At 68.9% G+C, this 56,399-nt stretch carries 54 protein-coding genes and 1 tRNA gene (1 of these 55 running past the window's edge); 26 read left to right on the top strand and 29 right to left on the bottom strand.

From position 1 onward, the window contains the following. Positions 1-466, top strand: the end of a protein-coding gene (locus FFK22_RS06910) for an MFS transporter (protein WP_138886158.1). 1,301 nt of this gene lie to the left of the window's left edge; the window shows 466 of its 1,767 coding nt (coding positions 1,302-1,767); its start codon lies beyond the left edge, outside the window; its stop codon occupies positions 464-466. A gap of 291 nt (positions 467-757) precedes the next feature. Then, positions 758-1,072 (top strand): hypothetical protein, encoded by a 315-nt coding sequence (locus FFK22_RS06905; RefSeq protein WP_138886159.1) that lies wholly within the window; start codon positions 758-760, stop codon positions 1,070-1,072. 2 nt (positions 1,073-1,074) lie between these two features. Here FFK22_RS06905 and FFK22_RS06900 read toward each other — a convergent pair whose 3' ends face one another. The 4 genes from FFK22_RS06900 to FFK22_RS06885 form a co-directional block, all read right to left on the bottom strand. Beyond that, positions 1,075-2,019: an ABC transporter ATP-binding protein gene (locus FFK22_RS06900; RefSeq protein WP_138886160.1), complete on the bottom strand. Its 945-nt coding sequence runs from the start codon at positions 2,017-2,019 to the stop codon at positions 1,075-1,077. Positions 2,020-2,054: 35 nt separating this feature from the next. Beyond that, positions 2,055-2,243, bottom strand: a complete 189-nt coding sequence (locus tag FFK22_RS06895; RefSeq protein WP_138886161.1) for a DUF3008 family protein — start codon at positions 2,241-2,243, stop codon at positions 2,055-2,057. A 105-nt stretch (positions 2,244-2,348) separates the two neighbouring features. Further along, positions 2,349-4,052: an ATP-binding protein gene (locus FFK22_RS06890; RefSeq protein ID WP_138886162.1), complete on the bottom strand. Its 1,704-nt coding sequence runs from the start codon at positions 4,050-4,052 to the stop codon at positions 2,349-2,351. Next, a complete protein-coding gene (locus tag FFK22_RS06885; protein ID WP_138886163.1) occupies positions 4,042-5,544 on the bottom strand; it encodes an ATPase domain-containing protein in 1,503 nt (500 codons plus the stop codon). Before FFK22_RS06885 ends, FFK22_RS06890 begins: the two co-directional genes overlap by 11 nt. 194 nt (positions 5,545-5,738) lie before the next feature. Here FFK22_RS06885 and FFK22_RS06880 point away from each other — a divergent pair, with 194 nt between their 5' ends. Then, positions 5,739-6,290 carry a DUF4142 domain-containing protein gene (locus tag FFK22_RS06880; RefSeq protein ID WP_138886164.1) on the top strand — a complete coding sequence of 184 codons (552 nt, stop codon included), beginning with the start codon at positions 5,739-5,741 and terminating at the stop codon, positions 6,288-6,290. A 225-nt stretch (positions 6,291-6,515) separates the two neighbouring features. Here FFK22_RS06880 and FFK22_RS06875 read toward each other — a convergent pair whose 3' ends face one another. Then, on the bottom strand, positions 6,516-7,643 hold the full coding sequence (locus tag FFK22_RS06875) for a helix-turn-helix domain-containing protein (protein WP_186002343.1): 1,128 nt from the start codon (positions 7,641-7,643) through the stop codon (positions 6,516-6,518). Between the two features lie 363 nt (positions 7,644-8,006). Here FFK22_RS06875 and FFK22_RS06870 point away from each other — a divergent pair, with 363 nt between their 5' ends. The 4 genes from FFK22_RS06870 to FFK22_RS06855 all read left to right on the top strand — a co-directional run bounded on the left by FFK22_RS06870 (position 8,007) and on the right by FFK22_RS06855 (position 11,210). Continuing rightward, a complete protein-coding gene (locus FFK22_RS06870) occupies positions 8,007-9,467 on the top strand; it encodes a PAS domain S-box protein (RefSeq protein WP_138886166.1) in 1,461 nt (486 codons plus the stop codon). Between the two features lie 105 nt (positions 9,468-9,572). Then, entirely contained in the window at positions 9,573-9,938 is a 366-nt protein-coding gene (locus tag FFK22_RS06865) for a response regulator (protein ID WP_138886167.1), read from the top strand. A gap of 73 nt (positions 9,939-10,011) precedes the next feature. After that, positions 10,012-10,317, top strand: coding sequence for a DUF2934 domain-containing protein (locus tag FFK22_RS06860; protein ID WP_138886168.1), 306 nt, complete (start codon positions 10,012-10,014; stop codon positions 10,315-10,317). Positions 10,318-10,958: 641 nt separating this feature from the next. After that, positions 10,959-11,210 (top strand): PfkB family carbohydrate kinase, encoded by a 252-nt coding sequence (locus tag FFK22_RS06855; RefSeq protein ID WP_138886169.1) that lies wholly within the window; start codon positions 10,959-10,961, stop codon positions 11,208-11,210. A gap of 220 nt (positions 11,211-11,430) precedes the next feature. On the opposite strand, the gene FFK22_RS06850 is transcribed toward FFK22_RS06855, so the two are convergent. The 3 genes from FFK22_RS06850 to FFK22_RS06840 form a co-directional block, all read right to left on the bottom strand. After that, positions 11,431-12,279, bottom strand: a complete 849-nt coding sequence (locus FFK22_RS06850) for an inositol monophosphatase (protein WP_138886170.1) — start codon at positions 12,277-12,279, stop codon at positions 11,431-11,433. Further along, positions 12,276-13,148 (bottom strand): diacylglycerol kinase family protein, encoded by an 873-nt coding sequence (locus FFK22_RS06845; RefSeq protein WP_138886171.1) that lies wholly within the window; start codon positions 13,146-13,148, stop codon positions 12,276-12,278. The genes FFK22_RS06850 and FFK22_RS06845 overlap by 4 nt, the downstream gene beginning before the upstream one ends. Positions 13,149-13,272: 124 nt before the next feature. Next, the gene (locus FFK22_RS06840; protein WP_138886172.1) at positions 13,273-13,716 is read right to left on the bottom strand and encodes a hypothetical protein; all 444 of its coding nucleotides are present in this window, start codon (positions 13,714-13,716) and stop codon (positions 13,273-13,275) included. A gap of 251 nt (positions 13,717-13,967) precedes the next feature. Between FFK22_RS06840 and FFK22_RS06835 the strand changes: the two genes are divergently transcribed. Then, positions 13,968-14,474, top strand: coding sequence for an RNA polymerase sigma factor (locus FFK22_RS06835; RefSeq protein ID WP_138886173.1), 507 nt, complete (start codon positions 13,968-13,970; stop codon positions 14,472-14,474). Between the two features lie 9 nt (positions 14,475-14,483). Here FFK22_RS06835 and FFK22_RS43780 read toward each other — a convergent pair whose 3' ends face one another. Then, positions 14,484-15,977 carry a DUF4865 family protein gene (locus tag FFK22_RS43780; protein WP_221938446.1) on the bottom strand — a complete coding sequence of 498 codons (1,494 nt, stop codon included), beginning with the start codon at positions 15,975-15,977 and terminating at the stop codon, positions 14,484-14,486. A 9-nt stretch (positions 15,978-15,986) separates the two neighbouring features. Continuing rightward, positions 15,987-16,373, bottom strand: a complete 387-nt coding sequence (locus tag FFK22_RS06820; RefSeq protein WP_138886174.1) for a tautomerase family protein — start codon at positions 16,371-16,373, stop codon at positions 15,987-15,989. Between the two features lie 106 nt (positions 16,374-16,479). Between FFK22_RS06820 and FFK22_RS06815 the strand changes: the two genes are divergently transcribed. Continuing rightward, complete coding sequence (locus FFK22_RS06815) at positions 16,480-17,379, top strand: LysR substrate-binding domain-containing protein (protein ID WP_138886175.1); 900 nt, start codon at positions 16,480-16,482, stop codon at positions 17,377-17,379. A gap of 14 nt (positions 17,380-17,393) precedes the next feature. Here FFK22_RS06815 and FFK22_RS06810 read toward each other — a convergent pair whose 3' ends face one another. From FFK22_RS06810 to FFK22_RS06800, 3 genes are all read right to left on the bottom strand, one after another. Further along, positions 17,394-17,840, bottom strand: coding sequence for a hypothetical protein (locus tag FFK22_RS06810; protein WP_138886176.1), 447 nt, complete (start codon positions 17,838-17,840; stop codon positions 17,394-17,396). A gap of 41 nt (positions 17,841-17,881) precedes the next feature. Then, complete coding sequence (locus FFK22_RS06805; RefSeq protein WP_186002342.1) at positions 17,882-19,672, bottom strand: DUF4344 domain-containing metallopeptidase; 1,791 nt, start codon at positions 19,670-19,672, stop codon at positions 17,882-17,884. 150 nt (positions 19,673-19,822) lie between these two features. Continuing rightward, a complete protein-coding gene (locus FFK22_RS06800) occupies positions 19,823-20,599 on the bottom strand; it encodes an SDR family oxidoreductase (protein WP_138886178.1) in 777 nt (258 codons plus the stop codon). A gap of 166 nt (positions 20,600-20,765) precedes the next feature. On the opposite strand from FFK22_RS06800, the gene FFK22_RS06795 reads away from it, so the two are divergent. The 6 genes from FFK22_RS06795 (at position 20,766) to treF (ending at position 30,004) form a co-directional block, all read left to right on the top strand. Beyond that, positions 20,766-21,710, top strand: coding sequence for a 3-hydroxyacyl-CoA dehydrogenase (locus FFK22_RS06795; protein ID WP_138886179.1), 945 nt, complete (start codon positions 20,766-20,768; stop codon positions 21,708-21,710). Between the two features lie 16 nt (positions 21,711-21,726). After that, positions 21,727-22,659, top strand: coding sequence for a 3-keto-5-aminohexanoate cleavage protein (locus FFK22_RS06790; protein ID WP_138886180.1), 933 nt, complete (start codon positions 21,727-21,729; stop codon positions 22,657-22,659). A gap of 895 nt (positions 22,660-23,554) precedes the next feature. Then, positions 23,555-25,408 (top strand): ABC transporter ATP-binding protein/permease, encoded by a 1,854-nt coding sequence (locus FFK22_RS06785; protein ID WP_186002341.1) that lies wholly within the window; start codon positions 23,555-23,557, stop codon positions 25,406-25,408. Further along, positions 25,405-26,697, top strand: coding sequence for a glucoamylase family protein (locus FFK22_RS06780; protein ID WP_138886182.1), 1,293 nt, complete (start codon positions 25,405-25,407; stop codon positions 26,695-26,697). The genes FFK22_RS06785 and FFK22_RS06780 overlap by 4 nt, the downstream gene beginning before the upstream one ends. A 144-nt stretch (positions 26,698-26,841) precedes the next feature. Further along, positions 26,842-28,254, top strand: a complete 1,413-nt coding sequence (locus FFK22_RS06775; RefSeq protein ID WP_138886183.1) for a glycoside hydrolase family 15 protein — start codon at positions 26,842-26,844, stop codon at positions 28,252-28,254. A 79-nt stretch (positions 28,255-28,333) separates the two neighbouring features. Continuing rightward, positions 28,334-30,004 carry an alpha,alpha-trehalase TreF gene (gene treF / locus FFK22_RS06770; RefSeq protein ID WP_138886184.1) on the top strand — a complete coding sequence of 557 codons (1,671 nt, stop codon included), beginning with the start codon at positions 28,334-28,336 and terminating at the stop codon, positions 30,002-30,004. Here the strand turns inward: treF and mgrA are convergent. Then, the gene (mgrA, locus tag FFK22_RS06765; RefSeq protein ID WP_138886185.1) at positions 30,001-31,050 is read right to left on the bottom strand and encodes an L-glyceraldehyde 3-phosphate reductase; all 1,050 of its coding nucleotides are present in this window, start codon (positions 31,048-31,050) and stop codon (positions 30,001-30,003) included. The genes treF and mgrA overlap by 4 nt on opposite strands. 24 nt (positions 31,051-31,074) lie before the next feature. Next, positions 31,075-31,557 (bottom strand): hypothetical protein, encoded by a 483-nt coding sequence (locus FFK22_RS06760; protein WP_138886186.1) that lies wholly within the window; start codon positions 31,555-31,557, stop codon positions 31,075-31,077. A gap of 176 nt (positions 31,558-31,733) precedes the next feature. Between FFK22_RS06760 and FFK22_RS06755 the strand changes: the two genes are divergently transcribed. Beyond that, entirely contained in the window at positions 31,734-31,982 is a 249-nt protein-coding gene (locus tag FFK22_RS06755; RefSeq protein WP_138886187.1) for a hypothetical protein, read from the top strand. Positions 31,983-32,019: 37 nt separating this feature from the next. Here the strand turns inward: FFK22_RS06755 and FFK22_RS06750 are convergent, their stop codons facing one another. Genes FFK22_RS06750 through FFK22_RS06725 form a run of 6 tightly spaced genes read right to left on the bottom strand, consistent with a single transcriptional unit; the run spans position 32,020 to position 37,630 of the window. Further along, entirely contained in the window at positions 32,020-32,778 is a 759-nt protein-coding gene (locus tag FFK22_RS06750) for an MBL fold metallo-hydrolase (RefSeq protein ID WP_138886188.1), read from the bottom strand. A gap of 5 nt (positions 32,779-32,783) precedes the next feature. After that, positions 32,784-33,578 carry a TatD family hydrolase gene (locus FFK22_RS06745; protein WP_138886189.1) on the bottom strand — a complete coding sequence of 265 codons (795 nt, stop codon included), beginning with the start codon at positions 33,576-33,578 and terminating at the stop codon, positions 32,784-32,786. Next, positions 33,578-35,131: a methionine--tRNA ligase gene (gene metG / locus FFK22_RS06740; protein ID WP_138886190.1), complete on the bottom strand. Its 1,554-nt coding sequence runs from the start codon at positions 35,129-35,131 to the stop codon at positions 33,578-33,580. Before metG ends, FFK22_RS06745 begins: the two co-directional genes overlap by 1 nt. Before the next feature lie 29 nt (positions 35,132-35,160). Further along, entirely contained in the window at positions 35,161-36,237 is a 1,077-nt protein-coding gene (locus FFK22_RS06735; protein WP_138886191.1) for a DNA polymerase III subunit delta', read from the bottom strand. Further along, on the bottom strand, positions 36,234-36,872 hold the full coding sequence (tmk, locus tag FFK22_RS06730; RefSeq protein ID WP_138886192.1) for a dTMP kinase: 639 nt from the start codon (positions 36,870-36,872) through the stop codon (positions 36,234-36,236). The genes FFK22_RS06735 and tmk overlap by 4 nt, the downstream gene beginning before the upstream one ends. A 47-nt stretch (positions 36,873-36,919) precedes the next feature. Continuing rightward, on the bottom strand, positions 36,920-37,630 hold the full coding sequence (locus tag FFK22_RS06725) for a septal ring lytic transglycosylase RlpA family protein (RefSeq protein ID WP_221938445.1): 711 nt from the start codon (positions 37,628-37,630) through the stop codon (positions 36,920-36,922). Positions 37,631-38,191: 561 nt separating this feature from the next. On the opposite strand from FFK22_RS06725, the gene FFK22_RS06720 reads away from it, so the two are divergent. From FFK22_RS06720 to FFK22_RS06710, 3 genes are all read left to right on the top strand, one after another. Then, positions 38,192-38,281, top strand: a tRNA-Ser gene (locus FFK22_RS06720). 27 nt (positions 38,282-38,308) lie between these two features. Beyond that, entirely contained in the window at positions 38,309-38,698 is a 390-nt protein-coding gene (locus tag FFK22_RS06715; RefSeq protein WP_138886194.1) for a hypothetical protein, read from the top strand. A 111-nt stretch (positions 38,699-38,809) separates the two neighbouring features. Next, positions 38,810-39,184: a DUF4180 domain-containing protein gene (locus FFK22_RS06710; RefSeq protein ID WP_138886195.1), complete on the top strand. Its 375-nt coding sequence runs from the start codon at positions 38,810-38,812 to the stop codon at positions 39,182-39,184. Positions 39,185-39,214: 30 nt separating this feature from the next. On the opposite strand, the gene FFK22_RS06705 is transcribed toward FFK22_RS06710, so the two are convergent. Beyond that, positions 39,215-39,616, bottom strand: a complete 402-nt coding sequence (locus FFK22_RS06705; RefSeq protein WP_221938444.1) for a hypothetical protein — start codon at positions 39,614-39,616, stop codon at positions 39,215-39,217. Positions 39,617-39,753: 137 nt separating this feature from the next. On the opposite strand from FFK22_RS06705, the gene FFK22_RS06700 reads away from it, so the two are divergent. Then, positions 39,754-41,304, top strand: coding sequence for a sensor domain-containing diguanylate cyclase (locus FFK22_RS06700; protein ID WP_306770081.1), 1,551 nt, complete (start codon positions 39,754-39,756; stop codon positions 41,302-41,304). Between the two features lie 30 nt (positions 41,305-41,334). Here the strand turns inward: FFK22_RS06700 and FFK22_RS06695 are convergent, their stop codons facing one another. The 6 genes from FFK22_RS06695 to FFK22_RS06670 all read right to left on the bottom strand — a co-directional run bounded on the left by FFK22_RS06695 (position 41,335) and on the right by FFK22_RS06670 (position 47,030). Next, a complete protein-coding gene (locus FFK22_RS06695) occupies positions 41,335-42,150 on the bottom strand; it encodes an isocitrate lyase/phosphoenolpyruvate mutase family protein (protein WP_138886196.1) in 816 nt (271 codons plus the stop codon). 25 nt (positions 42,151-42,175) lie between these two features. Further along, entirely contained in the window at positions 42,176-42,709 is a 534-nt protein-coding gene (locus FFK22_RS06690) for a methylated-DNA--[protein]-cysteine S-methyltransferase (RefSeq protein ID WP_138886197.1), read from the bottom strand. Beyond that, positions 42,702-44,210 (bottom strand): DNA-3-methyladenine glycosylase 2 family protein, encoded by a 1,509-nt coding sequence (locus tag FFK22_RS06685; RefSeq protein WP_138886198.1) that lies wholly within the window; start codon positions 44,208-44,210, stop codon positions 42,702-42,704. The genes FFK22_RS06690 and FFK22_RS06685 overlap by 8 nt, the downstream gene beginning before the upstream one ends. Positions 44,211-44,309: 99 nt before the next feature. After that, a complete protein-coding gene (locus tag FFK22_RS06680; protein ID WP_138886199.1) occupies positions 44,310-45,323 on the bottom strand; it encodes an ABC transporter substrate-binding protein in 1,014 nt (337 codons plus the stop codon). 52 nt (positions 45,324-45,375) lie between these two features. Beyond that, positions 45,376-46,245, bottom strand: a complete 870-nt coding sequence (locus FFK22_RS06675; RefSeq protein ID WP_138886200.1) for an ABC transporter permease — start codon at positions 46,243-46,245, stop codon at positions 45,376-45,378. Positions 46,246-46,256: 11 nt separating this feature from the next. Further along, positions 46,257-47,030 (bottom strand): ABC transporter ATP-binding protein, encoded by a 774-nt coding sequence (locus FFK22_RS06670; RefSeq protein WP_138886201.1) that lies wholly within the window; start codon positions 47,028-47,030, stop codon positions 46,257-46,259. A 101-nt stretch (positions 47,031-47,131) separates the two neighbouring features. Here FFK22_RS06670 and FFK22_RS06665 point away from each other — a divergent pair, with 101 nt between their 5' ends. Next, positions 47,132-47,797: a response regulator transcription factor gene (locus tag FFK22_RS06665; protein WP_138886202.1), complete on the top strand. Its 666-nt coding sequence runs from the start codon at positions 47,132-47,134 to the stop codon at positions 47,795-47,797. Next, positions 47,784-49,166, top strand: a complete 1,383-nt coding sequence (locus tag FFK22_RS06660) for a sensor histidine kinase (protein ID WP_138886203.1) — start codon at positions 47,784-47,786, stop codon at positions 49,164-49,166. The genes FFK22_RS06665 and FFK22_RS06660 overlap by 14 nt, the downstream gene beginning before the upstream one ends. Before the next feature lie 4 nt (positions 49,167-49,170). Here FFK22_RS06660 and FFK22_RS06655 read toward each other — a convergent pair whose 3' ends face one another. Next, positions 49,171-50,097, bottom strand: coding sequence for a LysR substrate-binding domain-containing protein (locus FFK22_RS06655; RefSeq protein WP_138886204.1), 927 nt, complete (start codon positions 50,095-50,097; stop codon positions 49,171-49,173). Positions 50,098-50,189: 92 nt separating this feature from the next. On the opposite strand from FFK22_RS06655, the gene FFK22_RS06650 reads away from it, so the two are divergent. From FFK22_RS06650 to FFK22_RS06635, 4 genes are all read left to right on the top strand, one after another. Next, positions 50,190-52,229, top strand: coding sequence for an NADH:flavin oxidoreductase (locus FFK22_RS06650; protein WP_138886205.1), 2,040 nt, complete (start codon positions 50,190-50,192; stop codon positions 52,227-52,229). Then, positions 52,229-53,173: an ornithine cyclodeaminase family protein gene (locus FFK22_RS06645; RefSeq protein ID WP_138886206.1), complete on the top strand. Its 945-nt coding sequence runs from the start codon at positions 52,229-52,231 to the stop codon at positions 53,171-53,173. The genes FFK22_RS06650 and FFK22_RS06645 overlap by 1 nt, the downstream gene beginning before the upstream one ends. Before the next feature lie 252 nt (positions 53,174-53,425). After that, positions 53,426-54,610: a mandelate racemase/muconate lactonizing enzyme family protein gene (locus tag FFK22_RS06640; protein ID WP_138886207.1), complete on the top strand. Its 1,185-nt coding sequence runs from the start codon at positions 53,426-53,428 to the stop codon at positions 54,608-54,610. Between the two features lie 2 nt (positions 54,611-54,612). Further along, positions 54,613-56,328 carry an ABC transporter substrate-binding protein gene (locus FFK22_RS06635; RefSeq protein WP_221938443.1) on the top strand — a complete coding sequence of 572 codons (1,716 nt, stop codon included), beginning with the start codon at positions 54,613-54,615 and terminating at the stop codon, positions 56,326-56,328. The last annotated feature ends 71 nt before the right edge of the window (positions 56,329-56,399 follow it).

Genomic DNA, 56,399 nt, shown 5'->3' with positions numbered 1-56,399 from the left:
CAAGACGGACCTGCCGGCACCGCCGATCGACCCGCGCCGCGACGCGGTGATGGTGGTGGTCGAGTACCGGATCGCGCCGGAGCAGGAACGCGACTTCATCCGCGCCACCGCCCGGCTGCGCGAGGTGCGCCTGCGCAACGGCGCCAGCCGCTGGTCGCTGTTCCGCGATGCCGCCGACCGGCTGAAATGGAGCGAGGTCTATTTCGTCGACAGCTGGTACCAGCATCTGCGGCTGCTGGCCCGGCTGACCGCCGGCGACCGCGAGCTGATCGACCGGGTGGGCCGGCTGCATCAGGGACCACCGCCGCCCGCGGTGCGCCACGCCATCAGCTGGCGCCGGCGCGGCCGGCGGCTGCTGGCCGCCAAGCCTCCCGCCGGCGCTGTGGCGAAGCCGGACGGCACCGTGCCGGCGACCGGGCAGGCGGTCTCCCAGCCGCCGGGGCCGCAGCCCGCCGGCCCGGATTAGGGACAGCCCGGCCGGCGCACAATATCGGCTTCGCTTCGGCTGGGACTGTTCTTTGCAGCAAAGTTCCTTTTCGCTTCGCTCCGTATTCCTCCGCGCTCGGTCTCGAAATCTGCAATGTCTGATGGCGAGCGCGAAGGAAACGGAGCCGGTTATGGATTTCAGAGCACTGTCTCGAACCCTGGAATTTCATTCGATATCGGGTGGCCATCGCCGGCCCGCAGGGATATTCTGATGGAGTCGAATGATGCATTGGAATCCAGTGGTGACCATCGGCCGATGGCAGGACCGTCAATGACGTGGCACGCCGGCAAGAAGCCTCCGATCGATCCTTTCGCCGCGCTCGAATTCGAAAGCGCCGCCCATCTGACGCTGACTCTGCTTAGCCAGGTGCGGGACGGGCGGATGACGCCGATCGAATTCGCGACCTGGCTGCGGCAGTTGATGATGCACAAGCACGAGCCGCTGTCCGACAACGAGAAGAGCGCCATGGCCTGCACCCTGGCGGTCGCGCTGCTGGACGAGGAGGGACTGGACCTCTCACCGTCGGAGCTGATGGAGCTGCTGGACAATTCGGAGCAGGCCGGCGCGATCGGACGGCTGGTCTGACACTATCGCGTCGCATCTGTTGGTTTGTGGCCGAGCGCCGCTGCGATCAGCCGAAACTTCACCCGCGCGTTGGTCATGTCGCGGAAGTAGTTGACCAGATCGCCCCAGGGGTCGTTGACCCGGTTCAGGCCCGAGATGAAGGCGACGACGGTGCCGATCTCGGTCCGGCCCTGGAGCACGAACCAGCCGCCGACGAACAGGATGCCGATCACGCCGAACTGATGCAGCAGATTCATCAGGAAGTTCATGCCGAACTTGCGGCGGAAGATCTGCATGTTGAGGCGGTAGATGTCGTCGATCTGGCGACGATAGCGCTCATCCTCCCGCGGCCCGCGGCGGTCCGCGGCCTCGTCGACAATCTCGATGCTGAGCCGGCGCAGAACCTTGATCCGTCGTTCCGTGCGCTGGTTGATCGCCTTCTGCAGGAAGGGGATGAACAGGAACTGCGGAAAGAACAACAGCACGGCGACCGCCGCCATCCAGGGTTGCAGCACCACCATGTAGCCGAACACGGCGATCAGCAGGCCGCCATTCAGCGCCACCTCCGAGACGCTGGCGCCGATGAAGCCGCCGACCGCCTCGACCTCCGACACGATGATCGAGATATCGATGCCTTCCTTGCCGGCACCCGGCGCCGTCGCCCTGCCATTGGCGGCCGACGGGCTCAGCTGCTGCCGCAGCCGCCGGTTGGCGGCCTCGCTGACCGACCCGCGGTAGACGTTCAGCAGGAATTTGAGCCCGCCCTGCGCCAGCACGGTGGCGACGTAGAGAAGGGACAGCTGGACAAGCTGCATCAGCGCATGCTTCGCCAGCGCGCCGTTGACGATGCGGCGCTGCAGCTCCAGCGGCACCAGGTCGAGCAGGAACACCGCCACGGCCAGGAGCGACAGAAGGATCTGATCCCGCCCGCTCACCCGCCAGATGTACCGATAGAGACCCTCGGACATGGTCGCCCCGCCGGTTCAGCGAGGAGACATCGGCACTACTTCTTCGCCGCGTGCTCCGGCTTGCCCTTGCGCTTGGTCGAGGCCAATTCGTCGAGTTGCTTCTCGTTCATCGACTTGTACATCGATTTCGACGCGCCCTTCAGCTCGCCGACCTTCTGCTCGCCGCGCTTGGCCGACAGGGCGGCGCCGGCCGCCTTCTGCTGCGCCTTCGATTTCGCCGGCATGGTCATGCCTCCGAATGATGGTCACTGAATCGGGAACGGCGAGCCGAACCGACCGGTTCCAGGCTGGCAGGTCGTTCATCATGCCGGGCGGATGTGCGCCTGCGTCTATCCGGGGCGGGCAGGGGCGTCGGCGGCGACCGCGGACCTGATCGCCGCCTCCAGCTCCTCCAGCGAGAACGGCTTCGCCAGCTTCGGCAGGTCTGCCCCGATCCCCATCGGCAACTCGGCATAGCCGGTGGCCAGGATCACCGGGAGGCCGGGCCATTCCGCCGCGATCCGGCCGGCCAGCTCGGCGCCGGTCATCCGAGGCATGGCATGGTCGGTGATCACCAGGTCCGCGGCCTCGCGTCGGAGCGCATCGAGCGCCTGGTCGGCCGTGGTGGCGCCGACGGCGGCGTGGCCCAGCTCCTCCAGCATCGCGACCGTGTTCATCAGCACCAGCCCGTCATCGTCCACGGCCACGATGTGCAGCCGGCTCGGCGGCGTCGCCGCCTCCAGGGCCGGGGCATCGTCCGCCGCGGGCGACAGGTCGGCATCGGCCGACGCCACGGGCAGCCACAGCTCGATCGTCGTGCCGGTCCCCTTCCGGCTGGACAGTACCATCCGGCCATGGGACTGCTCCATCAACCCATGCACCGTCGACAGGCCCAGGCCCGTCCCCTTGCCGACGCCCTTGGTGGTGAAGAACGGCTCCGTCGCCCGGGCGAGCGTCTCCGGGTCCATGCCCTCGCCGGTGTCGGTCACCGACAGGCAGACATAGCGGCCGGGCACCGGCTCGTCGGCGGATTCGACCCTGGCCGCGACGGTGATCGATCCGCCCTCCGGCATCGCGTCCCGGGCGTTGACCGCGATGTTCAACAGGGCGGATTCCAGCTGGTTGGGATCGGTCGACGCCTTGGGCAGGCCGAGCGGAAACCGGGTCTCAATGGTAATGGACGGCCCCAGCGAACGCTGCAGCAGGTCGGCCATGCCGCGCACCAGGTCGGGAATGTCGACGGCCATGATCTTCAGCTCCTGGCGGCGGGCGAAGGCAAGCATCCGCTTGGTCAGCGTCGCGCCGCGCTGGGCGGCCTGGGCGGCGTTGTCGAGCAGCGGCAGGATTGCGGCCGCCTCCGGCGGCACGCGCTTGCGCATCAGCGCCAGGCTGCCGAGGACGACCATCAGCAGGTTGTTGAAGTCGTGGGCGATGCCGCCGGTCAGCTGCCCGATGGCCTCCAGCTTCTGCGACTGGAACAGGGCCTCCCTGGCCTCCTCCAGCTGCTTCTGCGTCGTCGCCCGCTCCGCCATCTCATGGCGCAGCTGGGCGTTGCTGGCGTTCAGCTCCGCCGTCCGGGCGGCGACCTGGGCCTCGAGCTCCTGCGCAGCGCGCTCGCGGGCTTCGATGAAGCCACGGACGTCGTATTGCCGCCGGCGGCTGCGCAGCGCCGCCTGTAGCGTGCTGGTCAGGCTGATCGGCTGCACTGGCCGCTCGACCAAGGTGACGTTGCGCAGACGCTGGATGGTGTCCAGGCGCCACGCGGCAACCGCGGGCTGCTCCCGGCGGCTGCTCAGGAGGACGAAGGGCAGGTCGGACCAGGGGGGCTGGGCGTCGACCCATCGCAGCAGGCCGGTGATGTCCCGGCCCAACAGGGCCTCCTCGGCGACGAAAGCCGCGCCGACGCCGGCCTCCAATTCCGCCAGCAGCGGGTCGAAGCCGGCGCAGATGGTGGCGGCCAACCCCGCCCGCTCCAGGATCTCCGCCGAGGCCGGGCCATCCCGGCCGATGGGCGCGCAGACCAGCACGCGCAGGCTGCGGGGATCAGGCTCCATCCGATTCACCGGAGGGCATCAGCGGCCCGGGGTTTCCGACATATTCCGGCGTCCCCGACAGGATTCCCCGGAACTCGGAAAGAGGCGGCCCGATCTGGATGCCCGCGCCGGTCAGGCGGAACTCGCGAATCGTGTGCTCGTGGTTGCCGGTGCGCTTCTTGACGACCGAGATGGCGCGGCGGACCCGACCCGTCGCCTCGAAGTAGCGGACCATGATCACCGCATCGCTGAGATAGCTGATGTCGACGGGCGATTCCGGCGGCCCGACCAAGCCGTGCTGGGCCAGGACCACCAGCGTCAGCACGCCCTGCTGGTTGAGATAGGTCAGCAGCTCGTGCATCTGCAGCACGAGGAAGCGCTCGTCCGGCATCGCGTTGAGATAGCCGTTCAGGCTGTCGATGACGATGAGCTTGGCGTGGTCCGTCTCCACGGCATCGCGGACCTGGACGGCGAATTCGCCCGGCGACAGCTCGGCCGGGTCGACCTGTCGGAACCGGACCCGTCCCGACGCCAGGGCTTCGTCGAGCGGCAGGCCGAGCGTGCGGGCGCGGGCCTCGGCCGTGCCCCGTCCCTCGTCGAAGGCGAAGATCACCGAATGCTCGCCACGTTGCGCCGCCGCGATGGCGAAGGTGATCGCCAGCGACGACTTGCCGACGCCGGCCGCACCGATCAGCAACGCGTTGGTGCCGCGCTCCAGCCCGCCGCCGAGCAGCGCATCCAGGTCGGCGTTGCCGCTGGGCGCCACCTCCACGGTGAAATCCGCGTGATGCTCGGCCGCGACCAGCCGCGGGAAGATCCGCAGGCCGCCGGATTGGATGGTGAAATCATGGTAGCCGCCCCGAAACGGGATGCCGCGCATCTTGACCACGCGCAGGCGCCGCCGCTCCCCCCCGTAGTCGATCGCCAGCTGCTCCAGCAGCACGACGCCGTGGGAGATCGAATGCAGCTGCAGGTCGTTCTGCGCCGATGTCAGGTCGTCGAGCAGGATCACCGTGCAGCGGCGCTTGGCGAAGAAATGCTTCAACGCCAGCACCTGGCGCCGGTACCGCAGCAGGTTCTGCGCCAGCAGCCGCAGCTCGGACAGGCTGTCGATCACAACCCGGGTCGGATCGGCGTGGGCCACACGCTCGAAGATCAGGTTGATCGTCTCGTTGAGTTCCATCTCGGCCGGATGGAACACGGTGACCTGCTGTGCCGGGTCGAGCGTGGTCTCCGCGGGCACCAGCTCGAAGACGTCGATCCCGTCGAGCGACCAGCCGTGACGCTGCGCCACCAGCTCCAGCTCGCGCTTCGTCTCCGACAGCGACACGAACAGCACGCGCTCACCTTTACTGATTCCGTCGAGCAGGAACTGAAGCGCGATCGTGGTCTTGCCGGTGCCGGGCCGTCCCTCGTAGAGGTACATCCGGTCGGGGTCGAGGCCGCCGCCGAGAATGTCGTCCAATCCAGCGCTGCCGGTGGACACCCGGGCGGTTTCCAGATGCTCGTCCATTCGAGGCTCCCCTGTCTGCGAACCGCTTCCGACCGGATAAACGGGACGAAGCGCGAATTCGATCCCGGTCGACATATGTCGGCGCGAAGGGCAGGGCAGGGCAAGCCCAGCGGCGTGCTGCGTTCGTTTCGGAACGCGGGGCCATCCTGTCTCGTTGGCATCGTGCATTCCCGACCCAGACAGGGAGATTCACGATGAAGGCCGTCCTCATGCTGTCCGCAACGGCGATCGCAGGCGCCCTCGCGCTCGGAGGCTGCAGCCGGGACAGCGAGCCGGCGCAGATGCTGGCATCGCTGGCGCCGGCGCCCCAGATCGACCCGGCCAACTATGTGCAGACCGCGGGCCAGAGCGGATTGTTCGAGGTCGAGGCCGGCAAGCTCGCAACCCGGCGGGCCCGCAGCCCTGAGGTCCGGAGCTTCGCCCGGATGATGGTCAGTGACCATACCGAGGCCGACAGGAAGATCCGCAGCGCCGCGATGGCATCGAATCCGCCGATCCCGTTCCCGACCGCGCTCGATCCGCAGCATCAGGAGACGCTGGCCGCGCTGCGGTCGGTCCCGCGCACCGAGTTCGACCATCAGTACATGGAAGGCCAGGTCGAAGGGCATCGGGAAGCGCTGGAGCTGCAGCAGAGCTACGGCGAAAGCGGCAGCGACCCGAAGCTGAAGGCAGTGGCGTCGGAGCTGACCCCGATCGTCCGGCACCATCTCGACGAGGCCCAGACCATCCTGTCCGGCCTGCGCTGAATGGCGGACGGGCGCTCCCGAGATCCTTTCGGAATCCTGCCTCCGTCATTGCGAGTTTAGCACCGGCCGGCGGCCGACCCGCCCTTGATGTAACGAGCCGCCTGAGCGGTCAGTTACTTGTTAGCGTAGCGAAGCAATCCAGAGCCGTCTGGCGTGGCCCTGGATTGCTTCGTCGGCTTCGCCTCCTCGCAATGACGGAGTAGAGGACCTGCGGCCGGAGAGATCTCAGTGGATGAGCTGTTCGATCACGGCGGCGACGCTGCCGCTCTCGATCGGCTTCTTGAGCACCGGGGCCGCGAAGCCCTCGAGCTCCGGATCGGTGTAGCCGGTCATGAAGGAGAAGGGGATGCTGCGGCGCTGCAGCGTCCGCGCCACCGGGAAGACCCGCTGGCCCTGATCGAGCCGGACGTCGAGAACGGCGGCGTCGACTTCGCTCGCTTCGGCCAGGCGCAGGCCGGCCTCGAGCGAGCCGGCCGGGCCCAGCACCTCGAAGCCGAGCGAGCTGAGGATGGCCTGCATCTGCAGCGCCAGGATCTGATCGTCCTCGACCACCAGGATGCGCCGGGCGGTGCGCTCCAGCGGCGACGGCGCCATCGGGCGCGGCGCACGGCGAATGCCCTCGGCCGGCCGCTCGGACCCGTGATCGGATCCTTTGGTCCAGGCCATCGGCCGCGACCATTGCGCCACTGCCTCGAGCCCGGACCCGTCGAGGATCTGCAGCCATTCGGCCTTCAGCCGGATCAGCCCGTCGCGCTGCAGCTTCATCACCATCCGGTTGGTGTGGACCGGCGAGATCCCGAGGGCGTCGGCGATGTCCTGCTGGGTCAGCGGCAGCCGCAGGCCGCGGTCGCTGACGAGATCCCGGGCCCAGGCCCGTTCGAACAGACTGAGGAGAAGCGCGGCCAGGCGTTCCTCGGCATTGAGGCACCCCAGCGACAGCAGGGTCTCGTGCGCCTGCACGTTCTCCATCGCCAGGGCAACGCAGAACTGGCGAAGGGCGGCGGCCGAGGCGGGGTCGATCAGCTCCGCGACCGGGACCCTCGTCACCCGGGCGTCGGTCAGGGCGACGGCGGGCGCGGGAGCCGATCCGGAGAATTGCGAGGTCACCCCGACCAGGTCGCCGGGCATCAGGAAGCGCAGGACGTGACGCCGGCCGTCGGTCAGGGTGCGGAACTGCGCCATCCAGCCGGAGCGGAGGAGGTGGAGGCAATCGCGGTCGCCCCAATCGGTCCGCTCGCCCTTCGCCAGGCGACGCTGCTCCTCGCCGGCCAGCCGCGACCGGACCGCCGGGGCGAGAAAATCGAGTTGCGGACGCGCCGCGGCATGCGCGTCGCGGCGGCTCGGCCGGACCACGTCCGCCGGTGATGGGGATCCGGAAGATGCGGGAGGCGCGGCGACCCGGAACGGCATGGATCCAGCCCTGCGAGTTGGAGCGTCGACGGATTGATCAACGTACGGGCGCGTCAAGGGTTCCGGGTGCAGCATTCTCGTTTTGCCGGAGGCCGGAATTCGCACACAGGAATACAGACCTCGAAAGTATCATATGTTAATTCATCTGGTGTTTGGCCGCCGGGAACCAGCGCCTTTTGCGTCGTTCCCATGTTGAGGCCTGCGTCGTGCTAAGCTAGATTTAACGAAGCGTGGCCGGCTGGTTATGGCGGCCCTCACTCCCCATCGGCTTCGGCGTGGGGCAGACCTGTTTTCAGAGGGCACCGAATGAAGGCCGATAACCAGGCCGCTTTGCCTGCGACCCCACAGACTGCAGCGCCGGCCGTCCCGGCCGGAGAACGCGCGGCGCAGGAGATTCTGCAGGCGCTTCCGGCCGCGATCTACATCACCGACGCTGCCGGGCGCATCACCTTCTACAACGAGGCCGCAGCGGCGCTGTGGGGCTGCCGCCCAGAGCTGGGGACGAGCGAGTTCTGCGGCTCCTGGAAGCTGTATTGGCCGGACGGCACGCCGCTGCCCCACGACGAATGCCCGATGGCGGTGGCGCTGAAGCAAGGGAAGGCGATCCGGGGCATGGAGGCGGTGGCCGAGCGCCCGGACGGCACGCGGGTGCCGTTCATCCCCTATCCGACGCCGCTGTTCGACGCCGAGGGGCGCCTGACCGGCGCCGTGAACATGCTGGTCGACATCTCGGACCGGCACCGCGCCGAGCAGCAGGCGCTGGATGCGGCCGAGGATCGCGCCATCGGCGAGCAGGCGGCGCAGCGACTGGCCGCGATCGTCGAATCCTCCGACGACGCGATCGTCGCCAAGGACCTCAACGGCATCATCACGAACTGGAACCGCGGGGCCGAGCGGCTGTTCGGCTATACCCCAGCGGAAGCGATCGGCCAGCCGATCACGATCCTGATCCCGGCGGACCGGCTGGACGAGGAGCCGGAGATCCTGGCCCGCATCCGCCGGGGCGAGCGTGTCGAGCATTTCGATACGATCCGCCGCCGCAAGGACGGCAGCCTGATCGAGATCTCGCTGACGATCTCGCCGATCCGAAGCCGGACGGGCGAGATCGTCGGTGCCTCGAAGATCGCCCGCGACATCACCGAGCGGCAGCGGGCCCGGGAGCGCCAGGTCCTGCTGCTGCGGGAGATGAGCCACCGGGTCAAAAACCTGTTCGCGCTGGCCGGCGCCGTCGTCACCCTCAGCGCCCGGACCGCGCGGTCGCCGGAGGCGCTGGCGGAGCAGGTGCGGAACCGGCTCGGCACCCTGGCCCGGGCGCATGAGCTGACCCTGCCGGATCTGCGCAGCGAGCAGGCGGTGACGCCGACCACGCTCGCGGCTCTGGCGCGCACCATCGTCTCGGCCTTCGAGGAAGGCACCGCCGGGCGCATCACCATTGCCGGGCCGGAGGTGGCGGTCGGCGGCCATGCGGTGACCAGCCTGGCGCTGCTGCTGCACGAGCTGGCAACCAATGCGGCCAAATACGGCGCCCTGTCCACGGCGGCTGGCCGGATCGCCATCGTCTGGACGGTCGAGGACGACGTGCTGTCGCTGAGCTGGGCGGAGCGGGGCGGCCCGCCGGCCGACGGCGCGGCCAATGGCGAGGGCTTCGGCACCTGGCTGGTCGACGGCACCATCAAGGGCCAGCTCCAGGGCCAGATCGCGCGCCGCTGGGACGCCGAGGGCCTGACCATCCTGATGACCATGCCGCTGGATCGCCTGGCCGGGTGACGGCGGCTCTCGGGACTTTGGTCGTATCCACGGAACCGGGCCGTGGATAAGCCGTTCTCTGCATAGCCGGCGTTTGCCGGCCGGTGCTGACTGAGGGGCGACGGCATGGCCGCGATCCTGATCGTGGAAGACGAGCCCTTCGTGCGGATGATGGCGGAGGACGCGGCCCAGAGCCTTGGGCTGCAGCCGCTGTCGGCGACCGGCGGCGAGGCGGCGATCGCCGCGGCCAGGGCTGCGCCGGTGCTGGAGATCCTGTTCACCGACATCAACATGCCGCCCGGCCCGGACGGCTGGACGGTCGCCAGGGCGGTGCGCGAGATCCACCCTCGCATCCGGGTGATCTACACCAGCGGCCAGGCCGGGCCGGAGGATTGCGCCCGGCTCGGCGTCCCGCAGTCCCGGTTGCTGTCCAAGCCCTATACCCAGGACGAGCTGGCCGCAGTGATCGGCGAAATCGCCGGCGACGGATAGCCGGAACCTCCCGTTCGTCGCGCCTGTTCGCGTGACGAGGGTCTTCCTTCGAAGACCCCGCAGGAGAGCGGCGATGGACGACCTGGAACAGCGCATCCGCGAGCACGCCCACCGCATCTGGGTCGAGGAGGGCTGCCCCTCCGGACGGGAGGAGGCGCACTGGGACATGGCGCGCGAGCTGGTCGCGATCGAAGACAACCAGCGCGACGCGACCAAGCCCAACCCGGTCGCGACCGAGGGGGAGGAGGTCATCCATCCCGAGCCGGTCGAGCCGATCGAGGCGGTGGAGAGCCTGGGCGACCTGCCCGGGCGCACCGACCAGGGCGAGCGTCAGGCCTACCCGAAGCGGCGGGCCCGCCGCCCCGCCGGCCGAAGCTGACTGCAGAGGATCGCCGCTATGCCGGGAAAGACCGCCGATATCGCCATTTCTCCCGAGGATCGCGAGTGGCTCCTGGCCGCGCTCCGGCATCTGCGGCAGACGCTGGAGCAGCGGCTGGAGGGCTGCGACCTGACGCCCGAGCGTCGGCGGACCTTGCTGGCCGCTGGCGAGCAGGCGCTGTCCGGCACCGATTTCGCCGCCCTCGACCCCGGCTTCGCGCTGTTCCTGACGGAGGACCGGGTCGAGACCCTGCCGCTGGGCGAGGCGCCGCCGCAGGACATCAGCGCGGTCGGCCACCGCTTCCTGCTGCGCCCGATCCTCGACCGGCTGAGCGCAGGCAAGCGCTTTCACATCCTGGCCATGAGCGCCGGCGGCACTCGCCTGATCGAGGCGACACCCGAGAGTTCGCGCGAGACCACGCCGTCCGGCCTGCCGCAGTCGCTGAGCGAGGTGGCAGCGCAGACCGACGCCGAGATCACGAGCCGGGCCAATGCGCCCGGGCGCGGCGACGCCGGCGAGGCGACTTCGGCGACGCGGCACAGCTATGAGAGCCCGGCGGAACTGCACAAGACCCAGCTCGTCGACTATGTCCGCCACTCCGTCAACACGGTGCGCCGGCACTTGGCCGGTGACCCGGCGCCGTGGGGGGCGCCGGCGTCGCTTATGCGTCGCCTGACGGAAGCGGCCAGGTCGTCGCCGTCGCGACCGCGGTGCGGTCGACGCATGGTGCTGGCGACTGCTTCATCGGCGTGCTCGCCGCCGGCTTGGCCCGAGGCCTGCCGCTGCAGGACGCCATCCGGCGCGCCAACGCCGCCGCCGGCCATCTGGTGTCGCTGAGCGACGATGACAGGGCGGATCGCCTGGTTGCGGATTCTCCGGCGCGAGCTTCGTGATTCACGCACGAAATCAACGCTCTATGAGGCAGAGCAGAAGAGGCGGTTGCCGTTTGTCGAGGACGGAGCCCGGATAAAACGCGGCAGGGGTAATCTAGTAGAAAAGTCGGATAATATATATTATGGAAAATGAGAGTGATCCTCAAACCCGCTTACCGCCATGGCATCAACGTCACTCTACAAGGCATTGATACAAAAGACGATGCGCGGATCATGCGGATCATGCTGCATCCGCAGCAGCGTCCTTGCGGCGGATGGCGGCGGCCTCGGGCCCGATCACGAGCTGCCCGCGCCAGCTGCGGGGATCGTCGCCGAAGCTGGTGAAGCGCTCCCAGCCCCGCTCCTTGTCCGACAGCGTGAAGGCCGTGCCGCCGCCGGCGGTGACCAGGCACAGCCCGCCGGCGACGTCCCAGACATTCGGCCGCTCGAACCGCGCCACCTCCAGCAGCCCGGCCGCCACGAAGGCGCATTCGATGGCGGCGGAGCCGGTCTTGCGGGTTTCCCAGGGCAGTACCGTGCCGGGATCGAGGCGCGGCTCGCCCGCCAGGCGCCGGCGCACCGCCGGGTTCGGGCCGACCTCCAACTTGGCCCCATCGAAGCTCAGCGGGCCGCTGCCGCAGGCGTGATAGACGCCGGAGCGCAGGGCGTGGCTGGTCGAGCACCACACCGCACCGATCACCGGCCGGCCGCGGTGCAGCAGGCCGATCGAGGCAGCAAACAGCGGCAAGCCATTGACGAAATTGGTGGTTCCGTCGACCGGGTCGATCGCCCAGACCGGGCTGTCGGGCCCCGCCGGATGGTCCTCCATCTCCTCGCCGATGATGCCATGGTCGGGATACAGCTCGGCCAGGCGCAGCCGGATCAGGGATTCCACCCGCTGGTCCACCTCCGACACCGGATCCCGGAACAGGAGATCATCCCCCTGCCCGGCCCCGGTCTTGTACCGGACGCTGAAGGTCCGGCCGACCGAGGCGACGATCTCGGCCCCGGCGAGCCTGGCGAACTCGATCGCCGTCTCCTCCCATTGCTGCAGCCGGGCCGCGGGCAGGTCGTCGGTCGCGCTGGTCATTCGTCGTCTCCAGGGGTGAGGACGATCACCGGCTTGGGCTCGATACGGATGGTCAGCGTGGCCTCGCCGCCTTCGACCGCCTTGTCGTCGACATGGAGGCTGCTGCCCTGCGGGTGCAGTTCGACCCGCTCGGCGTTCACCCGGTGCAGCGGCGATCCCCTGGCCTCCGGATCCTTCAGCCAGGCCAGCATGGAACGGCGCTTCGCCGCCGGCAGCCAGGCCACGTCGAGATGCGCGTCGCCGGGGTCGGCTTCCGGCGCCAGCAGCAGGTTCGGCCCGATCATCGGGAGGTTCATCACTTCGAGCATCAGCATCTTCTCGTCCAGCCGCTTACCGTCGACGGTCAGGCTGACCTCGAGCGTCTCGCAATCGGCGACGATGCGGCGTAGCTCCTCGCGCCGGTCCCCGACCAGGTCGGAGCCGTGCTCCTTGCCACCGGCGGCACCCTGCTCGATCGCAGCAACCAGGGGGCCCATGCCGACCGCCTCGACGAAGTTGCGGCTCCATTCCGGCCCCTCGACGACCCCGATCCGAAGCGGCGTGCGCTTCGCCTTGGCCAGGCCGGCGACGATGAACCGCGGCTCCTCGATGATGCCGAGCGCCCGCGCGATGTTGTTGGAGCTGCCGGTCGGCAGGATCGCGATGGTGTGGCCGCGGCCGTGCAGCGCCCGTACGATCTCGGCCACGGCGCCGTCGCCGCCGGCGATCACCACCAGGTCGTGCGGATTCTCCAGCGCCTTCTCCAGCTCCTTGCTCCGGGTCGAGCAATGCGCCGGGGCGAAGCCGGACATTTCGAGCAGGCGGACCAGCTTGTCCTGCGACCAGTCGCCGTCGCCCGCCCTGGGATTGTGAAACAGCGAGACTTCCATGGTCGAACAATCCGGGCACGACCGGTTCGGTTCCGCCCGCTTCGGCCCGGTGTGCCAGCGGGCCGTCGCGCTGATTATGGAAAGGGCCGGTCCTTCCGGACCGGCCCTGTCTGAGCGGCGCGGATCAGCCGCCGCACTGGGTGGCGTATTCCTGGTCCGCCGCCTGGATCCGCTGGTCGGCCCGCTGCAGATCCTGGGCCGTGAGCTGCAACTGTGCCTGGCAGTTGCGATTGATCACGTTGAGGCGTTTGGCCTCGGCGATCAGGGTGGAGCCGGTCCGGCACTGTTCCGCCATCGGCGCGCTGGCCTGGTTGCCCAGAAGCTGTTGCGCGGTGCGGACCTTTTCGGCCTGGACCTGGGCGTCCGACTGGCAGTCGGCGATGGCCGGCGAAGCGGCGAGGACCGCCGCAGCGGCGAGTAGGACAAGTTTCACGGGATACTCCCCTTCAGGCTGGCAGGGTTCGCCTTCCGCCGCGCTGCGGCGGAGGACAATGAGGCAATGGCCGAGCCCCGGCGATTGTTCCGCCTGCGCCGCAACAGCGGCAAATCCGCTGATCGAGCGCCTCATCGGTACAATAATTGACCAATTTAGACAAATGCCACTTCTTGTCTCCCGCTGATGACGCTGGCGGATCCGAGCGCTTTGAATCCTTTATCAATTGATAGTCGGACGGTGCTGATTTGCGATGCCGCGGTGATGTACGGCAAGCGAAGCGGAATTTCATTGCCCGCCATACCCAAAAGAAGAGTTTTTTTAAGGGAACAGTCGGGGCACCCATCGGTTCGTTGGGTAATCAGTCGCAACACGGACGCTCCCCGATGCCGGCCATCTCAGCCGCGACCGAGCGACAGTTCCTCGCGACAGTCGCTCCCTGCATTCCCGATCTCCGGCGCTATGCCGTGAGCCTGACCCGCAACCGTGCGGACGCCGACGACCTGATCCAGGAGACCCTGTTGCGGGCCGCCCTCAAGCTCCATCTGTGGCGCCCCGGCAGCAATATCGTGGCTTGGCTCATCGTCATGATGCGCCGCCTCCACCTCTCGAAATTCGTCTCGGGCAAGCGCAATACGACCGAGATGGTGCCGATCGAGGGCTGGGACCTGCCCGCCCCGGCCAACCAGACCGAGGCGATCGAGGTGCGGGAGGTTGAGGAACGCTGGCCCTCGCTGTCGCGCAGCCACCGCGAGGTGCTGCGCCTTGTGGCGATCAACGGCGCCTCCTATGAGGAGGCGGCCGAACGCCTGCATGTCCCGATCGGCACCATCCGCTCTCGCCTGGCGCGGGCGCGGAACGCCCTGCGCGGCGAGGACCGGGCGGTCCACTGAGGCTGACGGTCACAGCGCCTCGACCGGCAGGGTGAAGACGTAGCCGACGCCGCGCTCCGTCCGGATGAGCCTCGGGGCGCGCGGATCGTCCTCCAGCTTGCGGCGCAGCCGCAGCACCTGCACGTCGACGGTGCGGTCGAACACGTCCTCGCGGATGCGCGTCGCCTGCAGCAGCTGTTCACGCGACAGCGGACGCTGCGGCGCCTCGACAAAGGCGACGAGCAGCGCGTATTCGGCCTTCGACAGCGGCACCACCGCCCCCTGGGAGTCGGTCAGCCGCCGCAGGCGCCGATCGAGCTGCCAGCCGCCGAAGCGGCAGCGGCCGCGCTCGGGAGCCCGCTGTGGCGCTGCCCGCGCAAGATCCCGGCCGCGCAGGATCGCCCGGATCCGGGCCAGCAGCTCCCGCAGCCCGAACGGCTTGCTCAGATAGTCGTCGGCGCCGAGCTCCAGCCCGATGACGCGATCGATCTCCTCCTGGCCGCGACCGGTGCCGATGATCACCGGGATGGCGGATTTCGCCCGCATCTCGCGCAGCAGCGCGAGGCCGTCGCCCTCGCCGAGCTGCAGATCCAGGATCACCACGTCCAGCTCGCCCCTGGCGATGTGGCGGGCCATGTCGTGGCGCCCCGCGGCCGCGACCGCACGCACGCCGTGGCTCTCGAGATAGTCGACGATCATCCCCCGCATCGCCGGGTCGTCGTCGGCAACCAGGGCGCGGATGGCCCGGTTGCTGGTCGCGGTACCGTGGCCCGTCGATGGCGTGCTGGACTCTGCCTGCGTCCAGGACGCGACGAGGTAGTCGGCCGGGGACATCCGATGTTGAAGCAAGGCTTCTGACTCCAGTTTCCGGCAACGGTGGGTCCCGCCGCCTGTGCTGTGCCAGGACCATCGCATTCGGATGACGAAGCCGGTGGTGACCTGGGTCACGCTGCGCCGGTGATCTCGTCCAGTTGCGGCGTCGACAGGTGGAGCAGCTGGTAGAGCTCGCCATCCGCCGCGGGAGCCGCGGTCCAGAGAGTGAAGCGCACCAGCTCCCCACGACCTTGGATCGACCGCCAGGGCTGCCATGTGCACGCCGGGCTGTCGGGCGCGATGCTGCAGATCTGCGACGGCCTCGGCCACGATGCCCGCCGGATCGGTGTCGGCCGGCATCGGCTCGGCGCGGCGGGTGGCCTGTCGCGGGGTGCCGCCGCGCTCCGGGCCTGCAAGGCAAGCGACTCCGGTCCAGTGCCGCACCGCCGGCCGGCCGAAGGAGTCGACGATGCCGCCGAAACCGCCGCCGCCCCACAGGAAGCGGCCCATCCCCGCGGTCGAGGCCCACAGGTAGAACGGCGCATACTGGTTGACCGGCGAGCCGTCGACGCCGCGCTCGCGGATCAGATAGGCCTTGAGGCCCAGCCCGGGAAAGGCGTCGAGCGCCGGCCCACGGAGCGCCACCCGCCGGCGGATGGCATCCATGTCGTAATCGGCCGGCAGGGTGATCTCGTACTGCATCGCATACATTGTGACCTCCTATCCCTGGATCATCGAGGCGACGCCGCCGGCGAAGGACCAGTCGTCGAGCTGGGTGGTCGAGATCACCACCATCACGTCCTCGGGCCGGAGTCCCGGCACCTCGGCCAGTCCTTCGACCAGGCGCCGATAGAACGCCGCCTTGGTCGCAGTGCTGCGCGGCCGGCCGGCGGTGATCTGGAACAGCACGAAATCGTCGGAGCGCGGCCCGCCGAGATAATGCAGGTCGAACACCAGCTCCCCCGGCTCGTGCTGATGGATGATCTGGAAGCGGTCGTCGGGCGGGACCTCGAAGGCCTCGACCAGCGCCCGGTGCAGGCTGTCGGACAGGGCGCGCAGATATTCGGGCGATTTGCCCCTGACAAGCGAGATGCGGGTGAGCGGCATGGCGATCTTCCGTGATCGATCTTGACGCCCAGCAGGTAGCGCCGCAGGTTTGTCCGGAAAATCGGAAATATCTGGACCATCGATTCAGAAAATCGGGATGATATCCATGCGCCGCATCACCTTCGACCTCGACGTGCTGCGCAGCTTCGCCGTGGGAATGGAGCTGGGCAGCTTCGCCAGGGCGGCCAAGCGCCTCGGCCGCTCGACCTCGGCGGTCAGCGCCCAGCTGCGCAAGCTGGAGGAACAGGCGGGCACGCCGATCTTCCGCAAGGCCGGGCGCGGCCTGGCCCTGACCGAGGCCGGCGAGACCATGCTGGCCTATGCCCGGCGGCTGCTGGCGCTGAACGACGAGGCCGCGGCTGCGGTCCACGGCACCGACCTGCAGGGCTGGGTGCGGCTCGGCCTGTCCGAGGATTTCGGCGAGGCGCTGCTGCCGGCGGTGCTGGGCCGCTTCGCCCGCGCCCATCCGAAGGTTCGGATCGAGGCCCGGATCGCCCGCAGCTTCGACCTGCTGGACCGGGTCGGCTCCGGACAGCTCGACCTGGCGCTGGCCTGGGGCGATGGCGGCGCCCTGCCCCATGCCGAGCGGGTGGCGGAGCTGCCGATGCGCTGGGTCGGGCCGGCCGCGGCCGACGGGTCCGGCGCCTATGGCCGGCCGGACGAGCCGCTGCCGCTGGCGGCGCTGGAGGCGCCGTGCCTGCTGCGCACGGCCGCGACCACGGCGCTGGACCGCGCGGGCATTCCCTGGCGCCTGGCCTTCGTCAGCCCCAGCCTGGGCGGGCTGTGGGCGGCGGTGGCGGCCGGGCTCGGCGTCACCATCCGCACCGATTTCGGCCTGCCAGCCGGGGTGCGGGTGCTGCAGCAGGCCGCGGCGCCCCCGCTGCTAGCTCTGCCCCTGACCCTCCTGCGGGCCGAGGCCGAGCCGGATCCGGTCACCGCCCGCCTGGCCGCGATCCTGGCACAGTCGGTGCGCGACGCGCTGCCGGTGGTCGCCGCGGCCGCGTGAACCGGAGCGCCGGATTAGTCGCAGCCTGCGACGGTGACTTCCTTGATGATGTTCTGGGAGTTGGTCGACACGATGATGCTGCAGAGATAGTCGACGGTCTCCTGCTGCTGATAATAGCCCGTGGGCTGGCTCTGGTAGATCGGCATCAAGGCAATGCCCTGGCCGCCCTGGGTCATGCCGACGATGGCGCCGTCGGATTGGCCGGTCTGCACGAACTGGGTGCCGGTGCTGACCCGGGTGTGGCTCCATTGGTAGAAGCCGTCCGCGCCGCCCGGGCTCGGCCCGATGCCGATATTGGGCTGGCCGAACGCCTGGAAGGCGACGTCGAGGGGCTTGCCGACCATGGCGTTGCCCATCTGCTGCACCTTGTTCGGTCCGGACGACAGGCAGCCCGTGAGGGCCGGCGCCGCGAAGAGGGCGAGGAGCGCCAGGGCGCGTGCCCGCGGCAGGCGGAACGTCATTCTGAAATCCTGCGATTGTCGAAACGGCGGCTCAGGCGGGTCTATCGCAGCATGCGCGCGATCGCCTGGTAGCGCGGGGTGAAGCGGGGCGCCAGCAGGGCGGCCCAGGCCTTGAACATCTTGCGCGATTCGTCGGAGCAGCGGGCCGCGCGCGCTTCGGGCAGGAACTTCTCCCGCACGATCCAGTCGTAGGTGTCCTCGTCGTGGCCGTACATGTAGCACAGCAAGTTGAAGAAGCGCTGCTCGCTGAGGGAGTGCTCGTCAGCGAAGACCTGCATGTTCTGGCCAGCATCGTCGCCGACGGAGGCGTTGTTCTGGAACCAGATGGCCGCCATCCGCAGCACCTCAGCGATCTGGTCGCTGGTCTCCTTGCCGCCGGGATTGAGCAGGATCATCATCGCCGCCATCTGGTCGACCGCATCCTCTTCCCGTCCGGTCGACGGGAGCTCCAGCATGTCGATCAGGGCGTGGCCGGTCTCGTGCAGCAGGATGAAGCGGATGTTGCTGGAAATGTAGGCGCCGAGAATGTTCGATTTCGGATCCGCCTTCTCGGCCAGCTTCATGCCCTGCTGCGCCAGGGAATCGACCAGCTCGTAGCACAGCACGATCGCCGAATCCTTCGGCGAGTAGAACGCGTTCACCGCCCCGCATTCCGCGCCCACATAGCGCAGCTGGCGCGGCAGCTCGAACATTCCGTTCATCCAGGCGATCTCGGGATTGCGGCGCAGCAGGTCGGTGTCGCGCGTCAGCTCGTAGGCGTCCTTCAGCCCGGGGCTCTTCGGCTCCAGATAGGCGAAGGCGAACTGCCCGTCATCCTCCTGCTTCCCGTCGCTCGAATCGGCCTGGTCGTCCTGATGGGATTGGGGCTCGGCGCCGGTTTCCGACGCCCCCTGATCGGACGCCCCCTGGTCCGCCGGTGCCTGACCGGCCGGGGTGCTGCTGCTGGCCTGTTGCGATCTGCCGGACTCCTGCGGGGTGGCCGACGCGCCGTCCGAGCCTCCCTGCTGGCCCCGCGCATCGGCCAGCGCCATCAGGGTCGGATAGCTCGGATCCGCCGGCGGCGTGTCATAGCCGAACGGATAGAAGCTGTTCGAGATCAACACCGAGAGCGCCTGCAGATCGGCGTCGTGATCGGCCCGCCAGATCAGGTCATAGCCGCGGATCTCGCGGCCGCGCTGCTCGAACCGGCTGTAGAACTTGCCGCCCTTGCGGTTGCCGGTGACGATGAACAGGTTATTCCGGCGGAACTCGTAGGTGATCTCGGATTCGCCGCTGCCGGAGAGGGCGTCGTAGAACGAGTTGATCTGGCCGTCGGTCACGTCGGTGAAGCGCATCGTCATCAGCGACGCGCCGCCGTCGGGGTCGTCCAGGGTGACGCCGCCCGCCTCCGAATCCGACCGCTTGGTCAGCACCTTGGAGGGGTAGGAGATGGTGATCCCGCTCCTGGAATCGGACAGCGGCTGCCAGCCGGTCTTGTCCCGCATCGCCAGGGCGGTGCCGGCGAGCGTGACCGCCTGGTCGGGATCCAGTTCGCCGGTGGCGGTGACGCCGTTCTGCCGTTGCCAGCCGGAGAGCGCGGTGCGCGTGCCCTCCTTGAAGGCCCCGTCGAACCAGCCCTTGTAGAAGCCGAGCCAGGCCAGCCCTTCCTGGACCAGCTTCTTCTCGTCCGGGTTCAGCGACTTCTCCAGGGCGGCCGGGTCGGATGCGATGACGCTGGAGCGCTGGCCGGGCACGATGTGCTGCGCGTGGCCGGCCGAGACGCCGAACACCCCGAACAGCGCGCAGGCCACGGCGGCCGCGCGCGCCACGCTCGACACTGGTCCCTTACCCACCATTATCCCCTCCGAACCCACCTCATCGCCTGATATGAGACGAATTTGTTGAGAATCAGGCCGACCCTATTCCCATTAAAGGAACCGAGCAGGGAAGGTCTGAAAAGCCCCTCCCTGCGAAAATCGGCGCAACGCTGACCGGCACGGCCGTCAGGCCAGCGACTGCAGGTCGCCGCAGATGCTGATCGCCTGGCCGGAAATGGTGCGGCCGCGCGGCGAGGCCAGCAACAGGATCTGGTCCGCCAGTTGGCGCGGCTGGATCATCTCGCGGATCGAGGCCTGGGCCAGGGACTGCTCCTGCAGCGCCGCGGCCGTGACGCCGCGCTGCTCGGCCTTGGCGGCGAAGACGCGGCGGATGCGGTCGCCCTCGACGATGCCCGGCTGGATCGCGTTGACCCGGATGCCGAGCGGCCCGAGCTCGATCGACAGCGACTTGGTGAAGCCGACCACTGCCCATTTCGAGGCGGCATAGGGCGTGCGCAACGGGAAGCCGAGGCGCCCGGCCGAGGAGGACAGGTTGACGATGCTGGCATTGCCGCTCTTCGCCAGATGCGGCACGGCCAGCCGGGTGCAGTTGAACTGGCCGGTGATGTTCACCGCCAGCGTCCGGTCCCAGTCCGCCGGGTCGATCTGGTCGACCCGGCCGGTCGGGCCGGCGATGCCGACATTGTTGACCAGGCAGTCCAGCCCGCCCAGCGCCGCCAGCGCCTCCTCAAACAGCCGGGCCACGGCCGCCCGGTCGGACATGTCGGCCGCGGTCGCGCTGATCGCTGGGCTTTCCGCCGCCAGCGTATCGAGCGCCGCCCGGTCGATGTCGCTGACATGCACCCGCGCGCCCTCCTCCACGAAGGCGCGGACGATCTCCCGCCCGATGCCGGACGCGCCGGCGGTGACCAGGACGCGCAGGCCCTTGATGCCGAGATCCATGGCGCTCTCCTCCTTCTCGCTCGTTTCTTCGTCCGATCACCCTAGCCCGGCGCGCCATGGCCACCAAGCCGGCCTGGGTTGCCGATCGCGATCTGGACCCGCGCCCCGCTTTGTCGGACCGTTGTCCCAAAGGGACTCTGGCCAGAAAGATTACGGGAGGAAGGGCATGCCGACCGTCGCAATCATCGGCACCGGGCTGATCGGCCGGTCCTGGGCGATCGTCTTCGCCGCCGCCGGTTGGCAGGTGCGCCTGATCGATGCCAGCCCGGCCGCGCTGCAGGCGGCGCCCGGCCTGATCGTTGAAGGACTGGCGGACCTCGCCGGCCACGGGCTGGTCGACGACCCGGGCGGCGCCGCAGCGCGGGTCCGGATCGCCGGATCCCTGGCCGACGCAGTGGTGGATGCCGAGCTGGTGCAGGAGAACCTGCCGGAAGACCTGGAGATCAAACGCGCGGTCTTCGCCGAGTTGGACCGGCTGGCGCCGCGCGACTCCATCCTCGCCTCCTCCACCTCCGCCATCGTCGCCTCGCGCTTCACCGAGGATCTGGCCGGGCGCGAGCGCTGCCTCGTCGCCCACCCGGTCAACCCGCCGCATCTGGTGCCGGTGGTCGAGCTGTGCGGCGCGCCCTGGACGACGCCGGAGACGATCGAGCGGGCGCTGGCAATCTACCGCGCCGTGGGGCAGGAGCCGGTGACGATCCACCGCGAGGTCGACGGCTTCGTGCTGAACCGGTTGCAGGGCGCCCTGCTGGCCGAGGCCTTCCGGCTGGTCGGCGACGGCGTGATCAGCCCGCAGGATTTGGACAAAACCATCCAGGACGGGCTCGGCCTGCGCTGGTCCTTCCTCGGCCCCTTCGGTACGATCGAGCTGAACGCGCCGGGCGGCATCCCCGACTATTGCGCCCGCTACACCGGCTTCTACCGCCGCCTGGCCGCCGACCCGGCCGGGCCGGAGGTGTGGGGCGCCCCGACCATCGAGCGGCTGCTGGCCGGCTGGGGCGAGGCCCCGGACCCGGCCAGGCTGGCCGCGCGTAGCGTCTGGCGCGACCGGCGCCTGGCGGCGCTGAAGGCCCACAAGGCCGCGCAGCCCGCCGCCCCGACCGAATCCTGAACCAGAGGACAGCCCGATGGCCAAGAGCCGCAAGATCGTCATCACCTGCGCCGTCACCGGGGCGATCCACACCCCGTCGATGTCCCCTCACCTGCCGGTGACGGCTGCAGAGATCGCCGAGGCAGCGATCGGCGCGGCCGAGGCCGGGGCCGCCATCGTCCATCTCCACGCCCGCGACCCGGAGTCCGGCAAGCCGGACCAGACGCCGCAGGCCTTCGAGCCTTTCCTCAAGGTGATCAAGCAGCGCTCGAACTGCGTGGTGAACCTGACCACCGGCGGCGCCCCCTGGATGCGGGTCGAGGAGCGCATCCTGCCTGCCCAGACCTTCAAGCCGGAGGTCGCGTCGCTGAACATGGGATCGATGAATTTCGGCCTGTTCCCGATGCTCAACCGCTTCAAGGAGTTCAAGCACGCCTGGGAACCGGAGGCGTTGGAGGCCTCGCGCGACCTGGTGTTCCGCAACAGCTTCAAGGACATCGAGTTCGTGCTGCGGACCCTGAGCGACGACGGCATCCGCTTCGAGTTCGAGTGCTACGACACCTCCCACCTCTACAACCTGCACCACTTCCTGGAGCGCGGCCTGGTCAAGCCGCCGCTGTTCGTCCAGACGGTGTTCGGCATCCTCGGCGGCATCGGCCCGCATCCGGAGGATGTGGCGCATATGAAGCGCACCGCCGACCGGCTGTTCGGCGACCAGTACGAATGGTCGGTGCTGGGCGCCGGGCGCAACCAGCTGCCGATCGCGGCGATGGCGGCGGCGATGGGCGGCAATGTCCGGGTCGGGCTCGAGGATTCGCTCTGGGCCGGCCCCGGCAAGCTGGCGGAGTCGAACGCCCAGCAGGTCCGCCTCGCCCGCCAGATCATCGAGGGGCTGGGCCTCGAGATCGCCTCGCCGGACGAGGCGCGCGAGATTCTGGCGCTCAAGGGCGGCGACCGCGTCTCCTTCTGACGCGGGGGCTTTCCGACGCTGGCGATTCTCCCACGCCTGTACAGGGCAAGTCCCCCGATCGGCGAGGCCCCGTCACCGTGACGCAGCGCAACGGAGGCTGTCCCGAACCCTGATGGCGTAGGGGCGGCTTTCCTTTCGTCGCCCCCTCCCCGCGCCAGGGGGTGGAGAGACCAGAAAGGATGATGCCGGTCACTCCCCACGGCCGGGAACCATTGCTGTTACGGTGGTCACAGCGATTGGTGGCTGACCGTGTTTGGATGGGCGGCATGAATACCGCCTCATATATTCGTTTCCGCCGGTCCGGCATGTTCGGACCACAGCTTTGCCGAAGTGCTCCGGCCCGAGGCGATGACGGGCTGCGTCGTGATCCACGCGGCCTGGGGCGACCATCGGCGGACTCAGCGGGTCTACGATCGGCGAGTGTGTGGCCAATTTCCCACTCTGCCCAACAATGTGGCCATCCCGCCCTGATTTCGACGCCGTCATCTGATATCGGTGAAGGCTGGGATCCGAGGCCATGCTATTTTCGGCTTCAAATTTGGGGAGCGAAATCAAGTAACGGTTCGATTTCTTTATTGAATGGTTATTTTGTTTCCGTGCCCTGTACCATTCGAAGCGAAGCGATTGTCGGTATGGGCAAGTAGATGACAATCTTTCTTACCGCCTCGGTGCGATCCGGTTCGGATGTCGGTGCCCCCCAGTTCCAGAGCTCGCTTCGCCGAGTCTTTTGCAGACAGGCCGGCACCTGTGCGGCAGCGGTGTCGTGATGGGCGCGCAAACCCGCACAAAACCTGGCGTTTCAATTCGGTGCACGACCGATCTCGCGTCTATGCGTATGATTGAGGCAAGCATCCCGAAAGGGGGCGCAAGAAGCGGTAGGGAACGGACAGGTTCAATGGCACAGGCGCCCGAGGCGTCGCATATGGCTGCCGGTCAGGAGCAATCGATCGTCAGCCAGACTCTCCTCTCTCAGCTCCTGACCCTGTTCCGGACGCTGCGGGCCTCACCCGATTGGAAGCGGATTCTTGCTCTCATCATCGGCGTGATCGTCGTCATCGGCCTGACCGCGGCGGCACAGATCCGGCTGAACTCCTGGAACCAGCCCTTCTATGACGCGCTGGCTCAGAAGAGCCTGAGTGGCTTCCTCCATCAATTGGTGGTCTTCGTCTTCATCGCCGGTGTGCTGCTGACGCTGAACGTCGCCCAGACCTGGATCAACCAGACGCTCAAAGTGCGGCTGCGGGCCGGGCTGACCCGCGACCTGTTCGGCGAATGGCTGAAGCCCAAGCGCGCCTTCCGCCTGGCAGGCGCCGGCGAGATCGGCGAGAACCCGGACCAGCGCATCCACGAGGACGCTCGGCACCTGACCGAGCTGTCGACCGATCTGGGCATCGGCCTGCTGCAGGCGACTCTGCTGCTGATCAGCTTCGTCGGCGTGCTGTGGATCCTGTCCCAGGGCATCGTCCTCAGGATCGACGGCATGGCGCTGTCGATCCCCGGCTACATGGTGTGGTGCGCTCTGCTCTACGCCGCCGCCGCCTCGTGGGTGAGCTTTCGCGTCGGCCGGCCGCTGATCAACATCAACGCCGAGCGCTATGCCCGCGAGGCCGATCTGCGGGCTGCCCTGGTCCGCGTCAACGAGCATGTCGACGGCATCACCCTCGACAGCGGCGAGGCTGACGAGCGGCGGCGTCTGGACGGCGACCTCGACCGGATCATCGCGGTGATGCTGCGCTATGTCCGCGCCGTCACCAACCTGACCTGGATCACCGCCGGCTATGGCTGGTTCACCATCGTCGCGCCCATTCTGGTCGCCTCGCCCGGCTATTTCGGCGGCGACCTGACCTTCGGCGAGCTGATGGTGGCGGTGGGCGCCTTCGTCCAGGTGCAGCAGGCGCTGCGCTGGTTCGTCGACAATTTCAGCAACCTGGCCGACTGGCGGGCGACGCTGCTACGCGTGATGAGCTTCCGCGAGACCCTGGTGACGCTCGAGACCCTGAACGGCGAGCCGCGCAAGATCGAGATCGTCGAGGGCCCGGCCGACACCCTGGGCTTCGAGAATCTGGGCGTGCTCTCGGCCGGCGGCCTCGCGGTGCTGGATGACGAGCAGGTCGAGATCCGGCCGGGCGAGCACGTGCTGATCGTCGGCCGCACCGGCGGCGGCAAGAGCACGCTGTTCCGCGCCTTCGCCGGGCTGTGGCCCTGGGGCACCGGCCGTATCCTGATGCCGCCCCAGGCCCGCACCATGTTCCTGCCGCAGCGGCCCTATCTGCCGCCCGGCGCGCTGCGCGATGCCCTAACCTACCCGATGGACGCGTCCGGCTTCACCGACGAGCAGATCTGCGCCGCGCTCCGGCGCACCGAGATGGGGCACCATGAGATCTCGCTCGACCAGGTAAAGAACTGGGACAAGGAGCTGACCAGCGACGAGCTGCAGACGATGACCTTCGCCCGGCTGCTGCTGCACAAGCCGCAATGGGTGTTCATCGACGAGATGGTCGATGCGCTGGACGAGGAGCGGCGGAAGACCGCAATGTCGATCTTCGAGCATGAACTGCCGGAGACGGCGGTGATCACCATCGCCCGGCGCGAGGTCAAGAACGGCTTCTACACCCGCGTCCTGCGGCTGCACATGACCGACGAGGTCACCGGCGAGCGCCGGATCTCGATCGGCCGGCCGCCGCGACGGGCCATCCCCTCCTCCGCCGGCTTCGCCCCCCTGCTCCACCACCGAGACCCGATGGAATGACCAAGCGATCGGCACCCGCCCGCCGCGCCTCGAAGAAGGGCGCCGCGGCGCTGTCGGACGACGCCCTGCTCGACCTCGTGCAGCGCCAGACCTTCCAGTTCTTCTGGGAGGCCGCGCATCCGGTCAGCGGCATGATCCCCGACCGTACCGACCGTGCCGGCAAGGCGCCGAACGACTGGGTCACGACCGGCGGCACCGGCTTCGGCATCATGGCGATCATCGTTGCCGCCGAGCGCGGCTGGATCGACCGCGCCGCGGCGGTCGAGCGGCTGATGACGATCGTGCGCCATCTCGAGCACACCACCTCGCATCACGGCGTGTTCCCGCATTTCCTCGACGGCCGCACCGGCGCCACGGTGTCGTTCAGCCGCAAGGATGACGGCGGCGACCTGGTCGAGACCGCCTTCCTGTTCCAGGGGCTGCTCTGCGCCCGTCGGTATTTCGACCGCGACGCCGCCAATGAGACCGAGTTACGCAACCATATCGGCTGGCTGTGGAACGAGACCGAGTGGAGCTGGTACACCCGCGGCGGGCTGAACGTGCTGTTCTGGCACTGGGGCGCCAACAACGGCTGGGGCATGGGCCACGAGATCCGCGGCTGGAACGAGTGCCTGATCACCTATGTCATGGCTGCCGCCTCGCCACGCTACGCCATCGATGCCGAGGTCTATCACCGCGGCTGGGCGGTCGGCCGCTGGTTCCTGAGCCAGCGCAGCTACTACGACATCGAGCTGCCGCTGGGCATGCCCTATGGCGGGCCACTGTTCTTCAGCCACTACTCCTTCCTCGGCCTCGATCCGCGCGGCCTGAAGGACCAGTACGCCGACTATTGGGAGCAGAACCGCCGGCACACGCTGATCAACTACGAGCACTGTGTCCGCAATCCGAACGGCTTCAAGGGCTATGGGCCGGATTGCTGGGGCTTGACCGCCAGCGATAACCCGACCGGCTATTCCGCCCATGCGCCGGACAACGACCTCGGCGTCATCACCCCGACCGCGGCGCTCTCGGCGATGCCGTATACGCCCGAGCATTCGATGCGGGCGCTGCGGCACTTCTACGAGACTCTGGGCGACCGGATCTGGGACAAATACGGCTTCGTCGACGCCTTCTCCGAGCAGGCCGGCTGGGCGGCCGACACCTATCTGGCGATCGACCAAGGCCCCATCGTGGCGATGATCGAGAACCACCGCAGCGGCCTGCTGTGGCGGCTGTTCATGGGCGACGCGGACGTGCAACGGGGCCTGCGCAGTCTCGGCTTCGAGAGCCCGCATCTGGGCAAGCGCTAGTTTAAAATGTCATGCCCGGGCTTGACCCGGACATCCAGAAGGTCTCGACGCTCTCTGGATTGCCGGGTCAAGCCCGGCAATGACATGAATGGGTTAGCGCTAGTTCTTGAACTCTGATCTCAGATGGAGTCGCAACTGGTGCCGATGTCATCTGGTCCGACGGACGATGCCCTCTCCGGCTGGATCGACCGGCAATATGCGGTCGCCGCCCGGAACTTGACGCTCGGCGTCTCCGCCACCCATCTGGTGAAGGAGCGCCCGCCCTTCCGCCAGCGCATCGTGCCGCGGCCGGGATCGGTCGTGGCCTCGGCGGTGATGGGCGCCTATGACCCGGACCCGGACTATTTCTTCCACTGGTTCCGGGATTCGGCGCTTGTAATGGACGCGATCAGGGTCCTGGTGGCGGACGGCACCCGTCCGGCGGCGGATGCCGTCCATATCCGCGACTTCATCCGCTTCAACCTCGGCCTGCGCGGGCTGACCGGCGCGGCGGTGCTGGCGAAAGGCGATCCGCGCCGGGACGTCGACACTGATTTCGTGCAGCATGTCCGGACCGAGGCCGATCTGCGCAGCGTCGCCGGCGACCGGATCTGGGGCGAGGTCCGGGTCAACCCGGACGGCACGCTGGACACGCTGAACTGGTCGCGGCCACAGCATGACGGATCGGCGCTGCAAGCCCTGACGCTGCTGCGCTGCCTGGACGACGGTGTGCTGGAGCCGGGCGTCCGGGACGAGGCGGTCGAACTTCTGCGGATCGACCTGGATTTCGTCCTGGCGCATCACACCGAGCCCAGCTTCGAGATCTGGGAGGACAGCCTCGGCCACGACTACTACACCGGCGTGGTGCAATGCGCCGCGCTGCGCCGGGGTGCGGAGTGGCTGGAGGCGCGGGGGGACGTCGAGGTTGCCGGCCGATGCCGGGAGGCCTCCGCGGCCCTTGCGGCGGCGCTGGACGGTCATTGGCGGGCCGGTGCCTATGCCAGCCTGCTGCCGGCTGCCTCCGGCTCCCCGGGCCGTGACCTCGACATCGCCGTGATCCTCGGTGTGCTGCATGCCGGGCTGCCCTCCGGGCCGCACAGCGTGCTGGACCCGAAGGCCCAGGCGACGCTCGCCGCGCTGGAGAACCTGTTCGCCGGCCTGTTCCCGATCAATGCCGGGCGGGCCGCCCCCGCGCTCGGCCGCTACCGCGAGGACCGCTATTACGGCGGCGGCGCCTGGTACATCGCGACTCTGGCGGCGGCGGAGTTCCACTACCGTCTGGCCGCGACGCTGGCCGGCGGCGCGGACTTCGCGCTGACCGTCGAAAACCGCGGCTTCGTCGCCCGGGCCTTGGGCGTCGAGCCCGACAGCCTCGACAACCATCGCCTGGCCGCCGCCTTCCGCGACCGTGGTGATACGTTCCTGGCCACGGTGCAGGCGTTCACCCCGGCCGACGGCGCGTTGTCGGAGCAGTTCGACCGGGAAACCGGCGCCCAGACCTCGGCCAAGCATCTGGGCTGGAGCTACGCCGGCTTCATCACCGCGGTCCGGGCGCGGCGGCAGATCGGACTGGCCTGACACGGGGCTGCGGTCTGGCCGGGCGGGGCGACAGGTCCTATGGTCCTGTCGCCCCGCCCGTCATGCCGGAGATTTCCCCATGCGGCTGTTCCAGGCCCGTGCCCTCCCGCTGCTGCTCGCTCTCTGCCTCCTCGCCTTGCCCGGACTGGCCCAGCAGCCACCCTCGGCCGTTTATGGCGAGCTGTTCCGCGACGTGCAGATGCAGCGGGTCTTCCCGGACGGCAAGACTTTCGTCGACGCCGAGCCGAAGGCGGATCCGGCCGAGATCCTGCGCCGCTACGCCGAGGAGAAGGGACAGGCCGGCTTCGACCTGTCGGCCTTCGTGCATCGCTATTTCACGCCGCCGGTGCCGCATTCGAGTGGCTACCGCTCCGTGCCCGGCCAGGATGTCTGTAGCCATATCGACGCGCTGTGGGACGTGCTGCAGCGGCCGGCGGACCAGCGTGACCCGCGATCGTCACTGCTGCCGCTGCCGAATCCCTATGTCGTCCCGGGCGGACGCTTCGGCGAGGTCTATTACTGGGATTCCTATTTCACCATGCTGGGCCTGATCCAGAGCGGGCGGCAGGATCTGGCGCGGGACGTTCTGGCCAACTTCGCCAGCCTGATCGATCGCTATGGCCACATCCCGAACGGCAACCGCAGCTACTACCTCAGCCGGTCGCAGCCGCCCTTCTTCGCCGCGATGGTCGAACTGGTGGCCGAGAGCAGCGACGACCCGGCCAAGGTCTATGCCGACGCCCTGCCGACTCTGGCCCAGGAATACGCCTTCTGGATGGAGGGCGCGGACGACCTGGCGCCCGGCACCGCCCATCGCCGCGCGGTGCGGCTGCCGGACGGCACGCTGCTGAACCGCTACTGGGACGACAGCGACCAGCCGCGCGACGAATCTTACCGCGAGGATGTCGAGACCGCCCGGTCGACCAACCGCCCGCCATCCGAAGTGTATCGCGATCTGCGCGCGGCGGCGGAAAGCGGCTGGGACTTTTCCTCGCGCTGGCTGGTGGACGGCAAGACCTTGGGCACCATACGCACCACCGCGGTGGTGCCGCCGGATCTCAACAGCCTGATGGCGGAGCTGGAGACGGTGCTGGCGAAGGCCTATGCCGTATCGCACCGGCCGGAGCGCGCGGCGGAGCTGGAGGCCCGGGCCAGGCTGCGCGCCGAGGCCGTCCGGCGCCTGTTCTGGGATCCGGAGGCCGGCGTCTTCACCGACTATCTCTGGCAAGAGGGGCGGCGGACCGGCGCGGTCACCCTGGCGACAGCCTATCCTCTGTTCTTCGGCCTGGCCGATGCAGACCAGGCCGCCCGCGTCGCCGACACGATGGAGCGCCGGCTGCTCGCACCCGGCGGCCTGCTGACCACCGAGACGGCGTCCGGGCAGCAATGGGACGCGCCGAACGGCTGGGCGCCGTTGGAGTGGCTGGCGATCCGCGGCCTGGCACGCACCGGCCATGACCGTCTGGCGGAGATCGTCGCCCGCCGCTGGGCAGAGCGCGTCGTCGGCGTCTACACGCAGACCGGCAAGCTGACCGAGAAATACGACGTGGCCGGCACTGCCTCCGGCGGCGGCGGGGAGTATCCCAACCAGGACGGCTTCGGCTGGACCAATGGTGTGCTGCGGCGGCTGCTTGCCTTGTATCCGCAGTTGACCGTCGCGGGGAGCGGCGACATCGCCTGCCAGGCGGCGGCGAACGACAACCAGCCGTCCGCCGCGCCGGCAAGCCGGCCTGCAGGCCGTATGCCTTAGCCGGCGGCCTTGGCCGTGGCCGTCGAGGAGGCGCGCCACAGGTCGATGCCGCCGTCCAGGGCATGCCGGTCGATCTCGGCCAGCTCCTCGGCGGTCAGCTTCGCGCCCTTCAGCGCGTCGAGGCTGTCGTCGAGCTGGGCCACCGAGCGCGCGCCGATCAGGGCCGAGGTAACGCGCTGGTCGCGCAGCACCCAGGTCAGCGCCATCTGTGCCAGGGTCTGGCCGCGCCGCTCGGCGATCGCGTTCAGCGCCCGGATGCGGGCGATGTTGCCCTCCGACAGCAGCCTCGACTGCAGCGAGCGGCCGCGCTTGGCCCGCGAATCCTCCGGCACGCCGTCCAGGTATTTCGAAGTCAGCATGCCCTGCGCCAGCGGCGAGAAGGCGATGCAGCCGATGCCGAGCTCCCCCAGCGTGTCCAGCAGCCCGTCCTCGACCCAGCGGTTGAGCATGGAATAGGACGGCTGGTGGATCAGACAGGGCGTGCCGAGATCCTTCAGGATCGCCGCGGCCTCGCGCGTCGCTTCCGGCGAGTAGGAGGAGATGCCGACATAGAGTGCCTTGCCCTGGCGCACGACATGGTCGAGCGCGCCCATCGTCTCCTCCAGCGGCGTCTCGGGGTCGAGCCGGTGCGAGTAGAAGATGTCGACATAGTCGAGCCCCATGCGCTTGAGGCTCTGGTCCAGGCTGGCGACCAGGTATTTGCGCGAGCCGAAATTGCCGTAGGGGCCGGGCCACATGTCGTAGCCGGCCTTGGTCGAGATCAGCAGCTCGTCGCGATAGGGCTGGAAGTCGGCGGCGAAGATGCGGCCGAAATTCTCCTCGGCCGAGCCATAGGGCGGGCCGTAATTGTTGGCCAGGTCGAAATGGGTGACGCCGCGGTCGAAGGCGCGGCGCAGCACGGCGCGGCCGGTCTCGACATGGTCGACCCCGCCGAAATTCTGCCACAGGCCGAGCGAGATCTCGGGCAGCTGCAGCCCGCTGCGGCCGGAGCGGCGGAAGCGGGCGGTCTCGTAGCGCGCCGTGTCGGCGGTCCAGGGCGTCTGCATGGCTGTGTCCGTCCTATCGTGTGGTCAAGCGACCGGCTGGGCGCATTGCCCGGTGCCGACGATCGCGGTCTTCGCCGCTTCGGCGTCCTGCGGCGCGCCGTCCTGCAGGTAGAAGACCTCGCTGTTCTGGTTGAAGGCCTTCAGCTCGCGCCCGTCCGCGTCCGCGATCGTGCCGGTGTGGTTGATCGGGTGCTGGCGGCGGCCGCCCTCCGGCGTCTCGACAACCAGGAAGCCGCACAGCTCGTAGCGCACCGTCCGCCCGGCCGGCACCTTCACCTGCAGCTCGGCGACCGGGTCGTCCTTGGTGACGTGCAGGACGCCGACGGTGCGGCCGTCGATGCCGACGGCGATCAGTTCCTCGACCTGGTCGGGGCCGAGCGTGTCGGTGATGCGGAAGCGATGGTCCTTCGGGCCGGCCCCGGCCGGCGGGGCTGCGGCGAACAGGCCGATCGCCAGCGCCAAGGCCACGGCGCGCCAGTGTCGCAAGCTGCGTGTCGATGGCTGCACGGCGCCCCTCTCCATCCCCATCCCCGGTCTTGAGGGAGCGACCCTAGCGCGAGGGCGGACGACATACCAGCTTGCACGAAGCCCCCCGGATCGGCTAGGCCAGCGCTTCCGCGGATGCGGCGCGGCCCCGGGCCGTGCCCACGGCATCCCTTCGATAACCCAGCGTAGGGTCAGTTATGCGTTCTTTTGACGGACAGCGGTCCGACGGCGCTCCGATTCGCCGGAACCGCGAGGAAAAGCAGAAGCAGCTGCAGGAGCTGGAGCAGAAGCGCGTCCATCTCGGCAATCACACCTCGAAGACGCTGCGGGACGCCATGGACCGCAAGATCGCCGAGCTGAAGACCGAACTGGCGCTTGCCGAGCGCGCCGCCGCGAACCAGGCGGCCAACCCGGCGCCGCAGCCGCGTCGGCCACCGCGCCGCTGAGGCTGTGCTGGGGCGGCGCCGGACCGCCGCCCCGCTCTCAGATCTCGATCACCAGCCCGTCATGGGCCGGCCGGACATGGCCCGGCAGCTGCTGGCAGAGCCAGTCGTAGTCCATCTGGTGGTTCATGTGGGTCAGCCAGGCCTGCTTCGGCTTGAGCCGCTCGATCCATTCTAGCGTCAGCGCCAGATGGGCATGCGAGACATGCGGCTCCGGCCGCGTCGCATCCACCATCCACAGCTCAACCCCCTCCAGCGCCGCCCAGGCACGGTCGTCGAGGCGGACGACATCGGTCGAATAGGCGAAACGTCCGAAGCGGTAGCCCATCGAGACGACCCGGCCGTGGTCCTGCTCGAAGGGCAGGATATCGATGTCGCCGACCCGGAACGGCCCGTCCAGCAGATGCGGCACCAGGAACGGGTGGTAGAAGCCGCGGTCCATCTCGACCGAGGTCATGATGTAGCCGAAGCGCTCCTCCAGTTCCTGCCGCACCGCCGAATCCATATAGGCGTTGATCGGCTGCTTGAAGGCCAGCGGCCGCAGGTCGTCGATGCCGTGGATGTGGTCGGCATGGACATGGGTGTAGAGCAGCGCGTCGACGCGCCTGACGTCGTTGTCGAGCAGCTGGTCACGCAGGTCCGGCGAGGTGTCGATCAGGATGGTGGTGCTGTCGCTCTGCACCAGGATCGACGGGCGGCGCCGGCGGTTGCGCGGATTGGCCGGGTCGCAGGTGCCCCAGATGCCGCCGACCATGGGCACCCCCATCGAACCGCCGCAGCCGAGCACCGTGACGCGCATCCTCTTCAGGCCTCTTGCTTCGGAATCTTCGTGAACAGATTGAAGAAGTTATCGCTAGTTCTTCGAGCGAAATCCGAACCGGACAGCCCGTGCAGCTCGGCCACGCGCTGGGCGGTGTGGGCGACGAAGGCCGGCTCGTTGCGCTTGCCCCGCTTCGGCACCGGCGCCAGGTAGGGCGCATCGGTCTCGACCAGGATGCGGTCCAGCGGCAGGTCCTTCGCCGTGGCCCGGATGTCCTCGGACCGGTTGAAGGTCACGATCCCGGACAGCGAGATGTGAAGTCCGAGTTTCACCGATTCTTCAGCAAGTTGCCGTGTTCCGCTAAAGCAATGGATGATGCCGCGCAGCGGTGGAAGCTCGCCGCCCTGCCCTTCCTCGGCCAGGATCCGCAGCGTGTCGTCCTCGGCCTCGCGGGTGTGGACGATGACCGGCAGGTCGGCAATCCGCGCCGCCCGGATGTGACGGCGGAAGCTCTCCTGCTGGGCCTCGGCCGGGCTGAGGCCGTAATGATAGTCGAGGCCGGTCTCGCCGATCCCGACCATCTTCGGATGCGCGACGAGGGCGAGGATCGCCTCGACCGTCAGGCCGGTGAAATCCTTTGCCTCATGCGGATGCACCCCGGCCGCGCCGTAGAGCATCGGGAAGCGGTCGACCAGCCCGATTGTGTCCGCCAACCGGTCCGGCCGGGTGCAGATGGTCAGCATGCAGCCGACCCCGGCCGCCCGGGCACGGCCGACCACGTCGTCGATCTCCGCCGCGAAATCCGGGAAGTCGAGATGGCAATGGCTGTCGACCAGCATTACGGCGTGGCCTCCGGCTCGACATAGCGCGGGAACACGCCCTGCGGCGCCGGCAGCGTCGTGCCGGGCACCAGCGCGTGGCCGTCACCGACGCGGTCGAAGCCGCGGGCATCCGCGGCCACGGTCAGCTGGTCGAGCATCTTCGCCATCGACTGCGGCATCACCGGCTGCATCAGGATCGACAGCCGCCGCACCGTCTCGGCCAGCACCCACAGCACCGTCGCCATCCGCGCCGGGTCAGTCTTGCGAAGCGTCCAGGGCGCCTGCTCGTCGACATAGCGGTTGGCCTCGCCGACCACGGCCCAGACCGCGTCGAGGCCGCGGTGGAAGGCCTGGACGTCGAACTCGCGGCGCAGAGTCTCCAGCAGCACCGGGACCTGGGCGAGCAGAGCGCGGTCCCCGTCGGTCAGGCTGCCGGGCTGCGGCACCCGGCCGTCGCAGTTCTTGGCGATCATCGACAGCGAGCGCTGGGCCAGATTGCCGAAGCCGTTGGCGAGCTCGCCATTGGTGCGCTGGACCATGCCGCGGCGCGAGAAGTCGCCGTCCTGGCCGAACGAGACCTCGCGCAGCAGGAAGTAGCGCACCGGGTCGAGCCCGTAGGTCTCGACCAGCTCCAGCGGGTCGATCACGTTGCCGAGCGACTTCGAGATCTTCTGGCCCTCGTTGGTCCACCAGCCATGGGCGAAGACACGCTTCGTCACCGGCAGGCCGGCCGACATCAGGAAAGCCGGCCAGTACAGGGCGTGGAAGCGCAGGATGTCCTTGCCGACCATATGCAGGTCGGCCGGCCACCAGCGCTTGAAGCTCTCGGACCCGGTGTCGGGATAGCCGACGGCGGTCAGGTAGTTGGTCAGCGCGTCGACCCACACATACATGATGTGCGCCTCGTCGCCCGGCACCTGCACGCCCCAGTTGAAGGTGGTGCGGCTGATCGAGAGGTCGCGCAGGCCCGCCTTGACGAAGGCTATCACCTCGTTGCGGCGGGACTCCGGCGCGATGAAGTCGGGGTTGGCCTCGTAGAAGGCCAGCAGCCGGTCGCCCCAGGCGGAGAGGCGGAAGAAGTAGCTCGGCTCCTCCACCCATTCGCATTCGGCGCCGGTCGGGGCGATGCGCTTGCCGTCGACGACGGTCAGCTCGTCCTCGCCGTAGAACGCCTCGTCGCGCACCGAATACCAGCCGGCATAGCCGCCGAGATAGATGTCGCCATTGGCCTTCATCGCCTCCCAGATCGCCTGCGACGCCTTGATGTGGCGCGGCTCGGTGGTGCGGATGAAGTCGTCATTGCTGAAGTTCATCGCCGCGGCCAGGTCGCGGAAGTTCTGGCTGACCCGGTCGGTGAAGGCCTGCGGGTCCACCCCGGCCGTCTCGGCCGCCTTCTGCACCTTCTGGCCGTGCTCGTCGGTGCCGGTCAGGAAATGGACGTCATAGCCGTCCAGCCGCTTGAACCGGGCCAGCACGTCGCAGGCCAGCGTGGTGTAGGCGTGGCCGATATGCGGCTTGTCATTGACGTAGTAGATCGGGGTGGTGACGTAGAATGTCTTCGGCGCCGGCATCGCGGCCTCTTTCCGTGCTACGGCGGCGGTCAGCCGTTGCAGGCGCGCTCGATGCCGATGAACGCCTGCAGGAGAACCTGCTTCCGATCGAGGTTGGACCCATCCGCCTGAGCGAACAGACGGCGGGTGTTGTCCCACAGCTCCACCCAGCGATCAAGGCCGCCGGCCCGTCCCAGGGCCCCGACCACGCGCTGCATCACCGCCCCCTCGCCCGCCACGATCTCGGCCGGGGCGGTGCCGCGGGCGGCGGCGCGGGCCAGCCGCTCCATCCACCAGACCAGCAGCCCGGTGAACAGCCGCCAGCTCGACTCCGCTGCGACCGGGCCGATGCGGTCGCCCATCCGATGCACGGCGCGGAAATCGACCCGCGGGAAGTCGTCGAGCAGGCCCAGCATGTCGCGGTACAGGCCCAAGCCCCCATCCTCGATCAGCGCCGCCGCCCGGCCGATGCTGCCCTCGGCCAGGCGGACCAGCGACGCCCGCTCCTCGGGGTCGAGCTCGGGCGCGTGCTCGGCGAGCAGCCGGTCGACGGTCGCATCCGGCAACGGCTCCAGCGCCAGATGGCGGCAGCGCGACCGGATGGTCGGCAGCAGCGCGCCGGGGTTGCCGCAGGTCAGCAGCAGGACGGCATGGGCTGGCGGCTCCTCCAGGATCTTCAGCAGGGCATTGGCGCCGTTGCGGTTCATCGCCTCCGCCTCGTCGACGACGACGACGCGCCAGTTCCCTTCGGCGGCGGTCAGGCGCAGGAAGGGCTCGATCCGCCGGATCTGCTCGACCGGGATCTCGCGGCTGCGGCGCTTCTTCTCCTCCTCGGCGCCGGCGTTGCGCTCGATGGTCAGCAGGTCGGCATGGCCGGCCGCGGCGGTGCGGCGGAAGGTCGGGTGGTCGGCCGGGATCTCCAGGCTGTGGGCCGTGCGCGGGCCTCCGGCCAGCAGGAAACGCGCGACCCGATGGGCGAAGGTCGCCTTGCCGATGCCGGGCGGGCCAGTGATCAGCCAGGCATGCGGCAGCCGGCCGGCGCGCAGCGCATCGAGGACCGCGGCTTCGGCCGCCTCATGGCCGAGCAGCCGCGGATTGGCCCGAGATGCGGGAAACTCCGCACTCATGACGCCGGCCCGAACTTCGCCTCGACCGCCGCGCGGATCGCGGCCGCGACCTCGTCGACCGTGCCGCCGGCATCGATCACGATGCAGCGCTCCGGCTCGGCCGCGGCGATGGCCAGGAAACCCTCGCGCAGGCGCTGGTGCAGCGCCGCGCCCATCCGCTCATAGCGGTCCTCGCCGCCGCGGCGAGCGCCGGCGCGGGCCAGGCCGGTCTCGACCGACACGTCGAGGATCAGGGTCAGGTCGGGCTTCAGCCCGTCGGTGGCGATCCGGAACAGGGCGTCGAGGCTTGCCCGATCCACGCCCATGCCCCAGCCCTGATAGACCATCGAGCTGTCGGCATAGCGGTCGGAGACGACCCAGGCGCCGCGCTCCAGCGCCGGGAGCACGGTGACGCGCAGATGGTCGCGCCGGGCGGCGAAATGCAGCAGCGCCTCGGTCACCGGGTCCCAGCGGTCGGTGTCGCCCTTGACCAGCAGGTTGCGGATCGCCTCCGCCCCCGGCGAGCCGCCTGGCTCGCGCGTGGCAACGACTTCGACGCCGCGCTTGGCGAGGTCCGTGGCGAGCCGGCGGACATGCGTGCTCTTGCCGGAGCCCTCGCCGCCTTCCAGGGTGATGAACTGTCCGCGCGTGCCCAAGCGATCGGTCCTCGGTTGCGGCCCCGTCGCGCCGCGAACCGACAGGGTCACTCGGCGACGATGCGTGCTCCGGAATAGCCCGCGCTGGCGATCTGCTTCAAGGCGCTCGATGCGGCCTTGGGGTCGATGAAGGGACCGATGCGCAGCTCGATCGCGCCGGCAGCGGCGGCGGTCGAGACCGGACCGAAGCGGCGCAAGGCTTCGGACAGCGTGGCCACCTGCTGCGGCCGGGTGGCCTTGGCGGCGGCGACGAAGGTGCCGGACGGTTTCGGCTTCGCCTCGTCCCCGGCATTGCCGACGATCTCGGGCAGCCGGTCGGGCACCGCCGGCGCCGGCGGCACGGCGATATAGGGCGTGTCGTGCAGGTCTTCGGGCTTGCCGGCCGAGGCGACCTGGCTCTTCACCGCCTGGTCGCGCTGCTGCTGCAGCGCCTGGAAGCGGCTCGCCTCCTCCAGCACCTGGATCTTGACCCGGGCCGAACCGTTGCCGCGGAAGCCCAGCAGCTCCGCGCCGCGGGCCGACATGTCGATGATCTTCGACCGCACGAACGGCCCGCGGTCGTTGATCCTGACGATCAGCGTCCGGCCGTTGTCGAGGTTGGTGACCTTGACCAGGCTCGGCATCGGCAGGCTGCGATGCGCCGCGGTGACGAGGCCGCTGTCGAAGCGCTCGCCACTGGCGGTCTTGCGGCCGTGGAAGCCGGGGCCATACCAGGTGGCGGTGCCGACCTGCACGGAATCGCGGTCGGTGCGCGCCACATAGCGCACACCATTGATGGCGACGACACCCGGATCGGCGGGGGACGCGAGAATGGGCCGTTCGGCGATGCTCCCCTTCCCCGGCTGGGAGGGAGCGCATCCGGTGGCGGCCAGCGCCACGCCGATGGCTGCAACGACGGCGAGCCCCGGGAGACGATCCGACTTCGTGCGGCTGAATTTCACGCAAAAAGAACGGCGTCCGGACCGGGTCGAGATCGGTTCGGCAGTCATGTCAACCCGTATGTCACAACATCCGGTCAATGGTCCAGCATATTCGTCGCGCCTCGCTTCGGCATGTCTGAGGATGTGCTGCGCGCCCGCGGGGCAACCTGTCCTAGGCGTCGATTTGCCCCCAGTATTGCTGCGTATTTCTGTATGCCCTCATAAGTTGTATTGGCGCGTAGACCGGCTCTACGGTACTGCCCCTAACCGCTTCGGTTCGTGGCGAAAAGCGGCAACTCACGATTTCAATTGTCGGATGTTGCCCGCGCTCGTGGACCATCCAGCCGATGCGAAGCGATTTGAAACCGGCGAGGCAAATCCGTATGGTGCGGCCGGTCCGGATGGGTGGCCGAGCGGTTTAAGGCACCGGTCTTGAAAACCGGCGTGGCGGCAACGTCACCGTGGGTTCGAATCCCACCCCATCCGCCACCACCTCTTCAGCTTTGGATGGCAGCCATGAAGCTGGGATGGCAGCCGCGGAAGTGGCTCGAGAAGAAGGCGAAGCGGGGAGCGCGCGGCTACCCGATCGGAACGCTCGCCTTCTACGGCCCCGACGACCGCCGCGCCACGAAGGCGGTCGCCAGTGTCGTCCCTGGCCCGGAGACCGGAGCGACAGAACTACGTCGATGGTTTGCTGAAGACGGCGACGTGCGTGCGGACGAGACGATCTTCGCCGAGATCGCCGCGTTCCTGCGCGAGCATGAGGTCCACTCCGTGGCAATGGTGGACCGCATTATCGGCTGCCCGCATGAGGAAGGCATCGATTATCCGGAAGGCGAAGCCTGCCCGAGATGCCCGTTCTGGGCCGGGAGAAATCGCTGGACTGGCGAGGCCGATGCCAATTGAGCCTCACAATTCCGATCGGTGCTTGCCCAGCCCTTGCCTCGGCACGCCTTCACCTTCGACGCCGGGCTGCAATGTGAAGCTGACTGGCGCCAGCAAGAAGGGACGAGGGCGGTGACCGAACTTTTGGAATGGGGCAGCGAGCGCGTCCTGGCCTGTGATCCGGAGGGACCGGCGATCGACAGTCCCCAGCGCGCCGTCGACCTGATCGGCGAGGCGGCGTTTGCCGGCGCCTCGGTGATTGCCCTGCCCGTCTCGCGCCTGGGTGCCGCCTTCTTCCAGCTTCGCACCGGCCTCGCCGGAGAGATCGCTCAGAAGGCCGTCAACTACCGGCTGAAGCTGGCCATGATCGGCGACATCTCGCAGCGTCTCGCCGCCAGCAGCGCCCTCCGCGACTGGGTGCGGGAAGCGAATCGCGGCCGCGAGATCTGGTTCGAGCCCAGCCTGGACAGCCTGGCGGCGCGGCTCGACGGCCGCGCCGGGGCCTGACCGCCAGGACCCGCCCTTTACCGCCCGCCATCACCAATAGGGCGGCCATGGCCCCCAGGGCCCGACGCTCCAATTCAGAGCGGCATTCTCGTTCAACTGGGCTGCTGCCTGCTGCTCATCCGCGATCTTCTTGTCGAACACCAGCTTCTGATAGCGGCCATAGGCGGCCTGATCGCCGACATAGAGGCAACCGCAGATCGTCGGGTCGGCATAGACATAGGTCACGACGCCGTTGCGGACGCTGGAGACGAATTTGTGGGGCGGCAACCCCTTCAGCGACGCGACCCGGTCCGGCGTATCCGCCGGGCGCAGGCTGAAGCCGGCGGCAGCCAACATGTCCTCCCGCTGTCCGATGATATCGGCCGAGTTGGCGCAGGCGCCGAGCAGCAATGCCGTGCCGGTGAGCACGGCGAGAGCCGAGATCCTGGACATCCCCTTCCTCCTGGTGGCGCGGCGCCGCGGCGCCTTGCCGGACATGCGCGCCTCCAAGGAAATCTGGACACATGATATCCCAATGCACCACGGAAAATTGTTTCCAGCCCACAATGGGTCTTCGTCATGTCGGAAGCGTGGTTCGCCTCAGCACGAACCGCTCTTGCATAATCGGCGACAGGACCCCGATCATTGCCCTCCGAGATCCTTCCAACCCGGCCTCGCCCATGCCCCAAGACACCGTTTCGTCCGTCGATGACGCGGATATGTTCGAGTTGGCCCCGGTTTCGCTCTGGCTGGAGGACTACAGCGAGCTCCGCCGTCTGTTCGAACGCTGGCGCGGTGACGGGGTCTCGGACCTGCGCGCCCATCTCAAGCAGGATCCCGAACTGATCAAGACCTGCTCCGGCTGCATTCACTTGATCAAGGTCAACAAGAAGACGCTGGCCCTCCTCGAGGCCACGGATTTCGAACATCTGCGGGACAATCTCGACCTGATTTTTCGGGCCGACATGCTGGCGACACATGTCGATGAACTCGAGCAGCTGTGGAACGGAAAGCCCGAGTTTTCCAGCCACACCGTCAACTACACCCTCTCCGGCCAGCGCCTGGATGTTCAGCTCCGAGGCATTGTGCTGCCGGGACATGAGGAGCGATGGGATCGGGTGCTGGTTGCGATCGAGGACGTCACCGAGCGGGAGACCGCGCGTCGCGCACTTGCCGCGAGCGAGAACTTCGCCCACGGCCTGTTCCAGCATTCCCCGATCTCGCTGTGGGTGGAGGATTTCAGCCGGATCAAGCTGCTGCTCGACGGGCTGAGGGAGCGCGGCATCAGCGATCTGCGGGTGTTCATCGACGTCCATCCCGATTTCGTCGAACGCTGTCTCAGCGAGATCAGGGTGATCGATGTCAACGAGCACACTCTCAAGCTGTTCGTTTCCCCGGACAAGCAGACGCTGCTCCGGCGGATCGGCGACATCTTCCGGGCCGATATGCTGCCGCACTTCCAGGGCCAGCTCGTGGATCTCTGGGAGGGCAAGCTTTTCCAGCAGCGCGAGGTCGTCAACTATGCGCTCGACGGCACCCAGCTCCATGTCCATCTGCAGTTCTCGGTCCTGCCCGGCCATGAGGATGACTGGTCCCTCGTCCAGCTCGCCCTTACAGACATCACGGCCCGCAAGAAGGCCGAAGAGTATCTCGAATATCTGGGGCAGCACGACGAGCTGACCAAGCTGTTCAACCGGTCCTTCTACGCGGACGAACTCAATCGCCTCGAACGCAAAGGCCCGTTCCCGGTGACGATCATCGTCGCCGATGTGAATGGCCTGAAGGCGACGAATGACGAGTTGGGCCACCTCGCCGGGGACGGGCTGCTACGCCGCTCGGGCGAGGTGCTGGGCAAGCTGGTCGACAAGCCGGCTCATGCCGCCAGGATCGGGGGCGACGAGTTCGCGATTCTCCTGCCCGGGGCGGAGGAGAAGGAGGGCGAGGCGCTGGTCGAGAAGCTGCAGCAGCTCGTGGACATCAACAACCAGTTCTATCCGGGCCCGCCCCTCAGCTTCTCGGTCGGTATCGCCAGCAGCCAACCCGGAGAGCGGCTCGAATCCGTGGTCCGCCGCGCCGACATGCAGATGTACGAAGCCAAGCGCGCCTTCTATGCCGCGCAGTCGAGGCCGCCAGCCGGTTGACCATTGCTGCCGCGGCCTGACCGTCCGTTCTTATTTCGCCATCAGGGCATTGATCTCCGGATACGGCATCGCCTGGCCGACCAGCGGGTCGGAGACGCCGTCCTGCAGGAAGGACCGCGCCAACTCCGCGGTCCGGGCGAACACCGTCTGGCTGATGCCGGAGCCGGCGCTGAGGCGGCGGACGCCGAGGGCGGCGAGCTCCGCCGCACCCGGCAGGCCGGGCCGGGCCATCACGTTCAGCGGCAGCGGCGCCGCGGCGGCGATCGCCTGGATCTCGTCGGGCTTTGTCACCCCCGGCGCGAAGATGCCGTCGGCTCCGGCGGCACGGTAGCGCTCGGCCCGGGCCAGCACCTCGGCCACCTTGCCGCCCTCCGGCGCCAGGCCGCGCAGATAGACGTCGGTGCGGGCGTTGATGAACACGTCCTGGCCGCTGCGGGACGCGGCGCGCTTGATCGCCTCGATCTTGGCGCAGAGCAGGTCCGGCGTCCCCGACCCGTCCTCGAGGTTGATGCCGGCGGCGCCGGCGCCGATTAGTCGGGCGATCGACTCGCCCACCGCGGCCGGGTCATCGCTGTAGCCCCCCTCGCTGTCGACGGTCAGCGGCACGGTGACGATGCGGGTGATCTCGGCGGTGGTGGCGACCAGCAGGTCGAACGGCAGCGCGTCGCCGTCCGGATAGCCATGCGCCCAGGCGACGCCGGCGCTGGTGGTGGCGATGGCCTTGGCGCCGAGGCTCTCGATCAGCCGGGCACTGCCGGCGTCCCAGGCATTGGCGAGCAGCAGGATGCCGTCCTGGTGCAGGCGGCGGAACTGCTGCAGGGCATCGGCCTGACGGGTGGCGGTCATGGGTGTTCCTCTCCCAGGGTTTGGTTCAGATGGCCAGGGACAGCTGCCGGCTGCCGGCGCCTTCATGGTCCAGCAGCCAGCGCTTGCGGTCGAGGCCGCCGCCGAAGCCGACCAGCGAGCCATCGGCGCCGATCACGCGGTGGCAGGGCACGACGATCGGGATCGGGTTGGAGTTGTTGGCGAGGCCGACGGCACGCATGGCCCCGGGCTGGCCGATCCGCCGCGCGATCTCGCCATAGGACACGGTGGTGCCGCAGGCGATGCCGCGCAGCGCCGCCCAGACCGAGCGCTGGAATGGCGTGCCGGCGGCCTCGACCGGCAGCGTGTCGATCGCCGCGAGGTCGCCGGCGAAATACGCCTCCAGCGCCGTGGCAAGGCCGGCCGGATTGCGCTGCGGCGCCAGGGCGAAGTCATCGCCGCCGAGGCTGCGGGCCAGGCGCGCGCGCAACCGCTCCTCGTCACACCAGTCGATGGCGCGCAGCCGGCCGGCCTCGTCGGCCACGATCAGCAGCTCGCCGAGCGGGCTCGGCAGGCGGTCGAAGACCAGCGCCTCAGCCATGCTTCACCACCCTCGCCACTGGAACGGCATCGGCGGCCCAGAGATGCTGGGCGGCATAGGCCCGCCAGGGCCGCCAGGGCTCGGCCCGGACCAGCAGGTCGGCCGGCGTCGGCCGCACGCCGGCGCCGTCGGCGGCGCCGCGCAGCAGGCCGATGTCGCTGGCCGGAAAGGCGTCGGGCTCGCGCAGGGCGCGCAAGGCGATGTACTGCGCCGTCCAGTCGCCGATGCCGCGGATCTGCCGCAGCCGGGCGATCGCCTCCTCCACCGTGCCGAAGGGCCGGAACAGATGCGGGTCGGCGATCGCGGCCTCGGCCAGCGCGGTCAGCGTCGACCGGCGCGACCCCGGCATGCCGAGTGCACCGAGATCCGCCGCGGCCACACGCTGCGGTGACGGGAAGGTGCGAGACAAAGCCGGGTTCAGCCGTGCCGCCTCCGGCACCTCGGCGCCGCAGATCGACACCAGCCGGCCGGCCAGCTGCCGCGCCGCGACCACCGTGACCTGCTGGCCCAGCACGGCGCGCACCGCCAGCTCGAACCCATCCCAACCGCCGGGAGCGCGCAGGCCCGGCCGCTGAGCCACCAGCGGCGCCAGGAACGGGTCCTGCGACAGATGAGCGCCGATCGCCTCGATGTCGGCACCGACATCGAAGACGCGCCGCACCCGGGCCAGGATGCCCGGCAAGGCGCGCACCGAGGGGAAGCGGACCAGCACCGCCAGGTTGCTGCGCGCCGGCTCGTGGCGGATCTCGACGGTGCCGAGGTCGTCGCCCTCGGCGACGCTGCGGCGGTAGACCTCGCCCTCGACCTGCTCCACGCCGTCGATGGCGCGGGCCCGCAGATAGGCCAGCATCGCCGGCCAGTCATAGGGTGGGCGGTAGCGCAGCCGCAGCGTCACCCCGCCGGCTGCGACCGAGTCGGCCGGCAGCCCGGCCCAGGCGCGGCGGCGCAGCGCGCTGGGCGGACGGCGGAACAGGTCGTGGAAGGTCTCGTTGAAGCGGCGGATGCTGCCGAAGCCGGCGGCCAGCGCCACCTCGGCCATCGGCATCCGCGTCTCCTGGATCAACTGCTTGGCGAACAGCACGCGCCGGGTCTGGGCCACCGCGACCGGCGTGGCGCCGAGATGCTGCTTGAACAGCCGGCGCAGCTGGCGGCCGCCGACGCCGAGCCGCTCGGCCAGCGCCTCGACCCCCGCTTCGCCGCCATCCAGCGCGCCGTCGGCGATCAGCGCCAGGCCGCGCGACACGGTGTTGGAGGTGCCGCGCCAGGAGGCGAGGTCTGGCGCCGTCTCGGGCCGACAGCGCAGGCAGGGCCGGAACCCCGCCTCCTGCGCCGCGGCGGCGGAGGCGTAGAATTGGCAGTTCTCGAACTTCGCCGTGCGGGCTGGGCACACCGGCCGGCAATAGATGCCGGTGGAGGTCACGCCGACGAAGATGCGCCCATCGAACCGCGGGTCGCGGGTCGAGAGGGCGCGATAGCAGGCTTCGGGATCGAGCGATTCCATGCGCCGACCATGTCACGTCCGCGGCGATCGCGCTCGCGGTTTTCGGACATGGTCGGCGGAGCCCGGCTTTTCAGCACCGAGCTCCCGCCGGATCGTCGATCAGTTCCCCGCCCGGCTCGCCAGCTGCGGAATGAACAGCTCGGTCCAGCTCTCCGGCTTCGCCTTGATGGTGCCGGCCAGATGCATGAAGTCGGCGAAGTCCATCACCTTGGTCGGGGTGGTCGAGAAGCGCGTGTCGGGATCGTTCAGGATCTCCAGCACCTCCTCCGGCGAGATCTTGACCGCCGAGCCACGGGCGAAGATCTCCGCCGTCTCCTGCTTGTGCGCGGCGATGAAGGCGTTGGCCTCGTCGAGCGCGGCCAGGAAGGCCTCCACCGTCTTCGGATTGGCATCGACGAAGCGCTTCGGAGCGAAGACCACGTCGAGGGTGATGTTGCCGATCACGTCGACCGAGTTGGCGACGCGGTGGATGTTGGGGTTCTTGGCCTCGAGATAGGAGAATGGCGGCGAGGTGAAATGCGCCCGCACCTCGGTCTGGCCCGAGGTCAGCGCCGCCAGCGCGTCCGGGTGCGGCAGGCTGACCGTCATCGGGTCGAGCTTGGCGAAGTTCTCGCGGCCGAACTGCTTGGCCACCATCATCTGCAGCACCACGGCCGACAGCGAGGTCTTGATCCCCGGCAGCGCGATCTTGTCCTCGGCCGTGATGTCGGCCAGCGACTTGATCTCCGGCTTGTTGCTGTTGAGCCAGAGCGAGGTCGAGCTCAGCCCGCTGATGCCGGTCACCTCGACATTCGGAATGCCCTTGGCCTTGGCCCAGAGGGTGATGAAGCCCGGGGCGCCGGTGCCGGCGAAGTCGAGCGTCCCGGCCATCATCGCGTCGTTGATGACGTTGCCGCCGTCGAGCATCACCCATTTCACCGCGACGTCGCCGAGGCCGGCGGCCGCGGCCTGCTTCTCGAACAGCTTCTGGTCCTGCATCACGATCAGCGGCAGGTACAGGATGCCGTAGCCCTTGGAGACCCTGATCTCGCTGACCTCGGCCTGCGCGCTGCCGAGGCCGAGCCCGACCGCCGCCGCGACGGCCGCCGCGGCCAGACGCTTCATCACTCCCATGGTGTCCTCCCTTGTCCGGGCCGGCCGATCCGGCCCGTTGTTGCACAGATTTTCAGTGCTGCATCCCCCAGCGGCGGATCGTTTTCTTCTCGATCGTGGCGAAGACCACGTTCTCGACGAACAGGCCGATGAGGATGACGGTGAACAGGCCGGCGAAGACGTTCGCGGTCTCGAGCTGGTTGCGGTTCTCGTAGATGAACCAGCCGAGCCCGCCGGAGCCGGAGGAGACGCCGAACACCAGCTCGGCCGCGATCAGCGTGCGCCAGGCGAACGCCCAGCCGACCTTGAGGCCGGTCAGGATCGACGGGAATGCCGCCGGGATCAGGATGTGCCGGACCAGCGACAGCCGCCGCAGCCCGTAGTTCAGCCCCACCATGCGCAGCGTGTTGGACACGGCGCGGAAGCCGGAATGGGTGTTCAGCGCGATCGCCCACAGCACCGAATGGACCAGCACGAAGATCACGCTGCCCTGCCCCAGCCCGAACCAGATCAGGGCCAGCGGCAGCAGCGCGATCGCCGGCAGCGGGTTGAACATCGAGGTCAGGGTTTCCAGCAGGTCGGCACCGATGCGCGAGCCGATGGCGACCGTCGTCAGCACTGCTGCCAAAGCGATGCCGATGGCGTAGCCGATCACCAGCGTCTGCAGCGACGCCACCGCCCGCGCCGGCAGCACGCCGTTGCCGATGTTGTCGAGGAAGGCGGCGAAGGTCTCGGTGAAGGACGGGAACAGCAGCGGGTTGCCGAGCCAGCGGCCATAGCCCTCCCACAGCAGGGCCAGGGCCAGCAGGATCAGCGTCTTGCGCACGAAGCCCAGGCGGTAGATCCGCTCGACCGGGGAGATCGCCTTCTCGACCGGCGGGATGTCGGTCTTCGGCGTGTCGCGCAGGATCTCGGGACGAAGCTCCAGCGTGGTGTCGGTCATGGCGGCGGCCCTCAATGAACGAACAGCATGTCGTTGATGCGCGCCTCCAGCGCGCCCTGGGCGGCGGTGCCCCAGTCGTCGCGGCCGATGCTGTTCAGCTCGGCCTTCACCTGCCCGGGATGCGGCGACAACAGCAGGATGCGGTTGCCGATGCGGATCGCCTCCTCGATCGAATGGGTGACGAACAGCACGGTGAAGCGCGTGTCCTCCCACAGCTGCAGCAGCTCGTCCTGCATCCGCCGGCGGGTCAGGGCGTCCAGCGCGGCGAAGGGCTCGTCCATCAGCAGCACGTCCGGCTCCATCGCCATGCCGCGGGCGATGGCGACGCGCTGCTTCATGCCGCCCGACAGCATGTGCGGATAGCTGTCGGCGAATTTCGCGAGGCCGACCTTCTCGATGTAATGGGCGGCGCGGTCGCGGGCCTCGGCCGGGCCCAGGCGGCGGCTGGCGATCAGAGCGAAAGCCACGTTCTCGCGCACCGTCTTCCAGGGCAGCAGCTGGTCGAATTCCTGGAACACCATCATCCGGTCGGGGCCGGGCTCGGACACCTCGCGGCCCTTCAGCCGGATCTCGCCCTCTGTCGGCGCGATGTAGCCGCCGATCGCCTTCAGCAGCGTCGACTTCCCGCAGCCGGAGGGGCCGAGCAGGATGAAGCGGTCGGAGGGATGGACATCGAAATCGACGCGATGGGTCGCGGTGACAACGGCTTGGTCGGTCTTGTATTGCAGCGTGACCTGGCGGACGGAGAGCAACGCGTCTGCTGGCGGCGATTGCACGATGGCCATATATCCTCCCTGGCAGCGGCACCGCTTCGGCGGTCCGTTGCAGGGAGTGTTCCGCATCAAGCTGACGCCAGCCTGACTCGGAACGGAAACAGGGAGAGCCCGTGCGCATCCTGGTGGTCGAGGACACGGCCGATATCGGCGAGGCGATCGTCGCCCGGCTCGAGCGCATGGGCCATGCGGTCGACTGGGAGCGCGACGGCGAGGCGGCCGGGGACATGCTCGGGGTGCAGGATTACGACCTGCTGGTACTCGACATCATGCTGCCCGGCCGCGACGGCATCGCTTTGCTGAAGGATCTACGGGCGCGGCGCCGGTCGACCCCGGTGCTGGTGCTGACCGCCCGGTCCGGCGTCGAGGACCGGGTCGGCGCGCTCGACCTCGGCGCCGACGACTACCTGGTCAAGCCCTTCGACTACCGCGAGTTGGAGGCGCGGGCCCGGGCCCTGCTGCGCCGCCGCACCGGCGACAGCAGCAACGTGTTGACCTGCGGCGACGTCACCATCGACCGGGCGGCGCGGCTGGCCGCGGTGCAGGGCCGGCCGCTGGACCTGACCCGGCGCGAGCTGACGGTGCTGGAGATCCTGGCCACCCGGCCCGGCCGCATCTTTTCCAAGGACGACCTCTTGGACCAGATCTACAGCTTCGACCAGGAGCCGAGCCCGAACGCGGTGGAGCAGTACGTGACCCGGATCCGCCGCAAGCTGGCGGGATCCTCGGTCGAGATCCGGACCCTGCGCGGCCTCGGGTACCAGCTTGTCGTCGGCTGACCGCATCCGCGGCTCGCTCTACGCCCGCATCCTCGCGTTCATCGCGGTGGTGGTCTGCCTCGGCACGGCCGCGGTGATCGCCGCCGCGGCGCATTACGCCCGGCTGGCGGCCGGCGAGGCCTATGACCGGCTGCTGGTTGGCGGCGCGGTGCAGGTGGCCGAGAACGTGTTCATGCAGGGCGGCGTGCTCGCGCTCGACCCGCCGGTCGCCGCCTTCGCCTCCCTCTCCGCCTACGACCTCGTCTACTACAAGGTGGTCGATCCGCGCGGCGTGGTGGTGGCCGGCTATCCGGATCTCGCGCTCGACCCGGCCACCGCGCAGCAGGCCCGCCACGGCGTGGTGGTCGAGGACGGCAGCTTCCAGGGCGAGGCGGTTCGCGTCGCCGTGCTGGGCCGCAAGATGGACGAATCCAACGGCGGCTGGGCCACGGTGGTGCTGGCCCAGACCACCCGGGCGCGGGACGCTTTGGCCCGGTCGCTCACCCGCCAGGCGGTGCTGATCGTCCTGGCCATGGGGGTGCTGACCATGGTGGCCGGCGCGGTGGCGGTGCGCTGGGCCCTGGCGCCGCTGATCCGGATCGAGAAGGCGCTGGCCGACCGGGCGCCGGACGACCTGAAGCCGCTCGACCTCGCCACGCCCACCGAGATCCGGACGCTGGTGTCCTCGATCAACCTGTTCATGGGGCGGCTGGCCGGCCGCATCGGCCTGATGCAGCGCTTCATCGCCGATGCCGCCCACCAGATCCGCACGCCGCTGGCCGCGCTCGACGCCCAGGTCGAGCTGCTGGGGCACGAGGCATCGGCGGAGCGGCGCGAGCAACAGCTGGAGCGGGTGCGGCAGCGCACGGCGGAGCTGGGGCGGCTGACCAACCAGCTGCTGAACCACGCCATAGTGATCCACCGGACCGAGATCGGCGCCTTCGCCCCGGTCGACCTGGTGGAGCTGGCCCGCACGGTGCTGGCGGCGGCGGTGCCGCTGTCCTTCGACCGCGATGTGCGCATCGCCTTCGAGGCGCCGGAGCAGCCCGTCCTGGTCGAGGGCGACGCGGTCAGCCTGCGCGAGGCGCTGTCCAACATCATGCACAACGCCCTGGTCCACGGCGCCGAGACAAGGCTGTCGGTCCGCGTCGGCGGTGGTCCAGACGATTCCTGGCCGGACGGCGCGTGGATCGAGGTGAACGACGACGGCCCGGGCATCCCGGAGGCCGACCGGGAGCGGGCGTTGGAGCCGTTCCATTCCGGATCGGGCGCCGGCACCGGGCTCGGCCTCGCCATCGCCGCCGAGGTGATGAAGGCCCATCGCGGCCGCATCGCCTTCCGCCATGATCCCGAAAACGGATTCTCGGTGGTGCTGCGCTTCGAGGCCTGAGGGCTCACCAGCCCTTCATCGCCGCGGCCTGGGCGGCCAGCCAGTCGCAGAACAGCGACAGCGGCTTGCGCAGCGTCGCACCGCGGACGGTGACGATGTAGAAGTGCCGGCCGGTCGCGAAGTGCCGGGGGAAGGCATCGGCCAGGCGGCCGGTCCGGATCAGGTCGTCGATGATCGGGCGCCAGCCCAGCGTCACCCCCTGCCCGTCCATTGCCGCCTGCAGCGCCACCGTATGGTCGGTCACCCGCAGCGACCGGGCCGGCCCCGGCGCCGGCAGGCCCAAGGCGGCGAACCATTCGCCCCAGGTGGCGCGGCGGCGCAGCGGATCCTCGTAATGGATCAACTGGCAGCGGTGCAGGTCGGCAGCGTCGCGCAGCGGGCCATGCTCAACCAGATAGGCCGGGCTGGCGACCGCATGCACATGCTCCTCCCACAACGGGATGGTGTCGTGGTCGGGCCATTTGCCGTCGCCGAGCCGGATCACGACGTCGATGCCGTCCTCGCCCGGGTCGGCATCGCGGTCGATCGTCTGGATGCGCAGGGGCACCACCGGAAAGGCCGCGCGGAAGACGGCGAAGCGCGGCAGCAGCCAATGCGCCGCCATCGAGGTCGAGACCCCGATCACGATCTCGCGCTGCGCCGCCGCCATGGACCGGCCGGTGATGTCGTCCACGGCTTGCGCGATCGCGGACAGGCTGATGGCGACGGCGGCGTATAGCCGCTCACCCTCCGGCGACAGCTCCAGCCTTCGGTGATGGCGGATGAACAAGTCGAGCCCGAGCGACGCCTCGAGCTGCCGGATGCCGTGGCTGACCGCCGACTGGGTGATCGCCAGGTCCTCCGCCGCCCTGGAGAAGCTGAGCCGCCGCGCCGACGCCTCGAACACCGCCAGGGCGTTGAGCGAGGGCAGGCTGCCGCGGAGGGTTTGCATCGACTGGGCTCATGCCGGCGTGAAGGAAATTCGGTTTACCATCGGCCGGCAGCCCGGAAGAGTGAAACCGTCACAACGATCCGCCACCGGACATGTCGAACGCCGATCCCCTGCTGCAGCCCTACACGCTGCGCCACCTGACCCTGCGCAACCGCTTCATGTCGACCGCGCATGAGCCGGCCTATACCGAGGACGGCCTGCCGAAGGAGCGGTACCGCCTGTATCACGCCGAGAAAGCCAAGGGCGGCATCGCCCTGACCATGATCGGCGGCTCCTCCGTGGTCGCGCCGGACAGCCCGCAGGCCTTCGGCAACATCCTGCTCTACAAGGACGAGGTGGTGCGCTGGCTGCAGGAGCTGGCGGACGATGTGCATTCGCACGGTGCCGCGGTGATGATCCAGGTCACCCATCTCGGCCGCCGCACCAGCTGGTCGAAGGAGGACTGGCTGCCGGTGGTCGCCCCCTCCCCGGTGCGCGAGCCGGCGCACCGTGCCTTCCCCAAGGCGATGGAGGATTGGGACATCGAGCGCATCGTCGCCGCCTATGCCGACGGCGCCGAGCGGGTGCAGGCCGGCGGCCTCGACGGGCTGGAGCTCGAATGCTACGGCCACCTGATCGACCAGTTCTGGTCGCCGGCCACCAACCAGCGCGACGACGACTATGGCGGCGGCCTGGACGACCGGATGCGCTTCGCCTTCCAGGTGCTGCGCGCGATCCGCGACCGGGTCGGGCCGGATTTCATCGTCGGCACCCGCATGGTCTGCGACGAGGATTGGGAGCGCGGCCTGTCCAAGGCCGAGGGGTTGGAGATCGCGCGGCGGCTGGTCGCCTCCGGCCTGATCGACTTCGTCAACGTCATCAAGGGCCACATCGACACCGACGAGGCGCTGTCGCATGTCATTCCCGGCATGGGCGCCCGCTCCGCCCCGCATCTCGACTTCGCCGGCGAGGTGCGGGCGGCGGCGAAGGTGCCGACCTTCCACGCCGCCCGGATCCAGGACGTCGCCACCGCCCGCCACGCCATCGAGAGCGGCAAGCTGGACATGGTCGGGATGACCCGGCCGCACATGGCCGACCCGCACATCGCCCGCAAGGTGATCGAGGGGCGCGAGGCCGAGATCCGGCCCTGCGTCGGCATGGGCTACTGCATCGACAGCATCTACGGCGGCCAGGCCGTCTGCATCCACAACGCCGCCACCGGGCGCGAGGCGACGATGCCGCATGTCGTGCCGCGTAGCACCGGCCCGCGGCGCAAGGTGGTGGTGGTCGGCGCCGGCCCGGCCGGGCTGGAGGCGGCGCGGGTGGCCGGTGAGCGCGGCCATGCCGTCACCCTGTTCGAGGCGGCGGACCAGCCGGGCGGCCAGATCCGCATCACCGCGGGCCTGCAGCGCCGGCGCGAGATCCTGGGCATCGTCGACTGGCGCATGGCCGAATGCGAGCGTCACGGCGTGGCCATGCGCTTCAACACCTATGCCGAGGCCGATGACGTGCTGGCCGAGGCGCCGGACGTCGTTGTGGTGGCGACGGGCGGCCTGCCGAACACCAGCTTCCTCGACGCCGGCGAGGATCTGGTGACCACCAGCTGGGACATCCTGTCCGGTGCCGCCAAGCCGGCCGAGACCGTGCTGCTGTACGACGACAACGGCGCCCATCCCGGCCTGACCGCGGCGGAGTTCATCGCCGGCGCCGGCAGCAGGCTGGAGCTGGTGACGCCTGAGCGGATGCTGGCCCCGGATGTCGGCGGCACCAGCTATCCGGCCTATTTCCGCGCCTTCTCCGAGCATGGCGTGCAGGTGACGATCAACCTGCGGCTGGAGAGCGTGCGGCGCGACGGCAATCGCCTCGTCGCCAGCTTCCTCGACGAATATGGGCATCGCCGGGTCGAGAAGCGGGCCGACCAGGTGGTGGTCGAGCACGGCACCCTGCCGCTGGACGAGCTGTATTTCGCGCTGAAGCCGCTGTCCGCCAATCTCGGCGCCGTCGACTACGAGGCGATGATCGCCGGCCGGCCGCAGGCGGTGCGGCGCAACCCGGAGGGCCGCTTCGTGCTGTGGCGGATCGGCGACGCCGTCTCCTCCCGCAACATCCACGCCGCGGTCTATGATGCGCTGCGGCTGCTGAAGGACGTCTGATGGCGCCGATCCGCGCCATCGATGCCGACGCACTGGAATTCGACCCGCTCTGGCTGGTCGAACGGCTGCGCGACGGGCATCGGCAGGGGATCGGAGCGGTCGAGCGCCTGCTGCTGCAGGAACCGCCCAACAGCCTGATGAGCTGGGTGGCGTGGCAGCCAGGAACGGCGCTGGGGGCGAAGCTGGCTGCGGTGTTTCCCGGCAATGAGGCGCGCGGCGCCGGGCCGAACATTCGGTCGGTCGTCGTGCTGTTCGACGGCCAGGACGGCCGGCCCCAGGCCGTGATCACCGGCGAGAGCTTCACCCGCGCCAAGACCGCGGCCGATTCCGCCCTCGGCGCCGACCTGCTGGCCCGGCCGGATGCGGCGACGCTGGCGGTGCTGGGCGCCGGGGCGCAGGCGGAGACGCAGATCCGCTACCTGCTGGCCGTCCGCCCCCCGATCAGGCGCGTGGCGATCTGGAACCGCACGGCGGAGAAGGCCCGGGCGCTGGCGGCCGCCCTCTCCGTCCCCGGCGTCGAGATCGGCGCCGTCGAGGACGCCGAGGCGGCGGTGCGCCAAGCCGACATCATCTCCTGCGTCACGGCGTCCCGCGATCCGGTGCTGCGCGGCGTCTGGCTGAAGCCGGGCGCGCATGTCGACCTGGTCGGGTCCTTCACCCCGGAGATGCGCGAGGCCGATGACGAGGCGATGCGCCGGGCCCGGCTGTTCGTCGACACGCGCCGTTTCGCCGTCGGCCATTGCGGCGAGTTCAGCCAGGCGATCGCCGCCGGCGCCATCGCTCCGGAGGATGTGGTCGCCGAACTGGCCGAGCTGTGCGCGGGCGCCGCGGGCCGCCGGTCGGCCGACGAGATCACGCTGTTCAAGAATGCCGGCGGCGGCCATCTCGACCTGATGGTCGCGCGCGCTTTCCACGATCTTGCCCGGAGACATGTCAGCGGCTGATCGGATTGGAGCTCGTTCCCTCCACCGTCATGGCGAGCCCCGAAGGGGCGTGGTCATCCAGGGCGGCTCGCACCGGCCCCTGGATGGCCACGGCGCTACGCGCCTCGCCATGACGGTGTTGAGTGCCCCTCGCATGGGGCGGTGCCTGAACGACCTCCTGTATCGATCTGGCTCATGCAGGGGTGAGGAGAATTCGGTTTACGCTGGCCAGGGGGTCGGGGACGGTTGTGGATGCCGTGAACGGAGGGCCGCTTGAAGATCACCCGGATCCGGACCACCCCGGTCAACATCCCGCTCGACGCCCCGTTCCACTGGTCGGTCGGCGCCTATCCAGGCTCCTCCAAATGCATCATCGAGGTCGAGACCGATGCCGGCATCACCGGGCTCGGCGAGGCGCCGTGGTGGCATTTCGGCCCGATCATCGAGCATGAGCTGGCGCCGCGGATCATCGGCCGGGACCCGCTCGACATCGCCGCGATCGAGAGCCTGTGCCTGCCTTCGATCCAGATCACCGCCAACACCGGCGAGAACGCCGTGGTGATCGCCTTCGGCGCGCTGGAGATGGCGCTGTGGGACATCCGCGGCAAGGAATGGGGCCAGCCGATCCACAAGCTGCTCGGCGGCGCCGTCCGGCACGACATTCCCTTCACCGAATATTTCAGCTTCCGCGAGGCCGCGGGCGCAGCCGGCGGCGAGATGTCGGCCGCGGCGATCGTCGACTATTGCCTGCGGATGCGCGAGGCACACGGCTCGACCTTCTTCGAAGGCAAGCTCAGCCTCGGCGACCCGGAGCTCGAGATCCGCACCGTCCGCAAGCTGCGCGAGGCGCTGGGGCCGGAGGCGATGATCCGGCTCGATTCCAACATGCAGTGGTCGCTGCCCACGGCGCGCCATGTGCTGCAGGCGATCGAGCCCTACAACATCCGCAATTACGAGGACCCGGTCGCGACCTTCGAGGAGATGCAGAAGCTACGGCAGCACAGCGCCATCCCGTTCTCCTCGCATGTGCCAGACCTGCGCCGCGCTTTGGCGCTGGGCGTGCCCGACGCCTTCGTCACCAACTTCGCCGTGCATGGCGGCATCGGCCGGACGCTGCGCTTCATCGCCGGCTGCGAGGCCACGGGCGTCGATTTCTGGTGCTACAGCGGCGACACCGGCATCTGCACCGCCGCCTATCTCCAGGTCTCGGCGGCGACGGCGTGGATCCGCGAGCCGGCGCAGTCGCTGTTCCGTTGGCAGGTCGGCGACGTGATCGAGGGCGGGCCGTTCCGCCAGTCCGGCAACACGGTGCGGGTGCCGGACGGGCCTGGCCTCGGCGTCACCCTCGACCGCCAGGCGCTGGACCGCTGGCACCGGCATTTCACCGAGAACGGGCCGATGCAGCATTTCCGCGACCCGTTCCGGCCGGACCGCTTCCGCCGGCTGCCGCTGAACTGACAATGATCGAACCGGCCCGGCAGGGGCCGGAGAGCAACAAGCAGGGGTGCATCATGGACGACGAGACGAGGCTTCATCCCGCGATTCCGCCGATGGCCGAGCAGCTCAAGGCCGGCCGGATCGGGCGGCGCGACTTCATCCGCACCGCGGCGCTGCTCGGCATGGCGGCGCCGGCCGCCTATGCCATGGCCGGGCGGATCACCGGCGAGGCCGTGATCCCGCAGGCCATGGCGCAGGACACGCCGCGCAAGGGCGGGACCTTGCGCATCGGCATGCCAGTGATGGATTGCGCCGATCCCGCCATCTACGACTGGTCGGAGAAGGGCAATGTCGCGCGGCTGATCATCGAGCCGCTGGTGTCGATCGGCACCGACGACGTCGCCCGGCCCTGGCTGGCCGAGAAATGGGAGGCGAATGACGACGTCAGCCAATGGACCTTCCACCTGCGCAAGGGGGTGAAGTGGAACAATGGCGACGCGTTCAACGCCGACGACGTGATCGCCACCTTCACCCGCTGGCTCGACAGCAAGACTGGCTCCTCCAACCAGGGCCGGTTCAGCGGCCTGACGGTGAAGGAGGGGGACGCGGTCAAGATGGCGCCCGGTGCCATCGAGCGGGTCGATGACCACACCGTGCGCTTCCATCTGCAGAGCCCGATGCTGCAGTTCCCGGAAAGCCTGGGCGACTATCCGGCGCTGATCAGCCATCGCGACTTCGCCAAGTCCGGCGCCAACCTGATGAAGACCCCGGTCGGCACCGGCCCGTTTACGCTGAAGGAGGCGGCGGTCGGGTCGCGCGCCGTGTTCGAGAAGCGGCCGGCGGCGGAATATTGGGGCGAGGAGGTCCATCTCGACGGCGTCGAATACATCGACCTCGGCAGCGACCCGGCCGCCTGGCTGGCGGCGCTGGGCTCCGGCCAGGTCGATCTGGTGAGCCAGGTTCCGGTCAACCTGCTGCCGGCGGTGCAGTCCGTGCCGAATCTGAAGACCTACGAGAAGCTGACGGCGGAGACCGGCGTCGCCCGCTTCCGCATCAGCGAACCGCCCTTCGACAAGAAGGCGGTGCGCCAGGCGATCCAGGCCTGCGTCGACCACAAGCGCCTGACCGAGCTGGCCTATCAGGGCTTCGGCACGCCCGGCGAGGATTTCCACGTCTCGCCGATCCATCCGGAATACACGCCCCTGCCGCCCCCGGCGCCGGACATCGACAAGGCCAGGAAGCTCTTGGCTGACGCCGGCTTCCCGAACGGGCTGTCGATCGAGATCAACTGCCAGGACGCGCTGAAGCACGAGATCGACACCGCCCAGGTGCTGTCGGAGATGGTCAAGCCGGCGGGGATCGACCTCAAGGTCAGCGTCCTGCCCGGCGCCACCTTCTGGGACCGCTGGACCAAATGGCCGTTCTCGGTGACGCAGTGGCTGACCCGGCCGCTGGCGGTGCAGGTGCTGGCGCTGGGCTATCGCAGCGGCGTGGCCTGGAACGAGACCGGCTACGCCAACCCGGAATTCGACGAGATCCTCGACCAGGCCCAGGCGACGCTCGACCTCGAAAAGCGCAAGGTCCTGGTGCACCAGCTGGAGCAGATCATGCAGGAGGACGCAATCGCCATCATCCCGTTCTGGCTGAAGATCTTTACCGCCAGCACCGACAAGGTGCAGGGCTTCGAATACCACTTCGCCCGCGAGATGCATCTGAACACGGTGTGGCTGGCGGCCTGACGGGAGCGGCCTCGGTTGGGTTCGCCCTTGCGAACCCAACCTGCCGCAGAGTGCGGGCGCCCTACTCCACT

This window comes from Mycobacterium sp. KBS0706 (genome assembly GCF_005938675.2).
In the GTDB taxonomy this organism is placed as follows: domain Bacteria; phylum Pseudomonadota; class Alphaproteobacteria; order DSM-16000; family Inquilinaceae; genus Inquilinus.
The sequence above is the reverse complement of the archived record's forward strand: the minus strand, read 5'-3'. Positions and strand labels throughout refer to the sequence as shown.

Coding starts and splice junctions, on each gene's coding strand:
- FFK22_RS06655 (WP_138886204.1), bottom strand. CDS start 50,097: ATGCAAACCCTCCGCGGCAGCCTGCCCTCGCTCAACGCCCTGGCGGTG.
- FFK22_RS06870 (WP_138886166.1), top strand. CDS start 8,007: ATGAAGGCCGATAACCAGGCCGCTTTGCCTGCGACCCCACAGACTGCA.
- FFK22_RS06845 (WP_138886171.1), bottom strand. CDS start 13,148: ATGGAAGTCTCGCTGTTTCACAATCCCAGGGCGGGCGACGGCGACTGG.
- FFK22_RS06690 (WP_138886197.1), bottom strand. CDS start 42,709: ATGGCTGAGGCGCTGGTCTTCGACCGCCTGCCGAGCCCGCTCGGCGAG.
- FFK22_RS06775 (WP_138886183.1), top strand. CDS start 26,842: ATGTCATCTGGTCCGACGGACGATGCCCTCTCCGGCTGGATCGACCGG.
- FFK22_RS06900 (WP_138886160.1), bottom strand. CDS start 2,019: ATGTCCGAGGGTCTCTATCGGTACATCTGGCGGGTGAGCGGGCGGGAT.
- FFK22_RS06815 (WP_138886175.1), top strand. CDS start 16,480: ATGCGCCGCATCACCTTCGACCTCGACGTGCTGCGCAGCTTCGCCGTG.
- FFK22_RS06795 (WP_138886179.1), top strand. CDS start 20,766: ATGCCGACCGTCGCAATCATCGGCACCGGGCTGATCGGCCGGTCCTGG.
- FFK22_RS06860 (WP_138886168.1), top strand. CDS start 10,012: ATGGACGACCTGGAACAGCGCATCCGCGAGCACGCCCACCGCATCTGG.
- FFK22_RS06675 (WP_138886200.1), bottom strand. CDS start 46,245: ATGACCGACACCACGCTGGAGCTTCGTCCCGAGATCCTGCGCGACACG.
- FFK22_RS06650 (WP_138886205.1), top strand. CDS start 50,190: ATGTCGAACGCCGATCCCCTGCTGCAGCCCTACACGCTGCGCCACCTG.
- FFK22_RS06885 (WP_138886163.1), bottom strand. CDS start 5,544: ATGGACGAGCATCTGGAAACCGCCCGGGTGTCCACCGGCAGCGCTGGA.
- FFK22_RS06820 (WP_138886174.1), bottom strand. CDS start 16,373: ATGCCGCTCACCCGCATCTCGCTTGTCAGGGGCAAATCGCCCGAATAT.
- FFK22_RS06680 (WP_138886199.1), bottom strand. CDS start 45,323: ATGGGAGTGATGAAGCGTCTGGCCGCGGCGGCCGTCGCGGCGGCGGTC.
- FFK22_RS06635 (WP_221938443.1), top strand. CDS start 54,613: ATGATCGAACCGGCCCGGCAGGGGCCGGAGAGCAACAAGCAGGGGTGC.
- FFK22_RS43780 (WP_221938446.1), bottom strand. CDS start 15,977: ATGTATGCGATGCAGTACGAGATCACCCTGCCGGCCGATTACGACATG.
- FFK22_RS06755 (WP_138886187.1), top strand. CDS start 31,734: ATGCGTTCTTTTGACGGACAGCGGTCCGACGGCGCTCCGATTCGCCGG.
- FFK22_RS06905 (WP_138886159.1), top strand. CDS start 758: ATGACGTGGCACGCCGGCAAGAAGCCTCCGATCGATCCTTTCGCCGCG.
- FFK22_RS06750 (WP_138886188.1), bottom strand. CDS start 32,778: ATGCGCGTCACGGTGCTCGGCTGCGGCGGTTCGATGGGGGTGCCCATG.
- FFK22_RS06850 (WP_138886170.1), bottom strand. CDS start 12,279: ATGACCAGCGCGACCGACGACCTGCCCGCGGCCCGGCTGCAGCAATGG.
- FFK22_RS06670 (WP_138886201.1), bottom strand. CDS start 47,030: ATGGCCATCGTGCAATCGCCGCCAGCAGACGCGTTGCTCTCCGTCCGC.
- FFK22_RS06835 (WP_138886173.1), top strand. CDS start 13,968: ATGCCGGCCATCTCAGCCGCGACCGAGCGACAGTTCCTCGCGACAGTC.
- FFK22_RS06890 (WP_138886162.1), bottom strand. CDS start 4,052: ATGGAGCCTGATCCCCGCAGCCTGCGCGTGCTGGTCTGCGCGCCCATC.
- metG (WP_138886190.1), bottom strand. CDS start 35,131: ATGCCGGCGCCGAAGACATTCTACGTCACCACCCCGATCTACTACGTC.
- FFK22_RS06790 (WP_138886180.1), top strand. CDS start 21,727: ATGGCCAAGAGCCGCAAGATCGTCATCACCTGCGCCGTCACCGGGGCG.
- FFK22_RS06715 (WP_138886194.1), top strand. CDS start 38,309: ATGAAGCTGGGATGGCAGCCGCGGAAGTGGCTCGAGAAGAAGGCGAAG.
- FFK22_RS06745 (WP_138886189.1), bottom strand. CDS start 33,578: ATGCTGGTCGACAGCCATTGCCATCTCGACTTCCCGGATTTCGCGGCG.
- FFK22_RS06645 (WP_138886206.1), top strand. CDS start 52,229: ATGGCGCCGATCCGCGCCATCGATGCCGACGCACTGGAATTCGACCCG.
- FFK22_RS06800 (WP_138886178.1), bottom strand. CDS start 20,599: ATGGATCTCGGCATCAAGGGCCTGCGCGTCCTGGTCACCGCCGGCGCG.
- FFK22_RS06810 (WP_138886176.1), bottom strand. CDS start 17,840: ATGACGTTCCGCCTGCCGCGGGCACGCGCCCTGGCGCTCCTCGCCCTC.
- FFK22_RS06685 (WP_138886198.1), bottom strand. CDS start 44,210: ATGGAATCGCTCGATCCCGAAGCCTGCTATCGCGCCCTCTCGACCCGC.
- FFK22_RS06880 (WP_138886164.1), top strand. CDS start 5,739: ATGAAGGCCGTCCTCATGCTGTCCGCAACGGCGATCGCAGGCGCCCTC.
- treF (WP_138886184.1), top strand. CDS start 28,334: ATGCGGCTGTTCCAGGCCCGTGCCCTCCCGCTGCTGCTCGCTCTCTGC.
- FFK22_RS06865 (WP_138886167.1), top strand. CDS start 9,573: ATGGCCGCGATCCTGATCGTGGAAGACGAGCCCTTCGTGCGGATGATG.
- FFK22_RS06735 (WP_138886191.1), bottom strand. CDS start 36,237: ATGAGTGCGGAGTTTCCCGCATCTCGGGCCAATCCGCGGCTGCTCGGC.
- FFK22_RS06780 (WP_138886182.1), top strand. CDS start 25,405: ATGACCAAGCGATCGGCACCCGCCCGCCGCGCCTCGAAGAAGGGCGCC.
- FFK22_RS06705 (WP_221938444.1), bottom strand. CDS start 39,616: ATGTCCAGGATCTCGGCTCTCGCCGTGCTCACCGGCACGGCATTGCTG.
- mgrA (WP_138886185.1), bottom strand. CDS start 31,050: ATGCAGACGCCCTGGACCGCCGACACGGCGCGCTACGAGACCGCCCGC.
- FFK22_RS06785 (WP_186002341.1), top strand. CDS start 23,555: ATGGCACAGGCGCCCGAGGCGTCGCATATGGCTGCCGGTCAGGAGCAA.
- FFK22_RS06840 (WP_138886172.1), bottom strand. CDS start 13,716: ATGAGGCGCTCGATCAGCGGATTTGCCGCTGTTGCGGCGCAGGCGGAA.
- FFK22_RS06695 (WP_138886196.1), bottom strand. CDS start 42,150: ATGACCGCCACCCGTCAGGCCGATGCCCTGCAGCAGTTCCGCCGCCTG.
- FFK22_RS06895 (WP_138886161.1), bottom strand. CDS start 2,243: ATGCCGGCGAAATCGAAGGCGCAGCAGAAGGCGGCCGGCGCCGCCCTG.